Source organism: Campylobacter sp. US50a (assembly GCF_004379015.1).
GTDB classification, from domain to species: domain Bacteria; phylum Campylobacterota; class Campylobacteria; order Campylobacterales; family Campylobacteraceae; genus Campylobacter_D; species Campylobacter_D jejuni.
In genome coordinates this window covers 1-57,671 of the sequence record NZ_RYYJ01000007.1, presented here as the reverse complement: position 1 = coordinate 57,671, position 57,671 = coordinate 1, and the positions used below count along the sequence as shown (strand labels likewise).

The window sequence follows — 57,671 nt, the reverse complement described above, 5'->3', positions numbered from 1 at the left end:
CATCCACCTGTAGAGTCATTATTTGCAACAGCTACATTTAAAGTGGTTTTAATTATAGTTTGAGCTAAGGCTTTAGCAATCATTGCAGGCATATTTATTTTAAATTCAGTAGCGACAATATTGTCTAAATTTACAAAATCATTTGTATTTTGACCATTTATATTTAAATTTGCAAAAGAAGCTTCCCTTTTTTTCAAGGTTTGTAAAGCAATATTTGTGCTAATAATTTTTTTATCCACTATAAAAGGTAAGGTTAAAGCAAATTCATCCTTAACTACACCAAATCCATTTTCATAAACTACAAAAACATATTTTTTAGCTTTTTTGACTTTTATTTTTGTGGCATATTCTTTAAAAATTTTAGCCTCTTTTTTGATAGTTTTGTTTTTTGGATAAATAATAGCTACTTCTCTAAATAAATCTGCAGCTTTTCTATAATCTTTATCCATAAAGAAAAATATTGAAGCAAGATAAGTCGCATAAGGATTTATGAAATTTTTTGTTGTATCAAATTCTTTAAATAAGTTGCCATATTGCTCTTCTATAACTTTTGAGTTTTCATTCATATTTTTATCATAATTTTTATCTTCTTTTGCCTTATCTAAATCAGCACGATTTTTTTCAATTTCTTTAGCAAAATATTCTTTTGCCTTATCTTGACGCATTAAAGCACGATTAAACTCAACTCTTGCATTTTCATAATCATCTTCTTCCATATAGTTTAGAGCTTTATATATATTAACCATAATTCTTTCATATAAAGAACCATCATAATCTACTATATTATCATTAAGCAAGGTTGTACCAACAAATTTAGCTGCTTTAGAGCCTACATTTTCTAAATCCACATCATATTTATAAGATTCTTCCGCAGCATCAAAAAATACATTACTTTTGTTAAAATCACCACAATTTCTAGCAATCAAACCTGCATTTAATCCTGTATAAATGACATCATCATTTTTTTTAATTTTTTCTAAATTTTGATTGAAAAAATCATCACCACAATATTTTTGTGTTAAAGCATTTTCAAATGTTGTATTTTGTTTAACCTGATTAACACAAGCTGTTAAAAAAAGGCAAACAATACCTGAAAAAATCAACCCAACTTTTATCTTCATTAAATTCTTTTCTTAAATAAAATTAAAAATGAATATTATAGCGTAGTATGTACTTAAAAACTAATGAAAAAATTTAACCCTAGGAGAAAAACCTAGGGTTTGATTTAAATAAGCATAGGAGCTAATACAAAGCTTAATGCTACAGCAATTGCAATAGCTAAAACTCCTGGTATAAAGAAAGAGTGATTAAATATAAATTTACCAATTCTAGTCGTTCCTGTATCATCCATTTGCACAGCGCCAAGTAAGGTTGGATAAGTTGGAAGCACAAAAAGCGCTGAAACTGCTGCAAAACAAGCTACAAGCATATAAGAATCATGCGGATTTGCTGCCGAAATTCCTAAAGCGGTGATAATTACAGGTACAATGGCCTTTGCGGTTGCTGCTTGAGAATATAAAAGCATACTTGCAAAGAAAAATGCAACTGCTAACATAGCAGGGGTTTGTTTAACCCAGTCGCCTGCTACTTCTTTAATAGAAGCTTCGTGTCCTGCAACAAAAGTATTTCCAAGCCATGCTACACCAAAAACGCAAACACAAGCAGTCATACCACTTTTAAATACACTGGTATCAAGAATTTTACCTGGTTCAACTTTGCAAAGCCAAGTGATCAAAGTTGCTGCAGTAAGTAAAAAGCTCATAATAGCTGCATCTCTTGGAACCACAACAGGATCAATCCATTTAATATTGCTCGAAATTGCGGTTGCATAAAGTACAACTGCCAAAACAGTGATCAAGAAAATTCCTACTGAAAGTTTAGCACCTGGTTTATCTTCACCATGTAAAATAGCTCCTGCATCTTTAACAAGTCCTGCTTTTAAGCGTTCTTGATAAACGCTATCTTTGCTTAAATCCATAGGAGTGATTAAACTCACTATAAAAGCTGTAAGCATACAAGCTATAAAAGTTGTACTGATCCAAATTCCAATTAAAGTTGGATAATTCCATCCAAGTGGCTCTAAAACTCCGCTCATATAAACCACAGCTGCACTCACAGGAGAAGCAGTGATTCCAATTTGCGAAGAAACAACCATTAATGAAAGTGGAGCACTAGGTTTTATGTTTTGAGATTTTGCAACATCAACTACAACAGGCATTAAAGAAAATACTGCATTTCCTGTTCCTGCTAAGATTGTAAGCAACCATCCACAAGCCGGAGCTAAATAATTTATAAATTTAGGGCTTGATCTTAAAATTTTTTCTGTCACCCTTACCATATAATCAAGTCCACCTGCTTGTTGCATAGCAGAAATTGCTGCAATAGCTGCAGCAATAATTAAAATAACATCCCAAGGAATATTACCAGGTTTCATACCTAAAACAAGTCCTAGTATAACTACACCTAATCCTCCAGCATAACCTATAGCAATACCGCCTAGGCGAATACCGATAAAAATTGCCCCAAGAAGGACGATTACTTGCAAAATTATCATTATATCCATATTAAATCCTAAAATGCTATTTTTTAGCTTCCATGTGAGGATTTAGCATATTTGATGGTGTTAAAATTTCATCAATTTGTTCTTTACTTAAAAGCCCTCTTTCAAGCGCAATATCAGCCACTCTTTTTCCAGTGTTCATTGCCTCTTTAGCTATAGAAGCTGAATTTTCATAACCAATATAAGGATTTAAAGCTGTTACTATACCTACTGAATTATAGACAAAGTCTGAACAAATTTTTTCATTTGCAGTAATACCATCTATACATTTATCAGCTAAAGTATACATTGCTTTTTCTAGCATTACAATAGAATTAAATAAGCTATATGCTGCAACTGGTTCAAAAACATTAAGTTGTAATTGTCCACCCTCACAAGCAAAAGTTACAGTTACATCTGCTCCAATAACAAAATAACAAACTTGATTAACTACTTCAGGAATAACAGGATTTACCTTACCTGGCATGATAGAACTACCTGGTTGCATTTTTGGAAGATTAATCTCATTAAGGCCACATTTTGGACCACTACTTAAAAGTCTTAAGTCATTACATACTTTAGAAAGTTTTGTTGCAACACGTTTTAAAACACCTGAAATTTGTACATAAGCTCCCGTATCTTGAGTCGCCTCGATCAAATCCTCAGCCACAGTATATTCAAAACCTGTCACTTCTCTTATTTTTCTTTCTACAACCTTCGGATAATCAGGATGAGAATTAATTCCCGTTCCAATAGCAGTTCCGCCCAAATTGATCTCTAAAATCAATTTTCTAGCTTCTAATACTCTTTGTATATCTTCACCTATCATTACGGCAAAAGTTTTAAATTCACGACCTAAAGTCATAGGTACAGCATCTTGCAGTTGGGTTCTACCCATTTTAAGAACATCTTTAAATTCTTCAGCTTTTCTCTCATAAGCTTTTTTTAGATGTTCCATAGCTTTTGCCAAATCACTTAAATAATCATGCAAAGCAAGGTGTAAAGCTGTAGGATAAGCATCGTTAGTACTTTGGCTTAAATTAACATGATCATTTGGATGAAGATATTGGTATTCACCTTTTTTATGACCCATAAGTTCAAGTCCTATGTTTGCTATAACTTCATTAGCATTCATATTTGTACTTGTTCCAGCACCTCCTTGGATCATATCTACTACAAATTGATCATAATACCCGCCTTCTAAAATTTTATCGCATGCTTTAATAATCGCATCTTGGATATTTTTATCCAAAAGACCTAATTCATGATTTGCCATAGCTGCAGCTTTTTTTACTCTAGCCAAAGCTCTAACAAAGCGAGGAAAATCTTTTAATCTATCATGAGAAATATCAAAATTTTCAACAGCTCTAAAAGTTTGCACTCCATAATAAACCTCATCAGAGATTTCCAATTCCCCAATAAAATCATGTTCTTTTCTTGTTCCCATTTTGAACCTTTCATAAAAAGTATTTTAATTTAAAATCAAAAATTTTTGATTTAAATCATAAAATAATGATATTGCATTTTTAGTTAATAATTGGTTAATAATTAAAATACTTTCAAAATATAATAAATTAAGTATTTTTATATCCTAAATTATGTCTTTATATTTAATTTTTATTAATATAAAAAATTTTATTTACTTCAAAAAAAATTAATATATTTTTGCAAGCTTTTTTTTGCTAGAATAAAATTTTTAATAATTTAAATAATTAGGGATAACATGGAAGAAATTACAATAAACATAGATAAGATTAAAATAAATGATGACTGGAAAGAATTTTTAAGAGACGAATTTCAAAAAAAATATTTTCTAGAAATCAAAAAACAATACCTAAATGCGATTGATCAAAATATAATTATTTATCCGCCTGCAAATTTAATCTTTAATGCTTTTAATTTATGTCCCTTAAAAGAAATTAAAATTATTATCCTAGGACAAGATCCCTATCATCAACCAAACCAAGCAATGGGGCTTAGTTTTTCGGTTCCAAAAAATGTAAAAATCCCACCAAGTCTTAATAATATTTTTAAAGAATTGCAAAATGATTTAAACATCACTCCAGAAAAAAGCGGAGATTTAAGCTCTTGGGCAAAACAAGGAGTTTTGCTCTTAAATTCTATTCTTAGCGTTGAAGCAAATAAAGCAGCTAGTCATAGTTCGTGGGGTTGGCAAGAATTTAGTGATGCTATAATACATAAATTAAGCAATGAAAAATCAGGGCTTGTTTTTATGCTTTGGGGAAATTACGCAAAAAGCAAGGAGATTTTGATTGATAATACTAAGCATTTGATTTTAAAAGCAGCTCACCCAAGCCCTTTAGCTAGAACAGGATTTTTAGGTTGTAAGCATTTTTCAAAGGCTAATAAATTTTTAAAAAAAGTTGGTAAAATTCCTGTAGATTGGAAAATAGTTTAAAAAATTATTTTAAATTTTAATAAAAATATTAAAATATATTTATTTATTTAAAAATAAATCGTATTTCTATGAAATATATTATAATAAAACAACTCAAAAATTAATTTTTAAGGAGAAAAATGAAAACCATTGGTATTATAGGCGGAATGAGTTTTGAAAGCACTATTACTTATTATAAAACAATAAATCAAGCTATAAATGATAAATTAAAATCTTTAAATTCTGCAAAAATTTTACTTTACAGTGTTAATTTTGAAGAAATAGAAAATTTACAAAGCCAAGATAAATGGCAAGAAGCTGCACAAATTTTGACTCAATGTGCTAAAAAATTAGAACTTGCAGGGGCTAATTTTATAATAATTGCAACTAATACTATGCATAAGGTTTTTGATGAAATTCAACAAAACATAAATATCCCTATTTTGCATATTGCAAAAAGTTCTGCTAAGGCTTTAAAACAAGAAAACATACAAAAAATTGGTTTATTGGGTACTAAATACACAATGACTCAGGATTTTTATAAAAAAATACTGATTGAAGAAAATATTAGCGTTATTACTCCTAGTGATGAAGATATAAAAATCGTTAATGATATTATTTTTAATGAGCTTTGCAAAGGTAAAATCAAGCAAGATTCTAAAGAAAAATATTTAAATATTATAAAAAAACTACAAGAAAAAGGGGCAAAGGGAGTGCTTTTAGCTTGCACTGAAATTGGTTTATTAATATCCAAAAATGATACAAATATTAAAATTTTTGACACAAGCCTTATTCACGCCCTTGATGCTGCTAATGAAGCTTTAAAAGATTTATGATTAAAAGATGCCCAAAAATGGGCAAATTGCAATATTTTGAAAAGATTTATACTTATATCGGTTTAAATCTTATCTTGCTTTATAGTTTGCTATCTTTTTCTAATTGATTGATATTTAGCATTATAAATTTATAGCTTAGATAAATTACTAAAGGCCAAGCCAATAAAAACAAAGCATGTAACATTTTTTCTCCTTAATATGCGTGATCATCGTTTGCGATTTCTTCGCGTGTAATTTTTACTTTATCCATTGCATTCCAAACATAGATAATATAAGCTAAAACAAAGGGTACAAGTAAAGACACATAAGCCATGACGCTTAGAGTATAATAGCTTGAACTTGCATTTTTTAAAGTTAAAGAACTTTGCAAATCACTTAAAGATGGGTAAAAAGCACTTTGACCTAAACCAATGCTTGATAATAAAGCAAAAACTGTTAAAACCGTTCCAAGTCCTAGGGTAAAAATAGCTTTAGAGCAACCTTTTGCTCCTTGAATCATACCTAAAAGCACTAAAATCACACCGATAGCAAGCAAGATAGCAAAAATCATTTGATTTAAGAAATTATATAAATACAAATTCGCACTCATGCTTACAGTTCCATTGGCATCTACGCTAAAACCATCTTTTAAAAAAATCCACGCTAAAAAACCTAAGAAAAAAGGTAAAAACAAAATGCTATTGATCATAAGTTTTTTCATAGCTCTTATTTTGATATTCTCATCATTGATATTGTTCATAAAATACGCTGCGCCTAAAAGCCTTGCTAAAAATACCAAAGCTAAGCCTAAGAGATAATTAAAAGGATTGAGTAAAAGTTCTAAGCCGTGCAAAGGGTTTTGCCAAGAAACAAAATTATGCTCATTTAAGATAAATTCAGAACCGCTAAAAAAACTACTTACTGCAACTCCGATTAAAAATACCCCTAAATATCCATTGATTTTAAGAAAAATTTCATAGGTTTTAGAGCCATAAACATTATTTTCTTTTTTACGATACTCATAAGCCACAGCTTGTAAAATAAAACAAAATAAAATACAAAGCCAAGCCCAATAAGCTCCGCCAAAACTGGTACTATAAAAAAGTGGAAAAGCTGCAAAAGCTGCTCCGCCAAAAAGTACAAGAGTTGTAAAACCAAGCTCCCATTTACGCCCTAAAGAATTGACTAGCATGGTTTTTTCAAGCTCATCCTTGCTAAGCTCATCGATTAAAGTCTGTCCACCTTGGACAAAAAACATAAAAACTAAAAGTCCACCGAGCAAACTTAAAATCAACCACCAATAAATTTGCAAACCTTCAAGTTCTAAACCAAAAAACATTATTTTTCTCCTTTGCCCATAAGTGGAGTATGTCCTGCATGTGCGTCAAAACCTTTTTTAATCTGAGTAAGTATTATTTTAACTTCTGCAATCAATAAGGCTGTAAAAAGTACTGCAAAAATCCAAAATGAAATTTGAACATTGACTTTTCCAAGTTGTGTTGCTGCGATATGTACGGGAAGTAAGTCTTGAATTGCCCAAGGTTGTCTGCCTACTTCAGCAACAATCCAGCCTGCTTCAGCGGCGATATAACCCAATGGAATGGATAACAAACACACCCAAAGTACTTTTCTAAATTTCTCAATATCATTTGCCATAGTAAGATAAAGTGTAACAATGAAAAGTAAAAAGAAAAAACTTCCTAAAGCAACCATAATATGAAAGCTATAAAAAGTTAAAGCCACAGGCGGAATAGTATCACTTGGTTTTTCTAAATATCCATAACCAAAATCTTTAAAATGAGTTTCTAAAATAGATTTGTGATTTGCCATAGCTATTGTATCATTGTTTTCTTTAGCAAGTTTATAGTCTTTTAGAGCTTGTATAGCGATTTTTCCTCTATCGATACGATTTTGCATAGGTTCTATACCTTTGCTTTCATTTCCATAGATTAAATCTTCAATTCCTGGAACAAAAGAATTTGGATCACGGTTTCCTAATATAGAAAGAGCGTAAGGTATAGTAATGTCAAATAAAAACACACTTTCGTTATTGTCTATGGTTTTTTTAGGGTTTAAAATTCCAAAAGGCACAAGTCCTGCACGATGTTCACCTTGATAAACCCCTTCCATAGCTGCAAGTTTCATAGGTTGAGTTTGAGTTACACGGTAAGCACTTTCATCTCCGCTGAAAAACAAAAAGATTGAACAAACCAAACCAAAACTAGCTCCTACAACTAAGCTTTTTTTAGCCTCGATAATATGGCGTCCCTTTAACATAAACCAAGCTGAAATTCCTATTACAAATAAAGCTGAAATCACATAACCGCTGCCTATGGTATGTAAAAATTTTGAAATAGCCACAGGAGAAAGTGCTACTTCAAAAAAGCTTTGCATTTCATTTCTTGCTGTATCAGGGTTAAAGCTCATTCCTACAGGATATTGCATCCAACCATTTGCCACTAAAATCCAAAAAGCAGAAAGATTGCTTCCTATAGCCACACACCAAGTTGAAAGTAAGTGAAAACCCTTACTTACTTTATCCCAGCCAAAAAACATAACTGCAAAAAAAGTAGCCTCTAAAAAAAATGCCATAATACCTTCAATCGCCAAAGGTGCACCAAAAATATCTCCCACAAACCAGCTATAATTTGCCCAGTTTGTTCCAAATTCAAATTCCATTATAATACCTGTAGCTACACCGATAGCAAAATTTATAGCAAATAATGAAAGCCAAAATTTGGTGATTTTTTTCCATCTTTCATTTTTAGTTTTTACATAGATAGTCTCCATGATAGCAATGATAAAAGATAAGCCTAAGGTTAAAGGCACAAACAAAAAATGATAAAGTGCAGTTAAAGCAAACTGCGCTCTTGACCAATCAACGCTACTAAATTCGTTCATTTATTTTCCTTCGAGTGTAAGATTTTTGAGTACAAAAGTGCTTTTTTCTTTGTCGCTTTTAAAAATAGAATTAAAATTTACATCAAAAACAAAAAGTTTTAAAATCACAAACATAACAAAAAGTTTGATAAAGATAATTTTCCAAAGGGTCTTTCCAAGAGTTAAATTTTTAAAACCTTCTTTGTAAAAATTAAAAATTTGAGAAATACTAAAATATAAGTGTTTAAGATGCATGTAAATTCTACCTTTAAAAACAACAAAATAAAACATTTTAAGAAGCGGAAAATTATAATGAAAATTATGTTATTATTTTCTTAAAAAATTTAAATACATAATCAAGGTTTTTAATGCAAAAAATTAAAGTTTTTATTTTTGTTTTATGATTTTTTTCTTTAATGCATGTTCTTCTAAATTTTGAAAATGTAAATCCTTTGGGGCGTTCATTTGGGGAATTTGAAGACACTCACTCTTTAAAACTGGATTTTGAACCTATTTTTCCTACCAATCAAGAAATTCCAAGTTTAATTAGCAATGCTGATTTAGTACTTATTACTCCTATTTACCCCACCTTTAACTAGTAGCATCAACAATAATGCAGTAAGACAACTTGCAAGTGGAGCAAACCCCTTAGATATCTTGATGATACAAGAAATAGGAACTTTACTAAGAATAGCCACTCCAATAGGACACCATGTGCAACAAAGTGGAACGCCTATTGACGAATATGAGTAGAATTTGAGGACTCTTTCAAGACCTGATAGGGTTTTTATTTATTATTCTCACATTGATGTAGAAGCTAATCGTGTAAATTTAGCTATAGTTTCAAGACCCATTATAGGAATTCGCGATGGAAGTGATGCTTTTTTTCAATATCTATGCTTTAGCCAATGAAGGAACAGATGTAGGAGCAATTATCACAGCCCATAAATACACATTTTGTAAATATACCTCAAGTTAACTGGATGATAGCAGGGGATTTTAACCGCGATCCTTCTACTATAACAAATACAGTGGATAGAGAATTAGCAAATAAAATTAGAGTGGTTTTTCCAACTAGTGTAACTCAAGCAAACGGAGGGACTATTGATTATGCAATTACAGGCAATTAAACATACAACAAGCCTATACTCCACCACTTTTAGCTGTGATTTTGATGCTTGCAAGTTTAAGATCATTTTCCAGTTAATTTTAGAAAATTTTAAGACATTTAATATGAAAAAATTGTTGCTTTATTTTTTATGTTTATAACTTTAGCCTTTGCAACTCCTACTGGAGATTTGAAAGATTTTACCGAAATGGTTTCTATAGGAAGTTTAGAAACGGGAATTTTTTTAAGCACCTTTAGAGATATCTCAAAAGATCCTATTGATCAAAATTGGAATATTAAAGAAATTGTTTTAAGCAATGAGTTAAAACAAAAAGATAAATTAGCCAATGAACTTCCTTTTGGTTATGTGCAATTTACAAATCCAAAGGAAAGCGATCTTTGTTTGACCATCCTAGAAGATGGAATCTTTGGAGCAAAATCTTGTCGAGATAATCTAAAAGATGGTAAACTAGAAACTGTATTTTCTATGAATGCCAACAACAACTTCAGATGTGCAAATTTGTTCTTTAGTTTTGGAATCTGATGAATGTATGGTAACTTTTTAATCCAAATATTCCTACACAAAAACGCTTTAGAATAGCCCCTTGCACCTTAGATCCTAATTTTTTATGAAGTAAACGAACTAATGATTATAACTCCACCTTTAACAGCTTCTACCCCTTTAGAATAAGATTTTTTCTTGTTCTATTTTTATATTTATTTAATATTTATGATATTACAAAAATACACAAAATAATCAATAACAACACAATATAATTTACTTTACTCTATAATTTTTTTATTTTAATTTAATTTTTTGTTACAATAAATTTATACATGATAATTATCAAGGAGGAAAAATTGGAGCAAATTTTAACATGGCAACAAGTTTACGACCCTTTTTCAAACATTTGGCTAAGTGCTTTAGTGGCATTTTTACCTATACTATGTTTTTTAGTTTGTTTGGTTGTTTTAAAACTTAAAGGTTATCAAGCAGGTTTTTTAACTGTTATACTTGCTACTTTGGTAGCTTTATTTGCCTATAAAATGCCTTGGAATTTAGTGGGCGCAAGTTTTATTCAAGGCTTTACAAATGGTATGTGGCCTATAGCTTGGATTATCATTGCAGCAATCTTTCTTTACAAACTTTCTATCAAGTCGGGTTCTTTTGAAATCATTAAAAAAAGCGTGATGAGCATTACTCCAGATCATAGAATTCAAGTGATTTTAATAGGTTTTTGTTTTGGTTCATTTTTAGAAGGTGCTATAGGTTTTGGTGGCCCTGTGGCTATAACTGCTGCACTTTTAGTAGGACTTGGTTTGCGTCCTTTGCAAGCTGCAGGACTTTGTCTTATCGCAAATACCGCTCCTGTTGCTTTTGGTGCGGTGGGAATTCCTATTATTGCTATGGCAAATCTTGTCGGCATAGAACAGCATTCAGTTTCTGCCATGGTAGGTAGAATGCTAGTTCCTTTAAGCCTTACTATACCTTTTTTCATAGTTTTTTTAATGGATGGATTTAAAGGCGTTAAAGAAACTTTTCCAGCTATTTTAGTTGCGGCGCTAAGCTTTACAACTACTCAATTTTTAAGCTCAAATCACTTAGGAGCGGAATTGCCTGATATTATTTCAGCTGTGGTTTCTTTAGCGGTTACAACTATATTTTTAAAATTTTGGAAACCAAAAAATATTTTTAGATTTGATAATGAAAGTAATTTCACTCAAGATAATACTCTAAGCTTTAATCAAATTCTAAAAGCTTGGTCGCCTTTTATTTTACTCATTGTTTGTATTATCATTTGGACACAACCTTGGTTTAAAGCTCTCTTTGATAAGGACGGAATTTTAAGCTATACAAGCATTACTTTACAATTTAGCAATATCACAACTGGAATTTTAAGCCCTTCTATCACAGGCATAGGAGAAGCTAAGCCTTTATCTTTGGCTTTAGGTGTAGATTTAATCAATGGAAAAACCGTAGCTCAAGCAGGAACAGCGATTTTGCTTGCAGCTTTTTTAAGTATAGCTATTTTAAAAATTAAAGCTGAAGATGCAGCAGAATGCTTTTGGGCTACTTTAAAAGAAATGGCTATACCTTGTATCACCATAGGTTTAGTTGTAGCTTTTGCTTTTATTTCTAAAAATAGTGGTATGAGTACTACCTTAGGACTTGCTTTTGCACACACAGGCGATGCTTTTTCTTTCTTTTCGCCAATCATTGGTTGGATAGGGGTATTTTTAACAGGCTCTGATACAAGTGCAAATTTACTTTTTGGAACCTTGCAGCAAGTAAGTGCTCAAAAACTAGGTATTAGCGAAGCTTTATTTTTAGCAGCTAATTCAGTAGGTGGGGTCGTTGGAAAGATGATCAGTCCACAAAGCATTGCTATAGCTTGCGCAGCGGTTGGACTTGTAGGAAAAGAATCTGATCTTTTCAAATTCACATTAAAATATTCTATAGCTTTTATTATTTTAATAGGAATTTGGACTTGCATTATAGCTTTTTTCTTGCAAGGAATCATCCCTGAAGTTATAGTGAAATAATTAAAAATTTAAGTTTTACTTCAACAAATATTCGTTTTTAGAATATTTGTTGGAAATTTTACTTTGCTTTTATTTTTATAGGATTAGAATATTTATCCTAAATTATCCCAAAAGGAGAGATCATGAAAAAGGTGTATTTTTACGCCACATGCTTAGGAAGTGCTGCTATGCAACAAAGCGTTTTAAATGCAATAAAACTTTTAAGGCGTGAAGGTATTGAAGTGATTTTTAAAAAAAATCAAACCTGTTGCGCTCAACCTTCTTTTAACTCAGGTTATTTCGATGAAAGTCGTGAGATTGCTTTATATAATGTAGATTTATTTGATAAAGATTATCCCATCGTTGTGCCAAGTGGTTCTTGTGCGGGTATGATGAGTCATGACTATAAAGAACTTTTTAAAAACAGACCTGAATTTTCTAAAGTCAAAGATTTTAGCTCTAGAGTGATAGAACTTTCACAATACCTTGATGAAGTTTTAAAAGTAGATTATGAAGACAAAGGTGCACCTATAAAAGTAACTTGGCATTCTAATTGCCATGCTTTAAGAGTGCAAAAAAGCATACAAGCGAGTAAAAATCTTATCAAAAAACTAAAAAATGTAGAATTAGTAGAACTTCAATACGAGGAAGAATGTTGTGGTTTTGGCGGAACTTTTTCAGTAAAAGAGCCTGAAATTTCAAATGCTATGGCAAGAAGCAAAATCAAAGATATACAAAATAGCGGTGCAAAATATCTCATCAGTGGCGATGGAGGTTGTCTTTTAAACATATATGGCACAATGAAAAGAATGGGTTTAGATATAAAAGGCATACATTTATATGACTTTTTACTTAAACGCTTAGAAGGAGAAAGACTATGAGTCAAAAAATTCCTCACGAACAAATCGTTCAAATTAAACTCAATGACAGGCAAATGCAAGAAAATTTAATGACTGCCATGCATACTTTACAAAAAAATAGACTCAATGTTATTGATGCTAGATTTAAAGACTGGCAGGGTTTAAGAGCTAAAGCTAAACAAGCTAAAAACAATGCCTTAATGAGTTTAGAAGAAAGGCTTTTAGAATTTGAAAAAAATGCTACAAAAAATGGCATTAAAGTGCATTGGGCAAGTAGTGATGAAGATGCCTGTGAAATCGTCTATGAAATCATGAAAGAAAAAAATATCACTAAGCTTTTAAAAGGTAAATCTATGGCAAGCGAAGAAATAGGCCTAAATCACTACCTAGAAAAAAAAGGTTTAAAAGCTATAGAAACCGATCTTGGAGAGCTTATTTTACAGCTTAATGAAGAGCCTCCTTTACATATAGTTGTACCTGCTATACATAGAAACCGCCATGAAATCGGAGAAATTTTCAAAGAAAAATTAGGAGCGAATTTAGAAAACGATGAACCTGAAAGTTTAAATGCGGTAGCTAGAGAACATTTAAGAAAAGATTTTGAAGGCTTAAAGCTTGGACTTAGTGGGGTCAATTTTGCCATGTCAAGAGAAGGAGCTTTTTGGCTTATAGAAAATGAAGGAAACGGTAGAATGTGCACTACAGCACCTGATATTCATATCGCACTTTGCGGCATAGAAAAAGTCATGGAAAGCTTTGAAGATGCGGCTACTATGGTTTCTTTACTCACTCCTTCAGCCACAGGACAATTTATACCAACTTATAACAATATCATCACAGGTCCTAGAAAAAATGGGGATTTAGATGGTCCTAAAGAAGTGCATGTGATTTTATTTGATCACAATCGCTCTAAAATGTTAGCTCATGAGGATTATTATGAGGCTTTGCGTTGTATTCGATGTGGGGCTTGTATGAATTTTTGCCCTGTTTATGATCAAATCGGCGGACATGCCTATCAAACCACTTATCCAGGACCTATAGGAGAAGTAATCAGTCCTAATATTTTTGGTATAGATCATACAGGAGATATTTTAAATTTCTGTTCACTTTGTGGGCGTTGTTCTGAAGTTTGTCCAGTGCAAATTCCTTTGGCTGATCTTATTCGCAAATTAAGATGTGATAAAATAGGACAAGGTAAAAATCCACCTTTAGGAGCAAATAATGTTCATCGCAATGCCTTAGAAGCCTTTGCTTTTAAACAATTTAAAAATATCGCAACCAATGGCAATAAATGGCGTTTTTCACTTTCAAAAGCACATTATTTCAACTGGACGGTACAAAATTTCGCAAGCGTTTTACCTGTGATTAAAAAATGGCACGCTTTTAAAGAATTACCTCAAATTAAAATGGATCTTTATAAAGAAGTGCAAAAACTAGAAGGAGTAAGCTATGAGTAAAATCGATGAAATTTCAAGCAAAAGTAAAGCAAGTATTTTAGAACATCTTAAAAAAGCTTACAAAGAAACAGACTTTACGCGTATTGAAAGTATAGATCCTGTAGAACATATCCAAACCACCCAAGATATGCTTGCAGAAATGAAGCAAAAAATGAGCAATAATAAATACATCGTTGAAAATGCGACTAAAGATACCTTAGAAGAAAAAATCAATGAAATTATCGCAAGATATGGCTTTAAAAGTATGATTTATGGGGCGGATTTAAATTTAGATTTAGAACAAATCAAGGCAGAAAAGAAGATTTGCTTTGATAAAGAAATCGAAAATCTAAGATCTGAAGTTTTTCATAGTGATTTTTCCATCATTCACGCAAGAGCAGGGGTAAGCTCTCACGGAGTTGCACTTATACCTTCAAGTAAAACCCAACCTAGAATGCTAAGCCTTGCACCTAAACTTTGCATAGTATTGCTTAAAAAAGAAAATGTTGTTAAAAGTCTTAGCGAAGCTTTAAATTTAGTAAAAAAAGAAAATGAAATTTTACCTACTAATATCTTATTTATAGCAGGGCCTTCAAGAACAGCAGATATAGAACTTATCACTGTTTTTGGTGTTCATGGGCCACAAATTGCACATATTATTATTTACTGATTCTATACTAGAATCAGTAAGTCTTAATTTTTAATATTAATTATATATACTTTTTATATTATACAAATATAAATAAAATAAATAATTTCTAATTAATAATATTTTAATAAAGTATAATGTAATATTTCACTCAAATATATTAAATTAATTTTAAATACAAAAATTAAAGAAGGTGCTTTTGGATAAATTAATTCCTGTTTGGGATGAAAAATATAGTATCAATGATGAGAAAATAGATGCTCAACATCAAAAACTTTTTGAACTTGCAGCAAAAATAGAAAATGCGGTTTATAAATTTGTTCAAAGAGATGAGTTAAAAGAAATTTTAACAGAACTTTTTAACTATATGAAAGAACATTTTAGTAATGAAGAAGATTATATGCAAGAAATTCATTATCCTTATTTAAATGAACACAAAATCATGCATAAAAATATCATTCATGATATGTCTTATCTTATACAAAACATAAAAACCACTAATGATTTAAAAGAAAAACTTTATACTATAATGTCAGAGTGGCTTTTAGAACATATATTACATCATGATGTTATGATAGGAAATTGGCTTTCGGATCAAATTTTAAGCAAACAAGAAGAAGAGCTTGAAAAAATCAATGAAGAAATATTATACGAAAACACTCCAACAACTCCTACCGCCAAACAAGTAAAACATAAAGAATATGAATTTATCTATTCTTGCCCTTGTAGAACAAATCACATACTTTCATATACAGAACACCTTGACATTCTCTGTCATAAAAAACAATTAAGATGTAAAAAATGTCAAAAAAATTTATTCTACGTTAAAAGTGAGTTAAAGGATTAAAAATGTTTCCAAAATGGGATGATAGTTATAGCGTTCATAATGCAAAAATAGATGAACAGCACAAAAAACTTTTTGAACTTGCAGGTAAAGTAGAGTTTATGTTTGATAAACCTGTTTACAAGGATGATGTAAAAGCTTTATTGGCTGAATTTTTTAACTACATGAAAGATCATTTTAATGATGAAGAAAAATACATGAAACTTATAGGATATCCTGACTTAGAAGAACATAAAAGAATTCATAAAGAAATCATTCAATCCATGATAGATCTTATTAAAAATATAAAGTCCACTAATGATTTAAAAGAGAAGCTTTACACAGTTTCTAAAAAATGGCTTTTAGAACATATACTCTATGAAGATATGAAGGTTGAACAATACAGAAGATCTTCTTTGGCTTCTGAAGATGATGGAGAAGTAAGCTTTGAAGAAGTTAAAGAAGAAAAAGATGATGAAAATGCAGTTTATCTTTACATATGTGAATGCGTAGGACAAATGCATGATGTACCTTTTGGAATTCATCAAAAAATTCAACTTAAGGGCGTAAAATTTAAATGTAAAAAATGCAAAGAAGCCATACAGTTTTATAAAAAATATTCAGAAAATTTCTAATTAACTATTTATGCGTTAAAATATAAGTTAGACAAAGAAGGAAATTTAATGGATAAAAAAATAAAATATTTTATTTTGGATAAATTTGATTATTCCTATCCTATACTAACCAAAGATATAAAATGCTCATTTTGTGAAAAATTTTTTCCAATAGAATATAGCTCAAACCTAAAAACAATAAAAAAAGAATGTCCATTTTGTAATAATAAAATGGACATTAAACTTAAAGACTAAGCCTTAGTTTTACTTACAATATTAATAATATTTGAAGCTACTTCATCAGCAAGTTCTAAATGAGAAGTAAAGCCTACACAAGAACAATTAATCTCGCCTAAAACATATTTATCATTGCCCTTTTCATCAGTATCTAAAATAAAATCAGCCGTCCAAATCAATGGTAAGTCATAATTGCCTAATTTTTCCCTTACCTTAGGAAGCTCGCCTAAAAACATATCCACCAAAGTTTTCCAATCTTCTGGCTTATCATAGCGATATTTTGCCCCGCTAAAAAGCGTAGCAGAAAAAGCATCAGCATCTTCAGCTGGTTTTTTATGTACTACATTTACAGGGGTGTTATAAAGCATTAAAAGTCTGATTTCACCTTCTTTAATGCGCGGTAAAAAAGTCATATCCACAAGCATACCATTATCACCTATGATATATTGCTCACAAAAATCCATAAATTCCCCAAGCTCTCTATGTTCTACATGATTATCCTTAGCTTCCGTACACTTGATTTTTGTGTTTAAAGGCAAACTATCTCCACTAACATTACCCTCTACACTCACACGCCAAATTCCCTCTCCTGTAGAGCCACGATTTTGTTTTAAAACCCTTTCACCTTTAGCCAAACTTTTTGGAAAATTTTCTTTAAAAGTCTTAATATCATAGTAAGCATAAGTATCACTTGGAACAAGATCAGTATCTGCTAATTTTGTAAGTGCATCTTTAGCGCCATAACCTATCATAGCATCAGGATGAGGCATGCCTACAAGCTTATCGGCACAAAGTTTTCTTAACATATCAAAATACTCATTTTCTTCTTTAAGATTGCCAGGATTGATGCGAGAAACATAACCATCAAAATTTTCTTTTACATATTTGTAAATTTCATCTTTTTTACCCACTTCAAAAAAAATCACCTCAGCATTCCAACCCTTAGCTTTTAAGGCGTTTACCATAGGCATGGTATCTTTTCTATAGCCATCTTCACCTTTATCACTCCCACCTTTAACTTCGAAAAAAACAATATTTTTTTTCATTATTTTACTCCTTATCTAAGATATAAATAATTATTGCATAAAAATATTACAAAAATTAAATAAAAATATTTATATATTTTATCTAGCGTTTATAAAACTGCTATTAGTTTTATAAACGATTTCGATTAAGCTTTTACTTATCAAGCTTGATGTTTGTCCTTCTAGGCGGTTAAGAAATTTATCAATCTTATCTTCTTCTTTCCAAACAGGATTTGAAACATTAGCAAGTTTTTCAAGCTCCTTTTTAGCATTTTCATAATTACTAAGCTCATCTATAAGACCAAGCTCCTTAGCCTTGGCAGCTAAAAACACTCTTGCATTTGCCCATTGATCTTTTTTATTAAGATCTAATGCTCTTTCCTTGGCAACAAAACCTGTAAAAAGATCATAACTTTGATCAATTAAACCCTGTAAAAAATTTCTTTCATTCTCATTCCAAGCTCTTGCAAAAGTTCCAGCACTTTTAAATTCACCCGCTTGAATAGTTTGTTCTTTAATACCGAGTTTATTAGCCAATCCGCTTAAATCAGCTCCTTGCATAATCACACCGATAGAGCCTATAAAACTTGCTGGATTGGCTAAAATTTTATTAGCTCCAACTCCTGCTAAATAACTTCCGCTTGCCATAGTTCCGCTTGCATAAACAAGCACAGGCTTTTTAATTTTTAAATCCTTTATAGCTAGAGCTAGTTCCATACTAGGAGCAAAAGCTCCACCAGGAGAGTCTATAACAAAAAGCACTCCTTTGATATTGCTATCATTTTTAGCGTTGATAATTTTTTCCAAAACTGCAGAGCTGTCAAAAATTTCACCCTTTAAATCAATGCGTTCTAAATTTGCAAGATTGGAGCTTGAATTTGCACTAGGCATTAAAATCCATATAACAATCAACAATAAAACAAAGGTTTTAAAATAAGTATTGATAAATTTTATACCGCATCCTAAAGCCTTAAAAAATGATTTTAAAATTTGCATTCTTTTCCTTTTATAAATAATTTATTTACTTCCTTAGCATTTAAAATAAACTGCAAAGGAGCTTGCTTTTTATCACATTCTCCTAGCTCAAATACGCTAAAATCAGCAATTTTACCTTTTTTAAGCTCTCCTAAATTTAAATTTAAAGCCTTTGCAGGATAAAGTGTTACCATTTGCAAAAGCTTAGAGGCTAACTCTAATAAATCAAAATTCTTATGTATAAGCAAATTCGCGCGCATTTCATCAAGTAAGGACAATGAAATATTTGAGCTAAGTCCATCGGTTCCTAAATGGATATTTAATCCACTTTTTAAAGCCGTTTTTAAATCTAAGCTTTTTTGACTTAAAAGACGATTTGAAAATGCACAATGTGTAATAGAATGTAAATTTTTATCTAACCATTCATATTCTTTTAAATAAACACAATGCGTAAAAAGAGTCCTTACTCCTTTAAAGAGTTTAGCAAAATCCTTTGGTGTATAAAGAGGCTTAGGGTGAAGTGTGAAATTTTCAAGCCATTTTTTAAACCCTCCTTTAGACTCTCTAAGCCAGATATTTTCAGCCTTACTTTCTAAAAAATGCGTACTAACTAGTAAATTTTGCTTTTTAGCTAAATCAAGAGCAAAATGAGCCAAACTAGGATGAGTTGAATAAGGAGAATGAATCGAAATTGCTGGGATAAAAAAATCATTTTTAAATTTCAAAGAATTTTCAAATCTTTTTAAAAATTCTTGTTTTTTATCTTCAACTTGATTTTCATTTGTACCCAAAATTTCATTAAAAAATACTATACGCATACCCTTTTGACTAGCCTTTAAACAAGGATCTAAATCACTCCCAAAACTTGAAATTTCACCTATAGTGCCTATACCGCTTTTTTGCATTTTTTTAATGCTTTGAAGTATTAATTCTTCTTTGGCCTGTGCATTTAACATAGAACGAGAATTTATAACACTTTTAAGCCAAATTAAAAATTCTCCAAAATGTAAAGTTGTTGAATTTGCACTAAATTCTAAGTGTGTGTGAGGATTTATAAAAGCAGGTAAAATAACCGAATTTTTAGGTGTTTTGATGATTTTAGCCTTGGGATATTTTTTTCTTAAATTATCCAATTCACCCAATTCTAAAATTTTATCTTCAAAAACAAAGGCTTGATTTTCTAGTATTGTAAAATCTTCATCGCATAAAAAAAGATATCTTGCAGCAGCTATAAACACGATTTTCCTTTCAAAAATTACATTGTAGCAAAAATTTATTTTTAAAATGTTATAATAAAAGGTTAAAAAATAAATTTTTAAGGTTAAATCCATGAAAATAATGATTATCCAAGGCCCAAATGTTAATATGCTTGGCGTAAGAGAAGTGGGAATTTATGGTGCTATGAAAATGGAAGAAATTCATGAGCAAATGAAACTTGCAGCATCGCAAAACAATGTAGAACTTGACTTTTTCCAAAGTAATTTTGAAGGTGAAATCGTAGATAAAATTCAAGAATGCCTTGGAACAGTTGATGGAATTATTATCAATGCAGCAGGCTATACTCATACTTCAGTAGCTATTCGCGATGCTATTGCAGCAGTAGCTTTACCTACAATTGAAGTACATATTAGCAATGTTTATCGCAGAGAAGAATTTCGTCAAAAAAGTCTTATAGCGCCTGTATGTTCTGGAACTATTGTTGGTTTTGGTCCTTTTGGCTATCACTTGGCTTTAATGGGTATAATTCAAATTTGTGAGCAAATAAAAAATTTGCGCGCGATGCAACAAGCACAACAAACAAATAAATAATAATGCTAAAAATTCAAGGAGTAAAACACTTTGAAAAAAGTCGTTTTTTTCCTTTTTTTAGTCAAAATATACGATCTTTTAAATATTTAGCTCTTATAGGCTTAGGAAGCAATATAGAGCCCGAAAAAAAAAGATTTGATATGCTTTTTCGAGTAATGATGGATGATAAAAGATTTAAAATTTTATCCACATCTCCTATGTTGATAAATGAAGCCTTTGGTTTTAAAGAGCAAAAAGATTTTACCAATGCTGTTATGTTGATACAAACTAATTTGCATGCACGAGCACTTTTGAAAGTTTTACTTTATTATGAAGTAAAATTTAAACGCAAGAGAACTTTCAAAAACGCTCCTAGAACGCTTGATTTAGATCTTTTATACTTTTCACAAAAAGTCAAGCGTGATAAGTGGTGTGAGGTGCCTCATAAAGGGGCTAAAGAAAGAGTGAGTGTAATTTTGCCTTTAGGCATGATATAAGGAATATAAATGGGACAACTTATACATACTTTTACTGTTGAAGATACAGAACAAATTATACCCAAAGTAAAAGAAGATTACGGAGATAAAGCTTTAATTATAACAAATAAACAAATTCGTCCTAAAACCTTAAATCGCAGTGCGCTTTATGAGGTTATGGTAGCCATAGAAGAAAGCGACTATGAAGAACACTTAAAAAAACAAGGAAAATCTTTACCTGCAAAAAAAAGCTCGCCAAAACCATCTTCTACCTCTCTTACAGAAGAAAAAATTAGATCTCAAATCCCTCAAGAAGATGAAGATGTAGTCTTGGATTTCTCAAACACTCGCTTAAATACAAATTTAAACACTGTAAAAAACAATGACTTAACTAAAAAAACCTATCAAGATTTTCCACAAAACAAAATCAACCCTCATCAAAATAAGACTCTAGGCTTTGATGATTTTAAAGAAAAACTAAGTGAAGTTAGCAATGAAATTTCTAAAGTCACAAACACACCTTTAGAAAATTACACCCCTAATCCAAATTATAATAAAAAAATAGAAAATTTTGAAAAGCAATTTGAAAAACAAATCAACAAGCTTAACGATAAAATAGATCTTCTTGCAGATATGATGTGGGACGATAAAGCTGAAGCTAGAAAAAATCTTATGATACCTCCTGAATTTGCAAGTATTTATAAGCAAGCCAAAGAAAGTGGAATGCTTGAAAATCATCTAGAAGCGATTATGAAAGCAACTATAGAAAATATGCCAGCTGCTATGAAAACCAACAAAGATGCGGTTCAAAGATATTTTCACTCACTTTTAAGAAATATCTTGCCTTGTCGCGTTGAAAGCGATATAAAAAAACAAAAAATCATGATGCTAGTGGGCCCAACAGGAGTCGGAAAAACAACAACCTTAGCTAAGTTAGCTTTTCGCTATGCTTATGGAGATAAGCGTTATAAAACAGGTATTATTACGCTTGATACTTATAGAATCGGTGCGGTTGAGCAACTTTTTCAGTATGCAAAAATGATGAAACTTCCTATTATTGATAGCATAGAACCAAAGGATTTAGATGAAGCGATAAAAAGCTTAAATAATTGCGAAGTAATTTTAGTTGATACTATAGGAAATTCACAATACGATCAAAGTAAACTTGCTAAAACTAAAGAATTTTTAATGCACTCAAATGCAGAAATTGATGTAAATTTAGTGGTTTCTGCAAACACCAAACATGAAGATTTAATGGAAATTTATAAAAATTTTTCATTCTTAAATATTGATACTTTGATTATTACTAAATTTGATGAAACAAAGGTTTTTGGAAATATCTTCTCTCTTATTTATGAAACAAATATTCCTCTAAGCTTTTTCTCTACAGGACAAGAAGTGCCAGATGATTTAGAAGTAGCCAATAGTGATTTTCTAGTTCATTGTATTTTAGAAGGGTTTAACAAAGGAAAAAATAATGAATAACCAAGCAAATAAACTTCACAATCTCATGAGTCAAAATGGAACCAAAAAATCCCAAAACACTCATTTTATAGCTATTACAAGTGGAAAAGGTGGCGTTGGAAAAAGTACGATTAGCGCAAATCTAGCCAATGTTTTAGCAAATAATGGCTATAAAGTTGGGCTTTTTGATGCTGATATTGGCTTGGCAAATTTGGATGTCATTTTAAATGTACGCATACAAAAAAATCTTTTACATGTTTTACGCGGAGAATGCTCCTTGGAAGACATTTTAATAGAAGTTAAGCCAAATTTATGGCTCATCCCAGGCGAAAGTGGAGATGAGATTTTAAAATATAATGATAAAAATATTTACGAGAGATTTTTAAATCAAGCAAGTATTTTAGATGAGCTTGATTTTCTTATTATCGACACAGGCGCGGGTATTGGTGGAAATATTTTAAATTTTTTAGAAATGGCTGATGAAGTTATAGTAGTAACTGTTCCTGATCCTGCAGCAATCACTGATGCGTATGCAACCATAAAAACAACTTCTAAGACAAAAGAAAATTTACTAATGCTCTTTAATGTTGTAAAAAACGAAAATGAAGCTTTAAAAGTGTTTGAAAATATTAAAAAAGTTGCAGATGCAAACATTAAAAATCCTTTAAATTTAGAATTCTTAGGTCATTTAAGCGCTTCTAAAGATGTAAGTGGTAGTATTAAAAAAAGAACTTTATTTAGCGATGAAAACACAGCCTCAAGTGATGAGCTTAAAGCCCTAGCTTCCAAGCTTTTATATAGATTGGAACGGAAAGTGCTTGATAATGTTTCAAATCGTAGTTTTTCAAGTTTTTTTAGAAAAATTATTGAAAGATTTTAGCAATAAAGAGAAGAGATTATGAGGCCAGAAAATTACGTAGCATTTTTCACTGTTTGTGGATTTTTTATAGGACTTGCATTTAGCATTATTAGTATAGATGAAGCCTTTGATATACTGATTTTTACTTGTTTTATTACTTTTATGTTTTATGTTTTTGTTCATATTGCTATTATGAATTTTATAGATGTAAAGAAAATTAGCGGTAGAATCTTTAATAAACACGATTATGAAAAAACTAGCAATAATATTATCAACGATTTAGTTATTCGTGAAAAGAAAATGGATATAATTTTAGAAAAGCTCAATGAAGAAAGAGAAGAGCTAAAGAAAAATGAATCCAAAGAAAGACGAAGAAATGCTAAAAGAGCCGCCTAAAGCTTATGCACAAATGCTAAAGAAAGAGCAAGATGAGCTTGTACTTTCTTACATGCCAGCTCTGCGTGCTATGGCTTTTAGACTAAAAGAACGCTTGCCTTCAAGCATAGATGTTAATGATCTTATTAGCATAGGCGTTGAAGAAATGATAAAGCTTTCACGCCGTTACGATAAAGAACAAAATGATAACTTCTGGGGTTTTGCAAGAAAAAGAGTTAATGGCTCTATGCTTGATTATCTTAGAAGTCTTGATGTAATGAGTCGCAATAATCGCAAAATTATTAAAGATATTGATGTAATCATGGATGAATATTTCCTTGAGCATGAATGCGAACCTGATGATGAATATCTAGCCAAAAAACTTGATTTGGATGTAGAAAAAATCAAAGAAGTAAGAACAGCTCATGCTATTAGCTATACCCTGCCCATCGATGAGCAAATCGAACTTTACAACGAAGACAATACTTTAGAAAAAATTGAAAAAGAAGAACTTTTAGAAAAAATTCACGAAGTGCTAGATGATCTTAAAGAGCGCGATCAGTTAATCATTCAGCTTTATTATTATGAAGAATTAAGCCTAAAAGAAATCAGTGAAATTTTACAAATCAGTGAAAGTAGAATTTCACAAATTCACAAAAAACTTCTTAAAAAACTTAGAGAAAGGCTAATGTAATGGCTGAGATACTTTCCCAAGAAGAAATTGATGCCCTGCTTGAAGTTGTCGATGATAACACCGACACACCCATAGCCTCAAATTCAAAAGATGAAAAAGATGAAAGAAATATCGTTGTATACGATTTTAAGCGTCCAAACAGAGTTTCAAAAGAACAACTTAGGACGATTAAAGGCATACATGATAAATTAGCAAGAAATTTAGCCTCTCAAATTTCATCGATGATGAGAAGTATTGTTGAAACTAAACTTCATTCAGTCGATCAAATGACTTATGGAGAGTTTTTAATGTCTTTGCCAAGCCCAACAAGTTTTAACGTTTTTTCTATCAAACCTTTAGATGGAAACTGTGTTTTAGAAATCAATCCAAGCATAGCTTTTCCTATGATAGACAGGCTTTTAGGTGGTCAAGGTGATAGCTATGAAGCTTCGCGTGAGCTTACGGATATTGAACTTAATTTGCTTGATTCTATTTTGCGTATCATTATGCAAAGACTTAAAGAAAGCTGGGCTACTGTAACTGAAATTTATCCTAGTATTGAAGCTAAAGAATCAAGTCCAAATGTTGTACAAATCGTATCTCAAAATGAGATTGTTATCATGGTGGTAATGGAAATCATCATAGGAAATTCAAGCGGTATGGTAAATATCTGCTATCCTGTAGTGCATTTAGAAAGTATATTAAGCCGTTTGGCAAACCGCGATATTATGATGGGTGAAACCTCAGCCAAAAAATCACGTAACAAAGAACTTAAAACTTTAATCGGTCGTGCTGAAGTGGTATATGAAGCAATTTTAGGAAAAACCTTAATTAATGTTCATGAATTTTTAGAACTTAAACAAGGCGATATTTTAAGGCTTGATAGAGAAGCAGATGATAAAGCTATAGTAAGCATCGATAAAAAAGATGTTTTCTTAGCACAAATTGGATTGCATCGTTTTAGAAAATCTATTAAAATTTTAGAACTCATACGCACAGATAAAGATGAAATCAAAGAAATTTTGGAAAAATACGAAGAAGAACGTAAAGCTAAAGCTAGTGTTTATGATGAGCCTGAAGAGGAGGATGAAGAAATATGATCAATGATTTTTTAAAAATGTTTACAAATGAATGCATCAGCACCATTGAAGGTTTAACAGGAAAAAGTGCTGAATTTAGCGAATATAAAGAATTTGATGTCAATGCAAGTGATACTTTAAAAGCACCTTTAGTGTATGCTATATTTGATATAGCAAATGGTGGAAAAATAGGAATTTTAGCCGGTGCTGTTTTAATGAGTGCTATTGGTGAATGGATGATGGGCGAAGAAGAGATCACCAAAAACGATAAACTAGGTCCTGATGAAATGGATGCAGCTAAAGAAGCCATCCAAAATATCATTTCAGCATTTTCTACAACTTTAGGAGCTCAAAAAGACATTCCAAAAATGGATTTTAGTATAGAATCTTGTGAATTTGTGCCTGAAAGCGTAGATTTTAAAGATTTTAAAAAATTATTTTTATATGATGTAAAAATAGGCGATTTAGAAGAACAAGTTTCTTTAGCCATGGATCAAACACTTCACAACATTCTAAGTGGAAAACCTGCTGAAACAGGAAATACAAGCACTGATTCTAATCACAACGCTGAAGAAAAAGCGATAATGCTTAGCGAAGAACTTAAAAATATCAATCTTATCATGGATGTTCGTTTGCCTGTGCGTGTGCGTATAGGCAATAAAAAAATGCTTTTAAAAGATGTTTTAACTATGGATATAGGTTCAGTTGTGGAGCTTAATCAACTTGCAAACGATCCGCTTGAAATTTTAATCGGAGATAAAAGAATTGCTTATGGCGAGGTAGTAATTGTCGATGGTAACTTCGGCGTTCAAATTACAGAAATTGGTTCTAAAAAAGAAAGATTAGAACAACTAAGATAAAAAGTTTTAGCCTACAAATTAAGAATAATAAATATAAACGAATTAAAACTAAAACAAACTAAAAGGGCTGAAATCAAAATGTAAAGATTTTGGAGTATTTAACTTAAAAGGTTTTAGCTCTTTTTTAGGAGCAACAATTAAAGCATAACCACCTTTATTATATCTATCCCAAATACTAAAAAATTGACTTTTAGAACTTATATATTCTCCATGGCTTGGATCAAGTATTTGCAAATAATTTCCTTTATGATTGATAATTATAACAAAATGTGGAAAGCGTGGATCATCTTCAATTTTTACAAGCATTGGAATATTTACAAGTTTATCCAAGTTTTCTCTATTGATTTGATATGAATTGCTTTGAAAGCCCAGTTTTTTAACTGCATCGCTTAAATCTGCAAAGCTTACCATATCCGTATAAAGTTCTTGTCCGCTCATAATCTTTAAAAGTTCAAGTTCATCAAACTTTTTTTGATCATCAAGTATATTAAGTAAAGTTGCTAAAGATGAAGCCCCACAAGATTGCTCATAAGTTTGTCTTATTACTCTTTCGTTTTTAATTTCTTGATAAGACTTAACTACCCATTCGGCTTTTGCACTCAAAGCAAGAATGAGTAAAAATAATAAAATTTTTAGAATTTTTTCCATAAGCTTATCCCAAATATACTATCAGGAGAAGCAGAGCTTCCTCCAAAACTAGCATTAACAGAAACTGCGGTATCTGAATTAATGCTATAAGTCGAACCTAGACTTAAAGTTGGAATAGAACGCACTTCAGAATTTTGATAACCATTAATTTTTTGCTCGGTTTGAAATCTTTGCTCTGCTCCTAAATCTAAAGTAATTTTAGGACTTAGAATAATAGATAAATCCCCACCCACATAAATACTATTTCCATACTCTATTTTAAGGGTTTTAAATTTTCTTGATTGATTATAACCAAATCCTGTATAAATACTATAAACCACAGGATCGCTATATCCCCTTAAACTAGCTTGTAAGCTTTGTGATTTTAGATAAAAGTTTTTGGTTTGATTGATTGCTTTTTCTCTTTGAACGACTGCAGTTTGAAAGGTAATTTGTGGAATTAAATCTGCAATGCTATCGCCTGTATAAATAAAACCTAGCCATAAACTATCAAAACCTATTCTGTTTTTACTAGAATACTCATTTGTAAAAAAGTTTGTATATTCAGCTCTTGCATAACTTCCGCCCCCTGAAATAAGTATGTCAAACTTAGGTGTTAGGGTATAAATGAAAGTTTGAGTTAAAAACACCTGCTTTGTATCATTCCACATTGTAGGATCTCCACCTATTGTTATATTAGGATAAAGAGAATACGAGTTTGCATTTCCTGTGCTAAGCAAAGAAAAGCTTGTAATGCTTCTTAAGCCTATTTGCTTTTTAAATAAACTGTCTATATTTAGTTCATCACTAGCAAAAACACAATTAACTAAAACCATAAATACTTAAATAAATCTTTTTCATTGTTACCTTTCTAAAATATTTTCAAATTTTTTTTAAAGCAATGAATGTTCCAAATAAAAAATTTGATTTTAATATATAATTTGTGATATTATTCAAAGGTTATTTTAGTATTTTAAAAAAGGATTTTTATGATAAGTCTTAATTCTCACTATCCTAATATCAATTATCCAAATAATGCTTTAAGCATTAAAAAAGATGAAAATAATGAATATACTTATACTAAAAAAGATGAGCCAAAAAGTGAAGAAGATGCTTATTGGGAAGATTTTGTGCAAAAATATTTTGGAGAAATGCTTAGTGAAGAATATGCGAACAAATACGGCTATAATGGAGACCCAGATGTTAAAGAAGTTGAAAATTCCTTGCTTGAGCGAATGCGAAAAGATAAATTAACTGAAGAGGAATGGGAAATTCTTAACGGAGCGTATGACATTGATAATATTGAATTTATTCCAAGAGATAAGATTGCCAGAATACGCGAAGCCAATCTTCTAAAAACTCTTACAAGTGCGAGTGAATTCGCAAGAATATGGGTTGCTGAAAAAGATGAAAGAAAAAAACGATTTATTGACGCACTTGATGTTAAACCACTTACTCAAGAAGAGATAGATAGGTTTTTAAATAAACAACAAAGCTCAAATTCTACCCAAGAAAGCAACGAAAATGGTCAAAACCCAGATGAAAAACCCTTCAAAGCCATTCAAGGCGAAAGCAAAAACAAAGAAACTTATAAAGATAATAATATAAGCAGCGAATTCTTAAAAAAGCTTTTAGAAAATAGTTTTAATAAGGCTAAAGAATTAGAACTTCTTTTTGGTATGAAATTTAGTGATGATGATGCAGGAGAATTTAACAAAATCCTTTCTTCAAATTCTGCACCAAAAAGTATAGATATTAAGGCTTAAGGATTTAAAAGTCTTTAAATTCCTAATCTTAATAAAATAAACCTATTAAAACTTATATAATAAAGAACTTATTATAAATTTTTAGCTAGAATGGAATTTATTTTAACTAAAGGTTGAAAAATGAATGAAAAAATAAGCCAAGATTTAGAAAAATTTGCTAACATACCAAACCTAAAAAATGCCGTAACTTTTTTTGGTTCAGCAAGACTTAAAGAAGATAATTTTTATTATCAGCAGGCTAAAATTTTGGCACAAAAATGTGTTCAAAATGGTTTTTGTGTGATAAGTGGTGGAGGAGGAGGCATTATGCGTGCAGCCAACGAAGGTGCTTTTTCACAAAAAAATAATACAAATTCAATGAGTTCTGTAGGGTTTAATATATTTTTACCTCACGAGCAAAAACTTAATGATTTTGTAGAATATAATATTACTTTTGAGAGCTTAGCCATACGCAAAATGGCTCTTATTGAAAAGAGTCTAGCTTTTGTGATCTTCCCAGGCGGCTTTGGAACACTTGATGAATTGTGTGAAATTCTTACATTAAAACAATTAGAATTTAAAAAAGATGTTCCTATTATTTTGTTTGGGAGTGAATTTTGGCGAGGTTTTGATGAGTTCGTCAGAAATTCTTTGCTCAAACTTGAAGTGATTTCTAAAGGAGATGAGTTAAAGTATAAAATCACTGACGACTTGAATTTTATAATTAATACTTTAAAGGAAATTTAATGAAAATTCTAGTCGCTATGAGTGGTGGAGTTGATAGTACAGTCACTGCTTATAAACTTAAAAATTTAGGTCATGAAGTTATAGGTTGTTATATGAAGCTTCATGGCAAGCCAAATTACCACGAAGAAAATATCAAAAAAGTAGAAAAAGTTGCAAACTTTTTGCAAATTCCTTATCATATTTTAGACTTACAAGAAGATTTTAAAAACAAAGTTTATATGCCTTTTGTAGATACTTATAAAGAGGGTAAAACACCAAATCCTTGCGCTTTATGCAACCGTTTTATCAAACTTGGAAAACTTTTAGAATTTGCTAAAAGTTTAGGTTGTGAAAAACTTGCCACAGGGCATTATGCAAGACTTGAAAACAACTTAATAAAAACCGCAGTAGATGAAAGCAAGGATCAAAGCTATTTTTTGGCTAGTGCAGATAAAGAAGCTTTAAAATATCTTATTTTTCCGCTAGGTGAGATGAAAAAAGAAGATGTGAAAAAATTTGCTTCCACTATAGAGGTTTTAAAATCTTTTGCCACTCAAAAGGAAAGTTCTGAAATTTGCTTTGTTGAAGATACTTATGTGCAAGTTTTAGATCAGTTTATGGATACAAAAATTCCTGGAGAAGTATTAGATAGTAGCGGAAAAGTGGTAGGCAAACATGAGGGCTATATGCACTATACCATAGGCAAAAGAAGAGGCTTTGAAGTGCGTGGAGCACATGAGCCACATTTTGTTTTAAAAATCAATCCTAAGCAAAATCAAATCATCGTAGGAACCAAAGAAGAACTTAAAATTAGTGAATTTAAGCTAAAAAATATCAATCTTTTTATAGACACTAAAGAGCTTGATTGCGAAGTAAAAATCCGCTATCGTTCAAAATCTACACCTTGTAAGGTAGAAATTTATGAAGATAAAAGCGCAAAAATCACTCTAAAAGATCCTGTTTATGGACTTGCTAGCGGACAAATGGCAGTCTTTTATGATCATGATAAAGTCATAGCAAGCGGTTTTATAGAATAATTTCTAGGAATTAATTCCTAGAAATTATTAATAAAATCCTAAAATTTTCCACCAAAAAAGCCCAACAGCTATCATCACTACTATATCAACTATGGAAATCACAAAACCTATACTCCACCATTTTTTAAGAGTTACATAGCCTGTTCCAAAAATAACAGGAGCTGTTCCTGTTGCATAGTGAGTTAATGCCATCATAACATTACCTGAAGCTATCATAATAAAAGCATAAAGAAGTGGTGGTGCTCCTAAGGCAAGCCCTGCACTATAAAAAACAAAAAACATTGCTGATATATGAGCTGTAGTGGAAGCAAAGAAATAGTGCGTATATAAAAAAGCAAGGCTTAAAAATATCATAATAGAAATTTCCCCAAGTCCCATAGCAGAAGCAAATTCACCTAAAACTTCAACTAAAAACTGAGTAACACCAAGTTTGCCAAGTAAAGTTGCCATCATTACAAGAGCCGAAAACCATACTAAAGTATTCCAAGCAGCTTTTTCAGCCAAAACTTCCCCAAAAGTTAAAACTCCACTAATTAACACCAAAGACAACCCAAGCAAAGCCACGCTAGTCGCATCAAGAGAAATTCCAAAAAACAAACCCAAAGTTCCAGCCCATAAAAGTAAAAGCGAGACAAAAACACTGAGCATTATTTTTTCACTATTTTTCATTTTTCCAAGTTCTTTCAATTTATCTTTAGCAAAAGTGGAAGCATTAGGCGTGGATTTAATTTCTGGTGGAGAGAGAAAATAAAGCACCAAAGGATTTGGAGCTGTAGCTGTAATAAACATAGCTGATGAAATAGGATTAGCTTGATAATTTACCAAAGAAAGATAAGTGCCTATTTTATTTTGCGTTCCATCTTCAGGAGTGGATTTAAAACTTCTTGCAATAGCTTGAACTATAGGATTTATGATAGCCCCTGCTCTTGCAGTATTTGAAGGAGTAACTGGAGCTAAAATGGTTTCGCAAAAAGCTATAGAATAAGCAATACCTAAGGTTTTTTACCAAAAATACTGATAAAATGATAAGCTAAACGCTCTCCAAGTCCTGTTTTAATAACTCCACGAGCCACAATAATAGAAATAACTATAAGCCAAATAAGAGAATTTGAAAAACCACTTAAAGCATCTTTTATACCTGTTTTAGATTTTAAATTTGATATAGCAGTATTTACTTTTTCATCTATACTCTTTTGAGATAAAAAATCAAGTGCTAAAGTATTTAAAGCTGAAATTTTAGTCTCATCAATAAGTTGTTGCGTAGAAGTTTTTGAAGTAGCCTTGGTGTAAATTTTACTTAGATTTTCAATCTGGTAATTTATATCTGTGCTTGATTTTAAAATTTCATTAACTTTTGCTTTTAAATTTCTACTTATATTAGCATTGATTAAAGCCTGCAAAATAGTGGCTTCAACTGCCTCATCCATAGTTGTATTAGAATTATCTCTTAAAACAATTCCCTCAAGAGTTTTTTATGTGTAGCACGCACAGAACTTTGGGCAGTGGTAATGCCACTAAGAGCTATTATGGCAATAGCTATCATACAAACAGCCCCAAAGGCATTACTTGTAAAATCACCGCCATAATCACAGCAATAAAAAGCCCAAGAAAATGCCAAGAATTATCTTCCAAACCTACAGGAGTAGGCATAAGCCAAAACACAGCTGCAATTAAAATACACAGCGCCAACAAGGGAATTTTACTTCTGTTCATTATTTATCCTTTGATATTGGTAATGTAATTTACAATGCTTAAATTTTAATTAACTAATATTTTAATAAATATTAAAATTACAATTTTTAAATAAATTTTTAATTTATTGTTACAAACATACATAATTTTTTACGTTATAAAGAAGCTAGTCTAATTGAAAAATAAATAGGGAATTTTAAATGAAGAAAACCCTTCCCCAGATAACTGCGGCACACACTAAAATCAAGTGCTCTGCTGTGTTCCCACCCTGAAGCGGTGCTTAAAAATAGCATTGCACAGGTCTAAGAAAAGGCAAAGAAATTATATCATAATATACTTAAAAAGTGTTGAGCTATAAAAACTAAATATAAAAATGTATAAATATGTAACAAATTGGTTATATTTTGTACAAATTTTTAAATTTAATTTGCAAAATTATTGTTTTTTTCAAGGAAATACGATTATATAGATATATTATATAAATTTTTGAGGAAAAATCATGGAAATCAAATGGAGTAAAGATTTTAGCATTAAAAACATACAATTAGATAAACAACACGAACTAATTTTTGAAATTGCTGAAATTGCAAACGATTTAGCTTTAAAAATTCAAGATAATGATGTGCAATACAAAAATGATTTAAAACAAATTCTTACAAAGTTATTCCAATATGTAAAAATTCATTTCAAAGATGAAGAAAAATTTATGGAAAGCATTGATTTTCCTTTGATTGAAGAACATAGAAAATCTCATCAAATATTATTAAAAAAGACTAAAGAACTTTTAGAACACTCAAATGATATTGTTAAAATGTCATTTGAACTTTCAACATTGACCAAAGATTGGATTTTAGATCATTTTGCTATTGAAGATTTATGGATAGCTAACTTCACAAAAAAAGCTCTACATCTTCAAGAGATTCATTATAATCTAGAGCAATACATAAAATTAAAATCGATTAGGCAAGATTTAAAGGCTGAAAAAACCTATGATTATATTTGCAACTGTTATTTACGTACTCATGCAGTTCCACAAACCATACACGAAGAACTTGTTAGCAAAGAAAATACTTTAAAATGTGAAAAATGTGGGCAAATTTTAGTGCATTTGGATTATGTTGATTTAAACCAAGACTATGAAATATTAAATCACACCCTCGAAAACATAGGAGTGTAACGATGAGCTATAAAATAAAAACTTTAGAAACTTTCAATCCTTTTGAAAGTTTAAATCACGAACAAGCCAGCACAGAACAAATTCTTGATTTTAGAATTATAGATTTTAAACTTCTGTGTTCTAGTGTAAAACCAGCAAAAACAAAAACTTATGAAAGAAAGGATTTTGACTTATTTTATACGGATGATTTTTTTGTAAAAAATTACAATACCATGGTGCAAAAATTTCTTATAGAAATTTATCCAAAAACACAAAAAAACTGTTTCGTGGTTAAGCTTAAATCTAATCCTAGTTTAACTTATCTTAAGGCCAATATTAATTTTTTGGATAATTTTGAATACTATCCAAATTTAAAATTTGACATTTTACAAAATATTTATAAAGTAATGATCAAACAAAAATTTTTAATCTTAAGACTTAATAAAAATTTATTTGACAAGATTGATGATTTTATTTTATCAATACAAAAAAATCCATCTATTAAAGAAATAGAGCTTGAAATTGCCAAAGGTGTAGATAAGATTGAACATAAAAGTGATGAAATTATTTATCATATAGATGTTAACGAAGAATGTTTTGACGAAAATATTAGCTATGATGAAGGAAGCTACTGTAAACCCATTGAAAAAAATGAACTACTTTTTGAATACATTTATAGAATTCTTGGAAAAGAAGGACGAAATTTAAGAGGAGAGATACTTCATTTAAATCCAATAGCCTTTCTTGATAATCCTTTTATTATAAAAGATGAAAGCATTTATACAGAAGAATTAGAAGATAGAATTAAATATTTTAGCGCCAATTATGGATTTTTAAACAAAGATCATACAGGATATTGTATTGCAAATAATTTAAAATTATCACAAATAGGGCTTAAAACAACTGGTTCAATCAAAACAAATACCGATGAAAATATAAACTTAGAAATCACTAATTTTGATATAAATGATGATGCTGTTAAATCAGGTATTGTAAATGTTCAAGCTTCAAATATAAAAGTAAATGGGAGTATTGGAGCAACAAAACTTTATGGAAAAAATATCAGCATCAAAGGCTTAACTCATGCAAAAAGCGAAATTTTTGCACAAGATATTTTTATTACAACACACAAAGGAACTTTGCAAGCTGACACTGTATATATAAAAAATTTAGAAAATGGGATAGTTATAGCTAAAAATGTATTTGTTGAAAACTGCATGGGTGGAAAAATAGAAGCAGAAAATATTTATATTTGCAATTTACTAACAGATAATACTTTATATCCAAGAAAAAATCTAATCATAACAAACAATATAAAATTTAAAAACAATATCGTAGTTTCGCCACTAGTTTCTATTGAAAACAACTCAGATACAGAATGCGAAAATCTTAAAAATCTAAGCCTTAAAATAAAAAGTAAGCTTGATGACACCATAAGCAAAATGCAAAATTATTATGATTATCTAATCAAAAATCAAATCAAAATCATCAAACTTCAAAAGACTAAAAATCCTAGCGCCATAGAAATGAAATTTTCAAATCTTTATCACGATATCATAAAAAAATACAATCATCTTAGCATTTCGTATAAAAAACTTATAAAATTAAAATATCAAATTGATGCGAAATTAAATTTCTTAAATGAAATGGTTTACAATGTAAAAATATACATAAAAGCCGAAAATATCGGAGAGGATAATTTTTTAAAATTTTATCCTAAAACAAACACCGAGCTTGAACTAAAGCATCAAATAAATTTAAAAGATTATGAAAAAGTTTTATACCTTGAAAAAGGACAACAAGCAAGCTATATTAAATCAAGTCAGGATTACAGTGAAAGCGATATAGAAGAAGTTAAAATTATTTTTGAAAAATTAGAAAAAGATAATTCCTAAAAATTATCTTTTCATATTAATAGCTTTTTGTATCATTTGATCGCTTGTGGTAATGCTTTTTGAGCTTGCATCAAAGGCTTTTTGAGTTACTATAAGATTTGAAAGCTCTACACTTAAATCAACATTAGATTGCTCTAAAAAACCACCTTTGAATTTAGCTGTATTAACAATCTGTCCATTTTTCATAATAAAACTTGCATCACCGCTATTTGCCGTTGCTGCAAAAATATTATCTCCCATAGCAGCCAATCCTTGCTCATTGATAAAATTATATAAAGCAAGCTTTCCAACTATGGCATTTTTACCATTGCTAAATTGCGCAACAATACTTCCATCATCAGATATATCATATTGTTTAAAAAATCCTTCAGCGACGCCATCTTGCTGTGTAACTACATTTTTTTCAACGCCTTCTTTAATATAAATCCCACTATAACCCGAACCAGGTTTATTAGCATCATAAGGAGAGCCTAAATCAATATTAATTGTTCCGCCATTTGGGTTTGCAATGCTTGTAATATTGTTTTGAAGCAAAGCACCATTTTTATCAAAAACCATATTTCCTTCAGTTGGATTGCCTACGGCATTGCCATTAGAATCATAAATTTGGGCAATGGCTTTATATTGTATATTATCGCCTTCTTGCGGCAAAACTCTTTCAAGTGTAACCCTTAAAGTACTTTTACTTCCATCTGCATTATAAATAGGGGATTCTAAAATATCTTTATTGGCTTTTTGTTGTTCTGTTGAAATTTGAGCTGTATCAAGCTTGATGCTATTTTCATCCAATCCTTTTAAATCAAGCTCATTGCTTTTAAAATTAAGATTTTCATCTAAAGTTGCTTCAAAGCTTTTTTTTACGCCATTATCGTCAGTGAAATTTAAAATGATCCTATCACCCACTTTAGCACTAAACACATCTTCTTTGCTAACACTACCGCTAACTACATATTTTCCATCTTCGGTTTTTGTAATGTTAAATTTACCAGGATCAAGATCTACTTTAACTACTTCTGTTGTTGTGTTAGTATTTAAACTTCCACTCCATTTTACATTTTGAGTTACTTGAGGAGGTAAATACATATTCACAGGTACTTTAATAGCCCCTTGAGAAGCAGTTGTGCCTATACCGAAAGAATTATTTGAATTTACGGTAAAACCATTATTTACCGGAGTTCCTGTGTTAAGATAATCCCCCATAAGCCCCGCAACCCTATCGCTATAGTTGATACCGGTAAAAGCAGGGTTCATTGTTCCTAAAACAAAATTTCCATAAGAATCTACCAAATATCCATTTGCATCTCTTTTAAACGATCCATTTCTAGTATAGTAAGCATTGCCATCCGCCCCTAAAACCCCAAAAAATCCTTTTCCTTGCAAAGCCACATCAAATTCGCCATCACTTGCAACAGGAGAACCCTGTTCAAAAACCACATTAGAAGAAGCTGATCCTGAGCCATATCCACCTTGAGCAGGATTAGTTGATTGAGTTGTTATGGTAGTATAAAAAATATCTTTAAATTGAGCATCAGAGTATTTAAAACCTGTAGTATTAACATTAGCTATATTATTTGCATAAATATCAATACCAAAACTATTTGTTTTAACTCCAGAAATTCCATTATAAAATGAATTCATCATAGCTTATGCCTTTTCTTCTTTGTCGCCATCTTCTGTAGATCCAGACCCAGAAGAATCTCCATCACTTGAACCACTATTTGAGTCTCCGCTTGAACCACTTTCTCCAGTAGATGAAGATGAGCTAAGCTTATAATCTGTTATTTCTTTAATTTGATCAAAAGGCACTTCTTTTCCGGCCATTTTAGCTATAGCTTGTCCATCTTTAAATACAATACCCTCTATAGGATATGTACCATAATTTGCAGTGATTTTTTCGCCATTTTTATTGTTATAAACCATTTTAACAGTGTACTCACCATCACCTGCATAAACCCCATCATTATTTCTTCCTGGCCACTCCATAGTAAATAGACCTTGAGAAATGGATTTAGCATCGCTTTTTTCACTGAAAACAAGTTTATTATTACTATCATAAATTTCTAGCGTAACACCATTTTCATCAGAATCTTCAGGCAAATACATTTTAAGAGCAATAAGCTCATCTGCGCCTGTAAGTTTGATTTTATTATCTGAAACAGTTGCCATTTTACCAATAGCCCCCAAAGCTGAAGTACTCATACTCGTACTAAAAGAATTGGAAAGTTTTTGCATGGTTTCAACCATTTTTTGCATAGTTGTATTGGTATTTTGTTGCATTTCAAGTGCACTAAGCTGTGAGGTTTGTGTAAGCATTTTATCACTATCCATAGGATCTGTTGGATCTTGATGTTGAAGCTCTATCAAAAGAAGTTTTAAAAATGCATCTTTGTCTAAAGTAGCATTTGGATTACTAACCAGACCGGAGCTATTGCTACTAGATGAATTATCCACTTTCGTATCCTTGTTGCTTGTTTGGTTAGTATTAGCAGTATTTGTCCAGTTAAGATTGCTATTCCAATTTGTTGTCGCCATGATAAAATCCTTTTTATATTAAGTCTTTTTTAATTAAAAGCAATAAGTGTTCCAACTTAGAAATACTTCGCTAAAACAAGCTCTAGATTGACTTTTTCACTTTCATTTTTTCCATCTAAAGCATCTTTAAAACCATATCCACTACGATTTTTTCCTTGATTTTGATTTTGCTCTCTTTTACCTTGATCACTAAAATTCATTTCAAGTCCAGTAAATCCCATATTTACAAGAGAATTTTTAAACTCGACTTGATTTTGGATAAACAAATTCATTGCATTGGTATTGGAGTTGAAATTAATATGAAGGTTATTACCTCTTTGTATCAAAGTTACTTCAACTTCTCCAAGATTATTAGGATTTAAAGTGATACTGAGCTTAGTAATAGGTGCTTTATATTGATCTACAGCCTCTTTTAAATCTTGTGAAAAATGCTGCAAAGTCTCTTTAGGCGTGATATTGCGAGCATTATTTTGCGTTACTTTATTTAAATCTTTGACTAAAGAATTTAGCTCATCTAAACTATTTTTATCTACATTTTCACTATGCGTTATTTTTGTTTGTTCTTGAGTAAAAGTTTCTTTATTAGTATTGTTATTAAAATTTGCATTATTCTCTTTGTTTTGAACTACTTGAGTTTTATTTAAATTTTCAAAATTTAATTTTTGATCAAAGAAATTTTGTTTTATATCTTTATTTTCTTTGTTGTTGTTTTTAGGCTCTTTATTTAAACTAAAATCTTTTTGCGTTAAATTTGAAACTAAATTCTGAGTATCTTTGACAATTTCTTTATTTGAATTTTTATCAAAATTTAAATTTTGATTATTGTTCTTTAAATTTTTATTTTGATCTTGTATATTTTCTTGATTTAAATTGTTTTTTTCTTGATTTTTATTTAACTCTTTATTTAACTCTTTATTAAAATCTTTATTAAAATCTTTGTTTAAATCTTTGTTTTCTTTATTTAAATCTTTAAGATTTGTAAGCTCCTGAGTACTTGCATTGTCTTTTAGCTCTTTATTTGAATTTTTATCTTGTTTTGTACCATCTTTAATCAAATCTTTAAGATTGTTATCTTTATTTAAATTATCTTGGTTTTTTTTATCTTTTATATTTAACTCTTCTGTTAAATTTTTTGCAAACTCATCATTTTTGATATTTTTTAAAGTATTTTTAACATCTGTGGCATCTTCTTCTATTTTTGATTTAACTTTATTATTTTTTTCATGTTTATTCTCTTTAGATGAAAGTATAGAATCTAAATTTTTTAAAGTTTGAGAAAGTAAAGAACCGCTATCTTTAGAATTTGTTTTTTGCGTAGAATGAGTACTTGTAGTATGAGTTGTATTTTGTAAATTGTGATTTAAATTTTTACTCATATTGGAAATTTTATTATTGATGATTTCTTTAAAAACATTATCCACAGCACCTTTAAAAAAATCAGCCTTATCTAAATTTGGAAAAGTTGCTTTAAGATCAAGAAGACGATCTACTTTAATATTTTTTACATTTAAACCCAAATCTTTAGCTATGTCCAAAAGCTCACTAAGATTTGATGCACCCTTTAAAGCATTAAAATTAGCCTCTGTTTTAATAAGACTAGAAAGCTGAGTAGAAAGATTTGCTAGTTTAACATCTGCTGTATCTGTTTTTAGTTTATCCAACAAAGAAAGAATTTGCATAAAAGAAGCAGATTCGAAAATGCTTATCTTATCACTCTCATCAAAAGCTCCTTTTTGAAGTCTATTCATCGCTTCATTAACAACTTCTTTTTGACTGATCTTCATATGATCAGGTAAAAATTCATTGGTTTCATCGATAGAATTAAGCAAAGAATTTAAAAAACTCTCTGTATCATCTTGAGTTGAATTTTTACTATCACTACTTTCATGTTCTTTATTTTTACTTGTTTTACTAAAAGAACTGCTAGTGGTAGAAGCTTTACTCGGCGTAAGATTTAAAACATCATTTTGCGGAGCTAAATTTGACATCACTTTTCCTTCAAAAAATTATTTTAAAAATTTACCTACCATTACATTAGGAAATTTTTCTTTCAAATAAGAATCTTCATATACTTTAATCATCTTATCTTCATTTAAAGCAGTTAAGATATTTAAAAGCTCTTCTAAATTTTTAGCATTTAAAATTTTCTCTAAATTTTCTTCATTTTCTAAAATTTCTGTAAGCTCACTTGAAATTCTTGCCATTTTTTCATTTTCACCTGATCTAAAAGTTTCTAAAAGTTCTAAAACTTGAAGCAAAACTTCATTTTTTCTTTCAGCTAGATCGCTTTTAAATTCAACAAAAATCTCTTCATTTAATGGTTTTGACATTTTAACTTCCTTTTTAAAATTTTAATTTCAAAAGTTTTTGAAGCAAGAAGTGTTCCAAGTTTTGATACTTTGTAGTTTAAGTTAAATTTTTGTATAATCTAAGCTTTTAAAAATTTAGCTTTGGAGAAGAAAATTTGGAAAATATTAGAAATATAGCAGTTATAGCTCACGTTGACCATGGTAAAACCACTATGGTAGATGAATTGTTAAAACAATCAGGCACCTTTAGCGAAAGAGAACAAATTTCAGAACGCGTTATGGATAGCAATGATATAGAAAAAGAACGCGGCATTACCATACTTTCAAAAAACACAGCGATCAATTACAAAGGTACAAAAATCAACATCATAGATACTCCAGGGCATGCTGATTTTGGCGGAGAAGTAGAACGCGTTTTAAAAATGATTGATGGAGTTTTGCTTTTAGTAGATGCTCAAGAAGGCGTTATGCCACAAACTAAATTCGTTGTTAAAAAAGCTTTATCTTTAGGGCTTAAACCTATAGTTGTAATCAACAAAATCGACAAACCAGCTGCTGATCCTGAAAGAGTGATCAATGAAATTTTTGATCTTTTTGTAGCCCTAGATGCAAACGATGAGCAACTTGACTTTGCCATAGTTTATGCTGCAGCAAAAAATGGTTATGCTAAGCTTGATCTAAACGATGAAAGTGATAATATGGAGCCACTTTTTAAAACCATACTTGAACGCGTTCCAGCACCAAGTGGCACAAATGATAATCCTTTACAACTTCAAGTTTTCACTTTAGGGTATGATAATTTCGTAGGTAAAATAGGCATTGCTAGAATTTTCAATGGGGTTGTAAAGAAAAACCAAAGCGTAATGCTTGCAAAAGCTGATGGCACCAAGGTAAATGGTAGAATTTCAAAACTCATTGGCTTTATGGGCTTAGAAAAAATGGATATCGAAGAAGCAGGAAGTGGAGATATCGTAGCTATAGCAGGTTTTGAAGCTTTAGATGTGGGTGATAGCGTTGTAGATCCAAACAATCCTATGCCACTTGATCCTTTACACATTGAAGAACCAACTTTAAGTATAGTATTTTCTGTAAATGATGGCCCATTGGCAGGAACTGAAGGAAAACATGTAACTTCAAATAAAATTGCTGAACGTTTAGAAGCTGAAATGAAAACTAATATTGCTATGAAATACGAAAGCACAGGCGAAGGTAAATTTAAAGTAAGCGGTAGGGGTGAACTTCAAATCACTATTTTAGCTGAAAATATGCGTCGTGAAGGTTTTGAGTTTTGCATGGGAAGACCTGAAGTTATCGTAAAGGTTGAAGATGGGGTTAAAACAGAACCTTTTGAACATTTAGTTATCGATGTACCTGAGGAATTTAGTGGTGCGGTAATAGAAAAACTTGGCAAAAGAAAAGCTGAAATGAAAACTATGGCACCAACAGGCGATGGACAAACAAGACTTGAGTTTGAAATTCCAGCACGCGGACTTATAGGTTTTAGAAGCCAATTTTTAACCGATACTAAAGGCGAAGGCGTGATGAATCATAGTTTTTTAGAATTCCGTCCTTTTAGTGGTGCGGTTGAAAAGCGTAACAATGGAGCGTTAATTTCTATGGAAAATGGCGTAGCTTTAGGGTATTCTTTGTTTAACCTTCAAGAGCGTGGAGTGCTTTTCATAGAGCCTCAAACTAAAGTTTATACCGGTATGATTATAGGTGAGCACTCGCGTCCAAATGATTTAGATGTTAATCCTATCAAAGGAAAGAATCTTACCAATGTAAGAGCAAGTGGAAGCGATGATGCAATCAAGCTTGTACCACCTAGAAAATTAAGCCTTGAAAGAGCTTTAGAGTGGATAGAAGAAGATGAACTTGTAGAAGTTACACCTGTAAATGTGCGTGTTCGCAAACGCTATCTTGATCCAACTCAAAGAAAAAGAATGGAAAAAGCAAAATCTTAATGGATTTAAAAAGCTTAGAAAATAATAGACTTTATATACTTAAACGCTTAGGGATCTTAAAATTCCTAAGCATTATCGAAGCCTTGCTTGTAGGCTTTTTAGCCTTTGTTTTTATAAGAGATGTCTTAATTGCAGTAATTTTAGCTGTTTTTGTAGGTATTTTTTTCTTTCGTTTTACAGCCAAAAAACTAAAACTCGCACAAAAAGAATTACAAATTGACGCTTTAAATTTATTTTTGCGTCGTTTTGGGGCGAAATTTAAAAAGCAAAGTTTAAGCCAAAAAGACTTTTTAAAACTAGAACTTACAAAGGATTTGAAAGAATTTAAAAGTCAAAATTGCTTTGAATTTAAGGATTTTAAAATTTATGATATTCAGTTTTTAGACGAAAACAAACGCTTTTTTTGCGGAATTTTACTCGAAATTTTAAGTGCAAACAAAAATCCTAGCTTTAAAAATGAAGAACAAATTTATATCAAACTTAAAGATAAAAACTTCACTTTAAATCATATCTTTTCTAAAGAAAATCATTATCTTATCGCTACTTTAAGCAATCCTTTCTTTATAGATATAAAAAAAGATTTAGAAAACAATTTCAAAAATCTAGAAGAAAATCTAAACTCTATAAAAAATAAACTATTTAAATAACTAACATAAAGTTAATATCATAAAATTTTAATAAATATTAATTATATACTTTAAAAATATATTACTTTTAGTAACACTTTAAAAATTTAATTTTATTTAAATTATTCTTATTATGCTTAATATTTAAGAAAAAATACATTAAAATCAATTTGAACTACAAATAAAAAGGAGGAAAATCATGAAAAAACACATTTTATTGCTTGGTTTATGTCTTAGTTTGAGTCTTAGCGCTAAAAGCGTGAGTGATTACAAAGTAGGAGAAGAATTAAGCGACAAGGAAGGAGTAGAGTATTTTAAGGAACTTTCTAAAAGACCTGTGCAAGAATGGCCAAATAAAAATTTAAGCATCAATGATGTTCCAAAAGGCAAGCAAGGGGATTTAATCCGTTATGGCATAAAGCTTTTAAGCAAGACAGAAAGCACTCTAGGACCCTATAGCAAGCTAAAAAAGACAAGCAACGAAGTAAACTGTATTTCCTGTCACATGGACAATGACGGCAATGGTTTACCAGGGACAAAAAAATATGTTATTCCATTTTTAAATGTCCTAAACAATTATCCAAGACTTGATATAGAAACGATGAAAATCATCTCTGTTGAAGATAGAATTCGCGGAATGGGCGGAACTGACTCTCATAGATTTCCTAATGATTCTAAAGAAATGAAAGCAATTTTAGCTTATTTTAAATGGCTAAAAGAAGCTTATGGTATCAAAGACGGCGTAAAACTTGAAGGAGATTTTTTTGCTAAGATGAATTTTCCAAATCGCCCAGCTGACCCTGTGCGTGGGAAAAAGCTCTTTGAAGAAAATTGTGTTGCTTGCCATGGCGAAAGAGGACTTGGGGTAAAAAATGATAATTACGAACAAGGTAGTGGACATTTATATCCATCTTTACTTATCTATCCTGATGGTGGACACATGGCTATGATACCATTTTTAGCAAGATTTTTAAAATCAGCCATGCCTTTTGGTGCGAGTGCGGATAATCCTATATTAAGTGATGAAGATGCACTAGATATAGCAGCTTATGTCAATACAGGTTTTGTAAGAATGCCTATAACCACTACAGAAAATCGTGCAGGACTTGATACAGCTTATAGCAAATCCCCATCATTAAAACCTGAGTATTTTGCCTCACCGCAACAAAATTTAGACCCTAAAGAATACATAAAAGTAAAATACGGACCTTGGAAAAATCCAAATCACTTCCCAGGAGAATGATTAATTTTGGGCTAAGCCCAAAATTAATCCTCATCTTTTGCTAAATTTTCAAGACTTTTAATCCCTTCTTCACCTATCAAATTTCCACCTTGTAAGTCGCTAAATATCGCATTTAAAGAACTCACTATGGCAGTGGAATTAAAACTTAGATTTTCTATAGCTCTTTCTCTTTTTTTCCATATATTTTGCAAAGCCCTTTTTTCAGCTTCTAACTCTTCTTTCATATTTTGATAAGTTTTGAGTATAAAAGTGATTTGCGTGTTAAATTCTTTAGAATTTAAGTATTCGTATAAAATGTGATTTTTTTCATCTTTGTTTTGCAGGGCATTTTTGAGTTTATAAGCGTTTATAATGCTTTCTCTAAGCACTGCTAAAACACCTTTGAATTCATTAAAAGTACAAATCAAAATTCCTTCTTTAAAATGCGCTTTTTCTTTATCTTTTGGCATAGTTTTTGTGATCAAAACCGCTATATCGCTTTTTGCAGCTATACTGTCTAGCTTAAGCTTATCAAGCCATTCTTTATTAAATTCTTTAGTGCGTTTGCTCTCATACAAAATACTTCCACAAATATTTCCAAAATTATCCTTTACTATATGCAGACAATCAGCTCCATTTACGCCCTTTGGCACTTCTTTTACTTCATCACTTAAATACTCACTTTGTATGTATTCTTCTATGAGTAGTTCAGCTGCTTCGCCTTGGAGTTGCTGTGAGCCTTGTTCTATCCTGCGTTGTGCGTCTTCTAGCTTTTGAGCTACGCTTTTAAAATTCGTTTCTAGTTCTTTGTATTTAAGATCTTGCTCTTGAGTGCTTTTTTGAAATTCAAGACGCATTTTTTCTCTTTCAAATTCCAAATTTTTGTTTTCTTGTTCTTTAAATTCTTTAAAGGCCTCTTCTTTGGCTTGAAATTTCAATCTTTCTTCATTTTCTTTTTGCTCTCTTTTTAGTCTTTCATTTTCAGCCTTTATGCTTAAAAACTCGCTAAGCTCTTTGCTTTTTTTCTCGAGTTCTTCTTGCATGATTTTCATTTCATTTTCATGCTCTTTGTTAAATTTCTCGCTGAATTCTTTTTGGAAATTTTGCTTTTGTATAAGAAGTTCTTGTTCAAATTTTTGCTTTTCTAAAAGAAGCTTTTGGCTTACTTGCTCGCTTATGAGTTTTTCTTGTTCTATCTTTTGAGTTTTTAAATCATTTAAAGCTTTGGTGTATTCAGCTCTTTTAGCATTTACCTCATCATCAAATTCTTTTTTTTGTTTTAGCATTTCTTGCTTAGCTTTATCTAAAATTTGAGCATATAAAGCAGTGCTGATATCGATAAAACTTCCACAACTTGGGCATTTGATTTGTTCATTTTGGTTTAAATTTTGCATAAAATTTCCTTAGAATTTTTCCCTAAATTTAACATAGAAAAACAAAGATTATTCTAAGATTGACTTGTTAAAATCATTCTTTTAAAATAATTAGGATTACAAATGCAAAAACACACCAAAATTCACGGCTTTGCCAAATTTAAACTTATCATTATCCTTGCTTTGATGTCAAGCATAGCACCACTTTCTACAGATATGTATTTGCCTGCACTTTCTCATGTGGAGCAAAGCTTTCAAACTAATTCTTTTTTAACCCAACTTAGTATCGCAAGTTTTTTTATCGCTTTTGCTTTAGGACAGCTTATATATGGGCCTTTAAGTGATATTTTTGGGCGTAAAATTCCAGCTTTGGTGGGGATATTTTTCTTCATCGTTTCGAGTTTGTTTTGTGTGATTATCGATGATATTTATGCTTTTATCGCTTTGAGATTTTTTGAAGCACTTGGAGGTTGTGCAGGTGTGGTTATCGCAAGGGCTATTGTCAATGACTTGTTTGAGATCAAAGAAGCTGCAGGAATTTTTGCTTTGATGATGGTTTTTAGTTCTCTTGCTCCTATGCTTTCGCCAACTTTTGGGGGAATTTTGCTAGAGTATTTTTCATGGCATAGTATTTTTGCGACTTTGTTTGCTTTGGGAATTTTGCTTTTTTTGATGATACTTTTTGGCTTAAAAGAGTCCGCACCTCATCTTAAAAACAAAAAATTTTCCCATCATGAAGCGATGAAAAGCTACAAATTTGTTTTAAGCGATAAACGCTTTTTGGTTTATATACTATGTGCTTCTTTTGCTTTGGCGGCGATGTTTGCTTATATCACGGGATCAAGCTTTGTTTTTACGCAGTTTTTTGGCTTAAGTGAGCAAAAATTTGCCTTGCTTTTTGGGGCAAATGCTTTAGGTTTTGTCATCTGTGCAAATATCAATGCGAGATTGGTTTTAAAATACGAAAGCGAAAAGATCTTAACAAAAGCTTTGATGATAATGTTTATATCGACTGTGATTTTACTTGTAAATGCCTTTTTTCACCCAAATTTCCTGCTTTTTGAGCTTAGTATTTTTACAAGTATCGCTATGCTTGGTTTCATCGCACCCAATACCACGACTTTGGCTATGGCAAGGTTTAAAGAGCATAGCGGAACTGCTTCTGCGGTGCTTGGAACGATGCAATTTGGTTTTGCAGGGTTTATCTCCTTCGTGGTTGGGGCTATTAACGCAAATACGCCGATAATCCTTGCTTTTGTAATGTGTGCTTGTGTGTTGGTTGCTAATGGAGTGTATTTTTTAACTAGGAGAAAAAATGAAAACAAATAATATCTTTATGGCTTTAGCCATAGTTTTGGCAAGTTTGATTCTAGCTTTTGGGTTTAACAAGGCTTTAAGTGATTTTAAAACATTTGAAAGAAGTGTAAGTGTAAAGGGTTTAAGTCAAAAAGAAGTCGAAGCGGATACTTTGATACTTCCTATAAAATTCACAAGATCAAACAACAATCTTACAAATTTATACGAAGAACTAGAACAAGATAAAGAAAATATCATCAAATTTTTAAAAGAACAAGGCGTAAAAGAAGATGAGATCAGCTACAACTCGCCAAATATCATAGATCGTTTAAGCGATCCTTATGGCAACGACACTCAAGCTACATACCGATACATAGGCACTGCGAATTTACTCATCTATACGCAAAATGTAAAGCTTGGAAAAAGCATACTAGAAAACATTTCAAGTCTTGCAAAATTTGGCATAGTAACGAAAATCGATAATTATGACATAGAATACCTTTACACCAAGCTAAATGAGATAAAACCTCAAATGATAGAAGAAGCAACGCTCAATGCTAGAAATGCAGCGATAAAATTCGCACAAGATTCAAACAGCCATCTAGGCAAGATAAAAAAGGCTTCTCAAGGGCAATTTAGCATCAGCAACAGAGATAAAAACACCCCTTACATCAAAACCATAAGAGTGGTTTCTACTATAGAATACTATTTGAAAGACTGATGATGAATTTTCAAGCTAAGCTTTAAGGCTTAGCTTGGGACTATGGAATTTTTTCGTGCGGTTTTTTGGAGTGAAAAAATACAAAGCAAAAGTATAATGCTATATAAAACACTAGTGGATTTTATGGTATTTTCTGTAATCTTGTCTTGATTTATAGTCTTTAAAAGTTCTGTATATTTTTCTCCTAAAACTTCCTTAGCTATATTTGAATTTACATCGTTTAATTTTAAAAGATTTTCTTTATTTGCTACTATCAATGCTTTAGCTGAATTTAACTCTGTAAAAGAAATGTTTTTATACTCTTGATTTAGGTTAAATTCTTTAAAAGAATTTTTTGCAAGATTTATAATGGCACTGGCATTTAAATCATTTAAACTTTTTTCAAATTGACTTTCATAAAGCTTATCCGATGAAAAAATTCCCGCAAAAGGATTTATAAGTTGTGGTTTTATAACAACAATCACAACTAAAAAGAAATAAACAAGCCAATGAAAACAATAAGATATAAAAGAAATTGAGTTTATATAAGGATACAAATAAATCAAAACAATCACCAACAAATAATAAAAGAGCAACGCAAATACAACATCACTAAATGAATTTAATAAAGTTATGGATTGTATTAAAAATAAAGCCATTAGAAATGCTAAAAAAGTAAATAAGATTAATCTTATACTTTTTAACTTGTGTTTTTTTAATGTTAGATACACAATTGCCATAACCAAAACAGAAAGAATCAACACTCCAAAAAACCACAAAATGTTTTGTTTGTCAATGCGATAACTTAAGTAGGTAATCAAGCAAACCAAACCACCAAACGCAACAATATTTAAACTAGCAAAATTAATAATTCTAGGCAAATTTGTGTGATGAAGACTTGTAACCCTGTAAATCCACAACAACAATACACTAAAAGTAAGATTAATAGAATTTTTATCTTCTGATTTAGTAGCAATAAACGGCTTATTCTTCTCTTTATAACAACTTTCTACCTCAAACAATAGTTCTTTCTCTTTCGCATAAAGCTCTAACTTGTGCCATTCTTGAGCTTCTAAGGTATTATTTTGAGTGATTAAAATATCTTTTATAACCCTGAAAGAATCTTTTAAATTTTTAGCATATCTTAATTTATGTTCGTTTTGAATTTTAAAAATCTCTTTTTCATCTTGTATTTCTTTGGTTTCGTTTTTATAACTTTCATCTTTATAATTATCTTCTATATATTGTTCCAATGATTTAAAATCTAGCTTATCTATATTGACATTGATTAAATTTGCAGCTTTTTGCTCTTTAAAATAACAAGCACTGAAATTTGGAATCTTATGAAACTTTACTCCATAAAAACAAGCTATATCATCAAATTCACACTCGTGAAAATCAGCATAACTATAAAATTCAGAATTATTAAAATAAGCATTATCTTCAAAATGAGTATTTGAAAAATTTAATTTTACTTGATTACCTTTATCTTGCTTATATCCAAATTCGCAATCCATAAAATAACATCTATTTTTAAATTTATTTTTCCACAAATTTATTTTTTCTATAGCACAGTTTTTTATAAAAAGATATCCTTCAAATTTGTTTTCTTGCAAATCTAAGGATGTGATTTTTTTATCTTGATTATCATGGCAATTTATAAAAACCAAATGATCTAAAAATTGGTTTTGATGTATATCTAAGTCATTATAAAACGCACACTGATTAAAAGTTAATGTTTTTTCAAAAATAATATTTTTTAATTTGATTAACAAGTTTTCAAAAGTACAATTGTAAAAGTATAGATGGTTTTTAATTGTCTCTATATTATCTTTTTCCAAGTCTTTTAGCTTAATTGCACATAAATCAATATTACAATTATTAAAAATAACATTACACGGAATACTTTTTATCTTATCATATGACAAAGATATATCTATTTTGCCGTCTCCTTCATTGCAAACCAAATACCATTTTTCATCATCAGAAAATAACCCATCGCTTTGCCTAAAGTCTTCTTTTCCTTTTATTTTTTCTATTATTTCATTTGTTTCTTTATGGCTTGGAGTAAATATATTTTGTTCATTTATAGATAAAACTTCAGACAAAATCTTTTTAATTTCATCTTCACTTTTACCTTCACTCTTATCAATTTGATGTGTTTTTTCGCAACATTTTTCTAAGGTATTAAGTATTTTTTCAAGTGTTTCTTTCATCATTTAATCCTTTCTATCTTTTTTAACTTGGCACTATGGAATTTTTCCTAATTGTCTTTATAAAAGAAAATGCAACAAAACCAAAAATTATTGTATAAATTCCACCAAACACACTAAGCGGATCTAACATAGCTCTTTTATCTGTAAAAATTCCCATAGCGGGGATAAGAATTTTTGGTGAAACCGCTAGAACCAAAAGAGTTATCACATAAGATATGATTATAAAAAATTCTCTCATATATTTTAGGCATAAAGCAAATCCAACTAAACCCAAATAAATAAAAAGTATCATAAGATTTACAAATATCATAAGTAAATAATTATCCTGTATGATAGAATTTATATGATGATTATAAAAATCCAATGAAAAATACCAATGCTCCAAAATAGGCTTATATCCAAGACTATAGTTAAAACCAACAACCATCGCAACGCTTGATATCACAAAAATCCCTATTACCAAAATAAGTGAATTTAAACTTTGTAAAATATCAGTATGATGATCGCAAAGCTTACGATAAAAGATAAGTTGCCACCTATCCACCACATCTTTAAATGTTTTGCCTTTTTTATTTTTTAATTCTATTTCTTTACAATAAAGCTCGTATTTATGAAAATTTGAAGCATCTAAAAGATTATTATCTTTTATCAAAGCACTTTTAAAAGTCCTAAAAGAATCTCTAAAATCATTTGCTGCTTCATCTTTTGGTTTGCATATATTTTCTATAGTGGTGTTTAAATTTTGAAAATCAAATTTAGCTTTTATATTTACTAGATTTAGACTATCTTTAAAAACAGATTGAGAAAAATTTGGAGCCATGTTAAAAGTAGATCCATAAAAACAAGCAGCGTTATTAAAATTACAATTATAAAAATTTACAATTGAAAAAACACATGAGACAAAATATACACCTTGTTTAAAAGTACATGTTCCAAAAGTGATATTTTTTATATTTTTTTTCCTAAAAGCAATTATTTTTTTAAATTTACAACTTTTAAAAGATATATTTTTTTCTTGTAAAAAATCATCTTCTATTTCTATGCCATCATCAAAATTTACCTTGAAAAAAGAAACTTCTTTTTTAAATTGATTGACTGATAAGATTTGTTTATTATTAAAATTTATATTCTCAAAGAAAACATTATCATGAAAGATATTTTTAAAATAAACATCTTCATGAAATTTAATTCCTAAAACAACATTATAAAAACACCCTATAAAAATAATTTTTCTATAAACAAAACACTCACTAAATTCTATTTCGGAATTTTCTTTACATTTAAATTCTAATTCTAGAATATTATTACTATCAGTTTTATCAATAATCATATTTTTAAAATATGCTTTTTTAATAATTTCATTATTAGAAAATAGAATTGCTTTTGTAAAATTAACTTTTTCCATTTGAATTTCTTCATAAGAATTGTTCATTAAAACAACACTATCAAATACAATATTTTTAAATTTAATATTTTTATTAAAATTACTTTTAGATATCTTAAAAGTTTTTGAAAAATTAATATCTTCAAAATAAAAATCACTATTTATATTAGTATTGATAATTTCGAATTCAGATTTAAATTTACATGTTTTTATATACAGTTCGTAATTAAAAATTATCTTTATAAAAAATGCATACAACTTTATATCTTCACTTGAAACTTCATTATTTTCATGATCGACTTCTGCTTTTTTTATTCCAAAATATTTAAACATGCATGTATTAAAATATAATTTTGGATAATGTAAATTTTCCTTAGTTGTTTTAGAATAAAAATCTGGTTTTATATTTCTTTGTATTTCATTGTTATCTTGATTTGCGCTAATCAATAATACTACATTTTGTCTACCATCTTTAAAACTTTCAAAATAAACATCTTTAAAACTACAATTTTTAAATTCTATGCACTCTATTTTAAATATATTTTTATCTATATCATCTATATGTATTTCATAATTATCTGACTTTAAAATTTTTACTTCTTGTAATTTATCATATTCTATTTTTTTTATTTTTAAATAATTTTTATCACCTTCAAATATTATTTCGCTAGAGCTATTATGTTTTTTAAAATATTCCGAAAAAACTATCGTTTCAGTCATCTTCCTATCACTCCTACAATTTGCCCCAAATAAGGCAATAAAGCAATAAAAACACTATACTCTTATCTCTTAAATATTTCAAAACAAAAAATATCTTTTCTTTCGCTTTTGTTTTATCATTTTCTTTTAAACTATCGATAACCAAAAGTAAATTTTCTATTTCTTCTTTTTGATTTTTATCTAAAATATCATCTGAAATTTTACTTAACTCTTCTAATATTTGATCTATTATTATATTTTGAGATATAGTGGCATTTGCTGTGTTTGTATTGTTATTTTTGATATCATTATTTATATTAATCAACTTTTTATCTTCTTTTATTTTTTCACTTTCATCTTTTAATTCTGCTAAATAAATTTCCATTCTAACTATCATTTTTTTAAACATTCGACCATTTTTAGATCATTTTCAAATGGTTTTCCAAGGTTGACACCACATTCAACATAAGGATAACCTATATAAAATTTTTCATTATATACCTTATCATAAATTGTTCTTATATAATCAATTTGTTTCCAACATTCTGATGGAATTTTTTCTTTTAAAATTTCTTTACTTTCACTAATATGCTATGTTAATTTCTCGATTTTATTTTGATTCATTTTTACTCCTTGTTTTCTATGATTTTTATTTCTTCTTCGGTTAAGTTATAGAGTTTATAAACGATGGAATTGATTTTATTTTCTAGTTCTTGGGTGTTTGTGTTTTTGTCTTGTTCTTTGGCTTTTAGAATTTCATCGACTAAATTTATAAGCTCATCGGCTAATTTTTCATTTTTAGAATTTATTTTTGGTATAGGAAGTTTTTCTACAAATATTTTACTCATTTCATAACCACTAACACCTAATTTCGCTCCAATTTGCTTAAAATAATAAAAATTAACATTAGAATTTAGCAATGCCGTTAAATATAATAATTCTTTTTTATTATTTGATTGATGAGATAAGATGAAACATTTTTGATTTAACAAAAAGAATTCATTGTCAAAAAACGCTATAAATTCCTTATTCATATTTGGATACACTATCTTTTCCCTTTCAAATTCTTCATAATAAGCGATATTGTCTTGAGTTTCAAACCATTTATTGCTAGTTTTCTTTCTACAACCTTTTTCTCCGCTTTGTTCTATGCGTGGTAAAAATTGAGATAAATATTGCTTTAAAGCAGGATATTGTTCTATATCGATTTTTAAACTTGGAAAAGTTCCTATCACCCAAAGTCCCGCCCACTCGTAACTATATCTTTTTATATCGCGTCCACGTAGCATTTTGCGCATAAGTTTAGCGGTGCGTTCTTTTTCGGCTTCATCTTTGCAATTTGCTAAAATTTCATTTCTTTTTTCAGTAGTGATGATAAAGGCTTCATTATAGCCTGTTAAAATTCCACGATATATATTAAGCCCATGCCATTCTTTAAGCGGAGTTCCTATGCGTTCTATCTTGGCCTTTAAGGCACTAGTATTCTCATCGCTAAAAGTGAAGCTTTCCTTGCTTAAAGAATTTTGCGAAAATTCTGCAAAGTCCTTATATAAGCCAATGTCATAAGCACAAGTTTTTAAAATTTCATTGCTTAGGGCAAGGTATTTGAATTTATTATCTTTGCTTTTTGATTTTTCAAAACAAAGTATAGAAGTATCCACTGTAGCACTATCAAAAACTTTTATGCCGTTTAAATCAGTGTATTCTAAAAACTTAACATTTTTAAGCAAAAATTCACGCAAAGCTTCCCCATATCCTGCACGCGTGTATTTGTTAGAAGTGATATAGCTCAATACCCCCCCCCTATCTTTTAAAACATTAAATCCTAGTTCATAAAAATAAGTATAAATATCGCTCGTGCCTTTATAAACCTTATAATTTTTAGCTAAATGAGGCTTGAGTTCTTTAAGCTCTTCTTGTCTTATATAAGGCGGATTGCCGATGATGAGATCAAAGCCTTTGAAATTTCCATCATCGTCCAAAATTTCAGGGAATTCAAAACGCCATTCAAAAGGATGTGATTTTTCTAGTTCGAAAATACGCTCATAAAGCTCTAAAAGATTTTTAAATTCTTTTCTTGCTACTTTTTCATCAAAACTGAATTCAAACATATTTTTAGAAAAAAAGCTTTTAAATTTTTCATCGTGATGTTCATTGGCTAAAAAATCGCCGTATTTTTTAGAATACTCGTTTGCCCCATTTGTGAGCTGTTTGATCTCTTTGTTAAATTTATCTTTCAAACAAAAATTTTTAAAGCTTTCTTGGAGATTTTTTATTTCCTTGGCAATGAGATTTTTATCTGTGTAAAAGCCTTCTTTATAGTCTTTTACTATGCGTTTATATTTGCTCATACGTTCTTTGATGTTAGGGTAGTGGCTTAGACTTTTGCCTGTTTCAAAGTAAGATACCAAAGAATTTCCGCATTTTATGTTTATATCGATGTTTGGCAATGTTTTAAGATCGTGATAAGTTTCATCATCAAAGCTTTGATAAAAACTATGTTTTAAAAGCTCTATCCAAAGCCTTAGCTTGGTGATCTCGCAAGAGTTGGGATTGATATCGACACCAAAAAGATTGTTTTCTATGATGTCTTTTTTGGTATGAAAAAGTTCTTGCTGGATAAGATGGGCTTTATCTTTAGGCGTACTTGGGCGTTTATACTCTATAAACTCGCCTTTTCTACCCGTGATGAGAATTTCATCGTTTTGCACTTCTAGGTAAAACTCTTCATCAAAAAGATTTAGCTCATCATAAATGCTTAGCATAACATTTAAAGCAGAAACCAAAAAATGCCCGCTTCCTACTGCAGGATCGCAAATTTTTATAGAGTTTAAAAGCTCTTTTTGTGCTTTTTTGTCTTCTTTTCTTAAAGACTTTCTTAGTACGCTTATATTTTTAGCATCAAGATCAAATTGAGCGTTGAATTTATCAAGCACAACTTTTGTGATGCTTTCTTTACACATATAAGAAGTGATAAAGCTTGGCGTGTAAAAGCTCCCTTCTTTGTAGCCATTGAGTTTTTCAAACACACTTCCTAAAACGCTTGAGCTTATGAGTTCTTTTTGACTTAAAATTTCGCTTTGCTCATCATCGCTACCAAAATCAAAGCTATCCAAAAATTCAAACAAGTATTCCAAAAGCCCCACTTGTCCTTTTTTAGCCTTGCATTTATCATCTTTTAGCACGGTGTTTTTATAGTAAAAAAGCTTTAAATCATTGCTTAAGTTTGAAATTTCAAGCGTGTTTTCTATGCTTTGTTTTTCAAACAAAGAAGAATTTAAATAAGGCAGATAAGCAAATTCGCTTTTCTTTCTAGTCCTTTTTTCTTTGGCTAAAACTTCAAAGAAAAGTTCACTAAGCTTGTCAAAATCAGGGATTTTTTTGAAATTTAAAAATTTCAAATTTTTATCATCATTAAAACGCACCAAATTTGACTCTATAAGCTTTAAAAACAAAATGCGATTAAGCCATAAGATCAAAAGTTTTAAGATGGTTTCAAAATTTTCTTTTTCAAGCTTAGAATTTATAGCGGTGTAGAAAGTGCCTTGCTCTTCTTTGCTTTCTTCACTTTTTGTGATGATGAGTTTTGAGTTTTGTTTGCTCTCATAAAGCCCTAAGATATATAAAAGCTCTTTGTAAAAAGCGTTGTTGAGTGAATTTGCATCGTTGGAGTTAAACTCACTTAGCAAAAAGTCTCTATGAAAAGTTTTAAAAATACTTGCTAGCTTTTTAAAATTTGATTTTTGTTTGTCTTTTAAAAATGTCAAGTCAATCAAAAAGCCTTTTAAGTTTTCTTTGGAATTTTCTATGAGTTTAGCTACTTCTTTATAGAATTCTTCGGTATTACCTTTGAAAAGCGAATTTGGATTACAAAATTCTTCAAAAAGTTTTTTAAAACTTGGATTTTTATAAAAAAGCTCTTCAAACTCACTAATTTTAAAAATGTAAAATTTATAAAAGTCTGTGATGATAATAAATTTTAAGCTAAAACTATGCTCTCTATTTCTAAAATAATACAAAATAGTCTCGTGTAAGGCTTTAGAATTTACCTTTGTGTAAGTGATAAATTCTTTTGAATTTGGCTTTTTAGCCTCGATGAAAACTTCTAAGTCTTTACTAAACTCATCTTTAGAGATAGCTAAGTCAATCTCACTTTTGCCTTTTTGCTTGGTTTTGATGTGGGTTTTAAAATTTAACATGGTTAAAAATGGACTAAGTGCATTAGCTACAAGATAATCTTCATTTTCACTTTGCGAACTTTCAAGTCTTTCTAAATACCGCATTAAAGCCTTGCTAAATATATCAAATTCATTTTGCATGATTTGCTTTTTGCGGTAGTATGGGTTGAAAAAATCTTTTTCATTTAGCAAAGTGAAATGCATTTTTAACCTTTATAAAAAATATTTTATATTTTACCAAATTTTACTTTTATATAAAATTTTTTTAAGAATTTAATATATCATTAATATCTTTATATACTTGCTGTATAGGTTTTTTAATAAAAAAATCATTTAAAATTTGAATAAAATCTTTTTTAGAATTTTGATTTTCAATCAACCAATGAATAAAAGCGTATTCTCCTTCTAATTTTTCATTGTTTATTAATTTATCACAATAATAGTGATTTTGATATTTTCTAACATTTTCTTCTTTTACATCTTTAAATAATTTTAAACATTCTTTATATTTTTCATTTTCTATATCTTCTTCATCATCGTTTGAAATTTCAAATGTCAAACCAATAGTATCATAGTAATTTTTTTTAAAATAAATATATATACATGGATATATGCTTTCATTCTTATAATCCATAGGATAAAATATAAATACACCATGATTAACACGATTTTCTTCTATTTTATTGCCGATAAAAGTTATATCACCTATTTTAATTTCCTTATGTTTAAAACTATCAAAAAATTCTTCTATTATATATTCGCAGATGTTGCTCCATTTATGCTGGATGATACTTTTGGCTTTCTTATATTTTTCTTCATTTAAATTTTTAAGCTCTGATTTATTTTTGTTATATCTATATAAAATCATAGCATTTTTTAAATTTTGCATTTTTATATTGTCTTGAAAAATAAATTCTAATACATCATCTCTTTGAGTATACTCATCTGTCATATACCATTGTAAAATACTTTTGTATTGATTTAGAGTAAAAATAATGTTTTGTATATCAAGAATAAATTTTTGATCTTTGGTTGACTTTTCTTCATATGTTTTTATACACTCATCAATCCATTCCTTAATCCATATGTAATCCATCTTCAAATAATAGCTAACATTATTTTCATTTTTATCTTTAATCAAATTTGTCTTTATTGTAAAATTTTCCAAACTATCATCACTAGGACTAATACACTCATCTTGATGCAAATATATAGTCAATATGTTTTTATAACATTCTTTTATATTTTTGATATTTTTTCTTACAAAATTAATATAATCTTTCAATTGATTTTTTTGATCTTTTGCATAAATTTTATTTTCTATTATGATATATCTTTTATCACTTAATGTTATTAAAATATCTATCCTTCTATTATCTTTTATGCAGGCTTCTGTTTCTACACTTTCTATATCTTCTATGTTTAAATTTTCAAATTTGGTATTTACTAAACTCTTACCAAGTTTTTCTAAAAATACCTTTGCAAAATTTTTTTGATAATGATCCTTATTTATATCAATTAAATAAGCTATAAATTTAGAATGATAATTTTCTTTTGTTTCAATATTCAAAGCCTCAAATATATTTATATCACTCAAACCATTGTTCGCATCTTTTTCAAATTTAATATCTTCTTCAAGCAATCTTTCAATAAATTTTTCCATATATCACTTTCTAAATTTTATACAATTTTACATGTAAATAAATTTTTAATTACAAACTAAAAAACTGATTATTAATTTTATAGGCAAGTTAAGTAGAATTAACAAGTCCGCAATGAGCTACTTTCCCCCTGCCAGTAAGGCGTAGTATCATCACCCACGATGTGCTTAGCTTCTT

The 57,671-nt window shown here is 30.0% G+C and carries 49 protein-coding genes, 1 other RNA gene and 3 pseudogenes (1 of these 53 running past the window's edge); 30 read left to right on the top strand and 23 right to left on the bottom strand.

What is annotated here, in order from left to right; all coding sequences use genetic code 11:
• The 3 genes from ELQ11_RS05800 to aspA form a co-directional block, all read right to left on the bottom strand.
• Positions 1-1,121 carry the 5' portion of a COG3014 family protein gene (locus ELQ11_RS05800; RefSeq protein ID WP_002871093.1) on the bottom strand. The gene continues 241 nt to the left of window position 1, outside the view, so the window shows 1,121 of its 1,362 coding nt (coding positions 1-1,121); the start codon lies at positions 1,119-1,121; its stop codon lies beyond the left edge, outside the window.
• A 104-nt stretch (positions 1,122-1,225) separates the two neighbouring features.
• On the bottom strand, positions 1,226-2,563 hold the full coding sequence (locus tag ELQ11_RS05795) for an anaerobic C4-dicarboxylate transporter (protein ID WP_002860926.1): 1,338 nt from the start codon (positions 2,561-2,563) through the stop codon (positions 1,226-1,228).
• Between the two features lie 16 nt (positions 2,564-2,579).
• On the bottom strand, positions 2,580-3,986 hold the full coding sequence (aspA, locus tag ELQ11_RS05790; protein WP_002854440.1) for an aspartate ammonia-lyase: 1,407 nt from the start codon (positions 3,984-3,986) through the stop codon (positions 2,580-2,582).
• 276 nt (positions 3,987-4,262) lie between these two features.
• On the opposite strand from aspA, the gene ung reads away from it, so the two are divergent.
• Positions 4,263-4,958 (top strand): uracil-DNA glycosylase, encoded by a 696-nt coding sequence (gene ung / locus ELQ11_RS05785; RefSeq protein ID WP_126224475.1) that lies wholly within the window; start codon positions 4,263-4,265, stop codon positions 4,956-4,958.
• Between the two features lie 119 nt (positions 4,959-5,077).
• On the top strand, positions 5,078-5,773 hold the full coding sequence (locus ELQ11_RS05780; RefSeq protein ID WP_002860924.1) for an aspartate/glutamate racemase family protein: 696 nt from the start codon (positions 5,078-5,080) through the stop codon (positions 5,771-5,773).
• A 193-nt stretch (positions 5,774-5,966) separates the two neighbouring features.
• Here ELQ11_RS05780 and cydB read toward each other — a convergent pair whose 3' ends face one another.
• From cydB to ELQ11_RS05765, 3 genes are read right to left on the bottom strand one after another with little or no spacing between them, the layout of a single operon-like run.
• On the bottom strand, positions 5,967-7,091 hold the full coding sequence (gene cydB / locus ELQ11_RS05775) for a cytochrome d ubiquinol oxidase subunit II (RefSeq protein ID WP_002860923.1): 1,125 nt from the start codon (positions 7,089-7,091) through the stop codon (positions 5,967-5,969).
• Positions 7,091-8,653, bottom strand: coding sequence for a cytochrome ubiquinol oxidase subunit I (locus ELQ11_RS05770; protein WP_070210683.1), 1,563 nt, complete (start codon positions 8,651-8,653; stop codon positions 7,091-7,093). The genes cydB and ELQ11_RS05770 overlap by 1 nt, the downstream gene beginning before the upstream one ends.
• Entirely contained in the window at positions 8,654-8,887 is a 234-nt protein-coding gene (locus tag ELQ11_RS05765) for a DUF4492 domain-containing protein (RefSeq protein ID WP_002860921.1), read from the bottom strand.
• A gap of 161 nt (positions 8,888-9,048) precedes the next feature.
• On the opposite strand from ELQ11_RS05765, the gene ELQ11_RS05760 reads away from it, so the two are divergent.
• The 10 genes and pseudogenes from ELQ11_RS05760 (at position 9,049) to ELQ11_RS05715 (ending at position 16,900) form a co-directional block, all read left to right on the top strand.
• Positions 9,049-9,231: a toxin gene (locus ELQ11_RS05760; RefSeq protein ID WP_070243404.1), complete on the top strand. Its 183-nt coding sequence runs from the start codon at positions 9,049-9,051 to the stop codon at positions 9,229-9,231.
• Positions 9,232-9,241: 10 nt separating this feature from the next.
• Positions 9,242-9,855, top strand: a pseudogene (locus ELQ11_RS10090) (cytolethal distending toxin subunit B family protein); the annotation flags it as partial.
• A gap of 36 nt (positions 9,856-9,891) precedes the next feature.
• Positions 9,892-10,431, top strand: a pseudogene (locus ELQ11_RS05750) (cytolethal distending toxin subunit A/C).
• A 170-nt stretch (positions 10,432-10,601) separates the two neighbouring features.
• Complete coding sequence (locus ELQ11_RS05745) at positions 10,602-12,284, top strand: L-lactate permease (protein ID WP_074486976.1); 1,683 nt, start codon at positions 10,602-10,604, stop codon at positions 12,282-12,284.
• Positions 12,285-12,403: 119 nt separating this feature from the next.
• Positions 12,404-13,144, top strand: a complete 741-nt coding sequence (locus ELQ11_RS05740; protein WP_134225196.1) for a (Fe-S)-binding protein — start codon at positions 12,404-12,406, stop codon at positions 13,142-13,144.
• Positions 13,141-14,580 (top strand): LutB/LldF family L-lactate oxidation iron-sulfur protein, encoded by a 1,440-nt coding sequence (locus ELQ11_RS05735; protein ID WP_052949429.1) that lies wholly within the window; start codon positions 13,141-13,143, stop codon positions 14,578-14,580. Before ELQ11_RS05740 ends, ELQ11_RS05735 begins: the two co-directional genes overlap by 4 nt.
• Entirely contained in the window at positions 14,573-15,229 is a 657-nt protein-coding gene (locus tag ELQ11_RS05730) for a lactate utilization protein C (RefSeq protein ID WP_002871085.1), read from the top strand. Before ELQ11_RS05735 ends, ELQ11_RS05730 begins: the two co-directional genes overlap by 8 nt.
• 178 nt (positions 15,230-15,407) lie before the next feature.
• Positions 15,408-16,055, top strand: a complete 648-nt coding sequence (locus ELQ11_RS05725) for a hemerythrin family protein (RefSeq protein WP_002871084.1) — start codon at positions 15,408-15,410, stop codon at positions 16,053-16,055.
• Positions 16,056-16,057: 2 nt separating this feature from the next.
• Positions 16,058-16,666, top strand: a complete 609-nt coding sequence (locus ELQ11_RS05720; protein ID WP_052858899.1) for a bacteriohemerythrin — start codon at positions 16,058-16,060, stop codon at positions 16,664-16,666.
• A 48-nt stretch (positions 16,667-16,714) separates the two neighbouring features.
• Positions 16,715-16,900, top strand: a complete 186-nt coding sequence (locus ELQ11_RS05715) for a hypothetical protein (protein WP_072223644.1) — start codon at positions 16,715-16,717, stop codon at positions 16,898-16,900.
• On the opposite strand, the gene ELQ11_RS05710 is transcribed toward ELQ11_RS05715, so the two are convergent.
• The 3 genes from ELQ11_RS05710 to ELQ11_RS05700 all read right to left on the bottom strand — a co-directional run bounded on the left by ELQ11_RS05710 (position 16,897) and on the right by ELQ11_RS05700 (position 20,120).
• Entirely contained in the window at positions 16,897-17,928 is a 1,032-nt protein-coding gene (locus ELQ11_RS05710) for a Cj0069 family protein (protein WP_002851763.1), read from the bottom strand. The genes ELQ11_RS05715 and ELQ11_RS05710 overlap by 4 nt on opposite strands.
• Before the next feature lie 78 nt (positions 17,929-18,006).
• Entirely contained in the window at positions 18,007-18,903 is an 897-nt protein-coding gene (gene sppA, locus ELQ11_RS05705; RefSeq protein WP_072223645.1) for a signal peptide peptidase SppA, read from the bottom strand.
• Positions 18,891-20,120, bottom strand: coding sequence for a metal-dependent hydrolase (locus ELQ11_RS05700; RefSeq protein ID WP_002871492.1), 1,230 nt, complete (start codon positions 20,118-20,120; stop codon positions 18,891-18,893). Before ELQ11_RS05700 ends, sppA begins: the two co-directional genes overlap by 13 nt.
• A gap of 91 nt (positions 20,121-20,211) precedes the next feature.
• On the opposite strand from ELQ11_RS05700, the gene aroQ reads away from it, so the two are divergent.
• From aroQ to fliY, 8 genes are read left to right on the top strand one after another with little or no spacing between them, the layout of a single operon-like run.
• On the top strand, positions 20,212-20,691 hold the full coding sequence (gene aroQ / locus ELQ11_RS05695) for a type II 3-dehydroquinate dehydratase (RefSeq protein ID WP_002852001.1): 480 nt from the start codon (positions 20,212-20,214) through the stop codon (positions 20,689-20,691).
• A gap of 2 nt (positions 20,692-20,693) precedes the next feature.
• Entirely contained in the window at positions 20,694-21,167 is a 474-nt protein-coding gene (folK, locus tag ELQ11_RS05690; RefSeq protein ID WP_002851803.1) for a 2-amino-4-hydroxy-6-hydroxymethyldihydropteridine diphosphokinase, read from the top strand.
• 9 nt (positions 21,168-21,176) lie between these two features.
• Positions 21,177-22,631, top strand: coding sequence for a flagellar biosynthesis protein FlhF (flhF, locus tag ELQ11_RS05685; protein WP_002871493.1), 1,455 nt, complete (start codon positions 21,177-21,179; stop codon positions 22,629-22,631).
• Entirely contained in the window at positions 22,624-23,490 is an 867-nt protein-coding gene (gene flhG / locus ELQ11_RS05680) for a flagella biosynthesis ATPase FlhG (RefSeq protein WP_052858893.1), read from the top strand. Before flhF ends, flhG begins: the two co-directional genes overlap by 8 nt.
• Positions 23,491-23,508: 18 nt before the next feature.
• Positions 23,509-23,865 carry a hypothetical protein gene (locus ELQ11_RS05675; RefSeq protein WP_002854547.1) on the top strand — a complete coding sequence of 119 codons (357 nt, stop codon included), beginning with the start codon at positions 23,509-23,511 and terminating at the stop codon, positions 23,863-23,865.
• A complete protein-coding gene (locus ELQ11_RS05670) occupies positions 23,846-24,538 on the top strand; it encodes an RNA polymerase sigma factor FliA (protein WP_002871494.1) in 693 nt (230 codons plus the stop codon). The genes ELQ11_RS05675 and ELQ11_RS05670 overlap by 20 nt, the downstream gene beginning before the upstream one ends.
• On the top strand, positions 24,538-25,617 hold the full coding sequence (gene fliM, locus ELQ11_RS05665) for a flagellar motor switch protein FliM (RefSeq protein WP_002851710.1): 1,080 nt from the start codon (positions 24,538-24,540) through the stop codon (positions 25,615-25,617). The genes ELQ11_RS05670 and fliM overlap by 1 nt, the downstream gene beginning before the upstream one ends.
• On the top strand, positions 25,614-26,456 hold the full coding sequence (gene fliY / locus ELQ11_RS05660; protein ID WP_002860902.1) for a flagellar motor switch protein FliY: 843 nt from the start codon (positions 25,614-25,616) through the stop codon (positions 26,454-26,456). Before fliM ends, fliY begins: the two co-directional genes overlap by 4 nt.
• 48 nt (positions 26,457-26,504) lie before the next feature.
• Here fliY and ELQ11_RS05655 read toward each other — a convergent pair whose 3' ends face one another.
• A complete protein-coding gene (locus tag ELQ11_RS05655; RefSeq protein ID WP_002860901.1) occupies positions 26,505-27,104 on the bottom strand; it encodes a C39 family peptidase in 600 nt (199 codons plus the stop codon).
• The gene (locus tag ELQ11_RS05650) at positions 27,089-27,919 is read right to left on the bottom strand and encodes a hypothetical protein (protein WP_134225195.1); all 831 of its coding nucleotides are present in this window, start codon (positions 27,917-27,919) and stop codon (positions 27,089-27,091) included. Before ELQ11_RS05650 ends, ELQ11_RS05655 begins: the two co-directional genes overlap by 16 nt.
• Before the next feature lie 153 nt (positions 27,920-28,072).
• Between ELQ11_RS05650 and ELQ11_RS05645 the strand changes: the two genes are divergently transcribed.
• The 3 genes from ELQ11_RS05645 (at position 28,073) to mnmA (ending at position 30,591) form a co-directional block, all read left to right on the top strand.
• Entirely contained in the window at positions 28,073-28,849 is a 777-nt protein-coding gene (locus ELQ11_RS05645) for a hypothetical protein (protein ID WP_126232804.1), read from the top strand.
• Positions 28,850-28,969: 120 nt separating this feature from the next.
• Complete coding sequence (locus ELQ11_RS05640; RefSeq protein ID WP_002870918.1) at positions 28,970-29,575, top strand: TIGR00730 family Rossman fold protein; 606 nt, start codon at positions 28,970-28,972, stop codon at positions 29,573-29,575.
• On the top strand, positions 29,575-30,591 hold the full coding sequence (gene mnmA, locus ELQ11_RS05635; RefSeq protein ID WP_002870919.1) for a tRNA 2-thiouridine(34) synthase MnmA: 1,017 nt from the start codon (positions 29,575-29,577) through the stop codon (positions 30,589-30,591). The genes ELQ11_RS05640 and mnmA overlap by 1 nt, the downstream gene beginning before the upstream one ends.
• Positions 30,592-30,618: 27 nt before the next feature.
• Here the strand turns inward: mnmA and ELQ11_RS10310 are convergent.
• Positions 30,619-32,304 (bottom strand): annotated as a pseudogene (locus ELQ11_RS10310) (SLC13 family permease).
• A gap of 190 nt (positions 32,305-32,494) precedes the next feature.
• Positions 32,495-32,592: signal recognition particle sRNA small type (gene ffs, locus ELQ11_RS05620), an RNA gene on the bottom strand.
• 190 nt (positions 32,593-32,782) lie between these two features.
• On the opposite strand from ffs, the gene ELQ11_RS05615 reads away from it, so the two are divergent.
• A complete protein-coding gene (locus ELQ11_RS05615; protein ID WP_126218086.1) occupies positions 32,783-33,460 on the top strand; it encodes a bacteriohemerythrin in 678 nt (225 codons plus the stop codon).
• A 2-nt stretch (positions 33,461-33,462) separates the two neighbouring features.
• A complete protein-coding gene (locus ELQ11_RS05610) occupies positions 33,463-35,334 on the top strand; it encodes a flagellar assembly protein A (protein WP_134225194.1) in 1,872 nt (623 codons plus the stop codon).
• Positions 35,335-35,337: 3 nt separating this feature from the next.
• On the opposite strand, the gene ELQ11_RS05605 is transcribed toward ELQ11_RS05610, so the two are convergent.
• From ELQ11_RS05605 to ELQ11_RS05590, 4 genes are read right to left on the bottom strand one after another with little or no spacing between them, the layout of a single operon-like run.
• Positions 35,338-36,975 carry a flagellar hook protein FlgE gene (locus ELQ11_RS05605; protein ID WP_070252756.1) on the bottom strand — a complete coding sequence of 546 codons (1,638 nt, stop codon included), beginning with the start codon at positions 36,973-36,975 and terminating at the stop codon, positions 35,338-35,340.
• Positions 36,976-36,978: 3 nt separating this feature from the next.
• Positions 36,979-37,866: a flagellar basal body rod modification protein gene (locus tag ELQ11_RS05600; RefSeq protein WP_134225193.1), complete on the bottom strand. Its 888-nt coding sequence runs from the start codon at positions 37,864-37,866 to the stop codon at positions 36,979-36,981.
• A 56-nt stretch (positions 37,867-37,922) separates the two neighbouring features.
• Positions 37,923-39,857, bottom strand: coding sequence for a flagellar hook-length control protein FliK (locus ELQ11_RS05595; RefSeq protein ID WP_134225192.1), 1,935 nt, complete (start codon positions 39,855-39,857; stop codon positions 37,923-37,925).
• Positions 39,858-39,872: 15 nt separating this feature from the next.
• A complete protein-coding gene (locus ELQ11_RS05590; RefSeq protein WP_126231788.1) occupies positions 39,873-40,196 on the bottom strand; it encodes a hypothetical protein in 324 nt (107 codons plus the stop codon).
• A gap of 134 nt (positions 40,197-40,330) precedes the next feature.
• Between ELQ11_RS05590 and typA the strand changes: the two genes are divergently transcribed.
• The 3 genes from typA to ELQ11_RS05575 all read left to right on the top strand — a co-directional run bounded on the left by typA (position 40,331) and on the right by ELQ11_RS05575 (position 44,008).
• Positions 40,331-42,139: a translational GTPase TypA gene (gene typA / locus ELQ11_RS05585; protein WP_002799607.1), complete on the top strand. Its 1,809-nt coding sequence runs from the start codon at positions 40,331-40,333 to the stop codon at positions 42,137-42,139.
• Positions 42,139-42,786: a poly(A) polymerase gene (locus tag ELQ11_RS05580; RefSeq protein WP_126233082.1), complete on the top strand. Its 648-nt coding sequence runs from the start codon at positions 42,139-42,141 to the stop codon at positions 42,784-42,786. The genes typA and ELQ11_RS05580 overlap by 1 nt, the downstream gene beginning before the upstream one ends.
• Positions 42,787-42,964: 178 nt before the next feature.
• A complete protein-coding gene (locus ELQ11_RS05575; protein WP_002871423.1) occupies positions 42,965-44,008 on the top strand; it encodes a c-type cytochrome in 1,044 nt (347 codons plus the stop codon).
• Positions 44,009-44,031: 23 nt separating this feature from the next.
• On the opposite strand, the gene ELQ11_RS05570 is transcribed toward ELQ11_RS05575, so the two are convergent.
• Positions 44,032-45,381 carry a DUF2130 domain-containing protein gene (locus tag ELQ11_RS05570; protein ID WP_134225191.1) on the bottom strand — a complete coding sequence of 450 codons (1,350 nt, stop codon included), beginning with the start codon at positions 45,379-45,381 and terminating at the stop codon, positions 44,032-44,034.
• Positions 45,382-45,483: 102 nt separating this feature from the next.
• Between ELQ11_RS05570 and ELQ11_RS05565 the strand changes: the two genes are divergently transcribed.
• Positions 45,484-46,689 carry a multidrug effflux MFS transporter gene (locus ELQ11_RS05565; protein WP_134225190.1) on the top strand — a complete coding sequence of 402 codons (1,206 nt, stop codon included), beginning with the start codon at positions 45,484-45,486 and terminating at the stop codon, positions 46,687-46,689.
• Positions 46,676-47,377: an SIMPL domain-containing protein gene (locus ELQ11_RS05560; RefSeq protein WP_126262490.1), complete on the top strand. Its 702-nt coding sequence runs from the start codon at positions 46,676-46,678 to the stop codon at positions 47,375-47,377. Before ELQ11_RS05565 ends, ELQ11_RS05560 begins: the two co-directional genes overlap by 14 nt.
• 29 nt (positions 47,378-47,406) lie before the next feature.
• Here the strand turns inward: ELQ11_RS05560 and ELQ11_RS05555 are convergent, their stop codons facing one another.
• The 5 genes from ELQ11_RS05555 to ELQ11_RS05535 all read right to left on the bottom strand — a co-directional run bounded on the left by ELQ11_RS05555 (position 47,407) and on the right by ELQ11_RS05535 (position 57,496).
• Entirely contained in the window at positions 47,407-49,575 is a 2,169-nt protein-coding gene (locus tag ELQ11_RS05555; RefSeq protein WP_162844284.1) for a hypothetical protein, read from the bottom strand.
• 19 nt (positions 49,576-49,594) lie between these two features.
• A complete protein-coding gene (locus ELQ11_RS10305; protein WP_243833539.1) occupies positions 49,595-51,676 on the bottom strand; it encodes a pentapeptide repeat-containing protein in 2,082 nt (693 codons plus the stop codon).
• Between the two features lie 13 nt (positions 51,677-51,689).
• Entirely contained in the window at positions 51,690-52,052 is a 363-nt protein-coding gene (locus ELQ11_RS05545; RefSeq protein ID WP_134225189.1) for a hypothetical protein, read from the bottom strand.
• 229 nt (positions 52,053-52,281) lie between these two features.
• Positions 52,282-56,037: a class I SAM-dependent DNA methyltransferase gene (locus ELQ11_RS05540; protein WP_134225188.1), complete on the bottom strand. Its 3,756-nt coding sequence runs from the start codon at positions 56,035-56,037 to the stop codon at positions 52,282-52,284.
• 61 nt (positions 56,038-56,098) lie between these two features.
• Positions 56,099-57,496, bottom strand: a complete 1,398-nt coding sequence (locus ELQ11_RS05535; RefSeq protein WP_074487279.1) for a PD-(D/E)XK nuclease family protein — start codon at positions 57,494-57,496, stop codon at positions 56,099-56,101.
• Positions 57,497-57,671: the final 175 nt, after the last annotated feature.

Coding starts and splice junctions, on each gene's coding strand:
- ELQ11_RS05795 (WP_002860926.1), bottom strand. CDS start 2,563: ATGGATATAATGATAATTTTGCAAGTAATCGTCCTTCTTGGGGCAATT.
- aspA (WP_002854440.1), bottom strand. CDS start 3,986: ATGGGAACAAGAAAAGAACATGATTTTATTGGGGAATTGGAAATCTCT.
- ung (WP_126224475.1), top strand. CDS start 4,263: ATGGAAGAAATTACAATAAACATAGATAAGATTAAAATAAATGATGAC.
- ELQ11_RS05780 (WP_002860924.1), top strand. CDS start 5,078: ATGAAAACCATTGGTATTATAGGCGGAATGAGTTTTGAAAGCACTATT.
- cydB (WP_002860923.1), bottom strand. CDS start 7,091: ATGTTTTTTGGTTTAGAACTTGAAGGTTTGCAAATTTATTGGTGGTTG.
- ELQ11_RS05770 (WP_070210683.1), bottom strand. CDS start 8,653: ATGAACGAATTTAGTAGCGTTGATTGGTCAAGAGCGCAGTTTGCTTTA.
- ELQ11_RS05765 (WP_002860921.1), bottom strand. CDS start 8,887: ATGCATCTTAAACACTTATATTTTAGTATTTCTCAAATTTTTAATTTT.
- ELQ11_RS05760 (WP_070243404.1), top strand. CDS start 9,049: ATGCATGTTCTTCTAAATTTTGAAAATGTAAATCCTTTGGGGCGTTCA.
- ELQ11_RS05735 (WP_052949429.1), top strand. CDS start 13,141: ATGAGTCAAAAAATTCCTCACGAACAAATCGTTCAAATTAAACTCAAT.
- ELQ11_RS05730 (WP_002871085.1), top strand. CDS start 14,573: ATGAGTAAAATCGATGAAATTTCAAGCAAAAGTAAAGCAAGTATTTTA.
- ELQ11_RS05720 (WP_052858899.1), top strand. CDS start 16,058: ATGTTTCCAAAATGGGATGATAGTTATAGCGTTCATAATGCAAAAATA.
- ELQ11_RS05715 (WP_072223644.1), top strand. CDS start 16,715: ATGGATAAAAAAATAAAATATTTTATTTTGGATAAATTTGATTATTCC.
- ELQ11_RS05710 (WP_002851763.1), bottom strand. CDS start 17,928: ATGAAAAAAAATATTGTTTTTTTCGAAGTTAAAGGTGGGAGTGATAAA.
- sppA (WP_072223645.1), bottom strand. CDS start 18,903: ATGCAAATTTTAAAATCATTTTTTAAGGCTTTAGGATGCGGTATAAAA.
- aroQ (WP_002852001.1), top strand. CDS start 20,212: ATGAAAATAATGATTATCCAAGGCCCAAATGTTAATATGCTTGGCGTA.
- folK (WP_002851803.1), top strand. CDS start 20,694: ATGCTAAAAATTCAAGGAGTAAAACACTTTGAAAAAAGTCGTTTTTTT.
- flhF (WP_002871493.1), top strand. CDS start 21,177: ATGGGACAACTTATACATACTTTTACTGTTGAAGATACAGAACAAATT.
- flhG (WP_052858893.1), top strand. CDS start 22,624: ATGAATAACCAAGCAAATAAACTTCACAATCTCATGAGTCAAAATGGA.
- ELQ11_RS05675 (WP_002854547.1), top strand. CDS start 23,509: ATGAGGCCAGAAAATTACGTAGCATTTTTCACTGTTTGTGGATTTTTT.
- ELQ11_RS05670 (WP_002871494.1), top strand. CDS start 23,846: ATGCTAAAAGAGCCGCCTAAAGCTTATGCACAAATGCTAAAGAAAGAG.
- fliM (WP_002851710.1), top strand. CDS start 24,538: ATGGCTGAGATACTTTCCCAAGAAGAAATTGATGCCCTGCTTGAAGTT.
- fliY (WP_002860902.1), top strand. CDS start 25,614: ATGATCAATGATTTTTTAAAAATGTTTACAAATGAATGCATCAGCACC.
- ELQ11_RS05655 (WP_002860901.1), bottom strand. CDS start 27,104: ATGGAAAAAATTCTAAAAATTTTATTATTTTTACTCATTCTTGCTTTG.
- ELQ11_RS05650 (WP_134225195.1), bottom strand. CDS start 27,919: ATGGTTTTAGTTAATTGTGTTTTTGCTAGTGATGAACTAAATATAGAC.
- ELQ11_RS05645 (WP_126232804.1), top strand. CDS start 28,073: ATGATAAGTCTTAATTCTCACTATCCTAATATCAATTATCCAAATAAT.
- ELQ11_RS05640 (WP_002870918.1), top strand. CDS start 28,970: ATGAATGAAAAAATAAGCCAAGATTTAGAAAAATTTGCTAACATACCA.
- mnmA (WP_002870919.1), top strand. CDS start 29,575: ATGAAAATTCTAGTCGCTATGAGTGGTGGAGTTGATAGTACAGTCACT.
- ELQ11_RS05615 (WP_126218086.1), top strand. CDS start 32,783: ATGGAAATCAAATGGAGTAAAGATTTTAGCATTAAAAACATACAATTA.
- ELQ11_RS05610 (WP_134225194.1), top strand. CDS start 33,463: ATGAGCTATAAAATAAAAACTTTAGAAACTTTCAATCCTTTTGAAAGT.
- ELQ11_RS05605 (WP_070252756.1), bottom strand. CDS start 36,975: ATGATGAATTCATTTTATAATGGAATTTCTGGAGTTAAAACAAATAGT.
- ELQ11_RS05600 (WP_134225193.1), bottom strand. CDS start 37,866: ATGGCGACAACAAATTGGAATAGCAATCTTAACTGGACAAATACTGCT.
- ELQ11_RS05590 (WP_126231788.1), bottom strand. CDS start 40,196: ATGTCAAAACCATTAAATGAAGAGATTTTTGTTGAATTTAAAAGCGAT.
- ELQ11_RS05580 (WP_126233082.1), top strand. CDS start 42,139: ATGGATTTAAAAAGCTTAGAAAATAATAGACTTTATATACTTAAACGC.
- ELQ11_RS05575 (WP_002871423.1), top strand. CDS start 42,965: ATGAAAAAACACATTTTATTGCTTGGTTTATGTCTTAGTTTGAGTCTT.
- ELQ11_RS05570 (WP_134225191.1), bottom strand. CDS start 45,381: ATGCAAAATTTAAACCAAAATGAACAAATCAAATGCCCAAGTTGTGGA.
- ELQ11_RS05565 (WP_134225190.1), top strand. CDS start 45,484: ATGCAAAAACACACCAAAATTCACGGCTTTGCCAAATTTAAACTTATC.
- ELQ11_RS05560 (WP_126262490.1), top strand. CDS start 46,676: ATGAAAACAAATAATATCTTTATGGCTTTAGCCATAGTTTTGGCAAGT.
- ELQ11_RS05555 (WP_162844284.1), bottom strand. CDS start 49,575: ATGATGAAAGAAACACTTGAAAAAATACTTAATACCTTAGAAAAATGT.
- ELQ11_RS10305 (WP_243833539.1), bottom strand. CDS start 51,676: ATGACTGAAACGATAGTTTTTTCGGAATATTTTAAAAAACATAATAGC.
- ELQ11_RS05545 (WP_134225189.1), bottom strand. CDS start 52,052: ATGATAGTTAGAATGGAAATTTATTTAGCAGAATTAAAAGATGAAAGT.
- ELQ11_RS05540 (WP_134225188.1), bottom strand. CDS start 56,037: ATGCATTTCACTTTGCTAAATGAAAAAGATTTTTTCAACCCATACTAC.
- ELQ11_RS05535 (WP_074487279.1), bottom strand. CDS start 57,496: ATGGAAAAATTTATTGAAAGATTGCTTGAAGAAGATATTAAATTTGAA.